Origin of the sequence: Pseudomonas sp. HMSC057H01, assembly GCF_001836405.1 — a bacterium.
In the GTDB taxonomy this organism is placed as follows: Bacteria; Pseudomonadota; Gammaproteobacteria; order Pseudomonadales; family Pseudomonadaceae; genus Pseudomonas; species Pseudomonas aeruginosa.
The window spans coordinates 178,521-233,792 of the sequence record NZ_KV828511.1 but is presented as its reverse complement, the minus strand read 5'-3'; the positions used below and the strand labels follow the sequence as shown (position 1 = coordinate 233,792).

The window sequence follows — 55,272 nt, the reverse complement described above, 5'->3', positions numbered from 1 at the left end:
GCGCCTGCAGGTGGCCGGAGGCGCGGCGTGAAGCTGGCCTGGCTGCTCGCCGCCGGGGCGCTGCTGGGACTCGCCTGGTGGGGCTGGCAGCGTGGCGGACTGGCGCTGCTGGAACTGGGCATGGGCGCATGCTGATAGGTGGCGATAGGCGCGGGGAAGGGTAAGCTGGGACATTCGTCGCCAAGGAGCCATTCCATGAAACCTCGCGTGCTGTTGTCCGCCCTGGCGCTCGCCGGGCTGCCGCTGAGCGGCTGGGCCGCCGATTGCCCGGAACTGTTGCAGGGCCAGTTGACCAAGCTGCGTTCCAAGGAAAGCATCGATCTTTGCCAGCGTTACGCCGGCAAGCCGCTGGTGGTGGTCAACACTGCCAGCCACTGTGGCTTCACCCCGCAGTTCAAGGGGCTCGAGGCGCTCTACCAGCGCTACAAGGGGCAGGGCCTGGAAGTGCTCGGGGTACCCTCCGACGACTTCAAGCAGGAAGCCGCGGATACCGCCGAGACCGCGAAGATCTGCTATGGCAACTACGGCGTGACCTTCGCCATGACCCAGCCGCAGCACGTGCGCGGCGACGAGGCGATCCCGCTGTTCCGCCAGTTGGCCGAGCAGAGCGGCCAGGCGCCGCGCTGGAATTTCTACAAGTACGTGGTGGATCGCCAGGGCAGGGTGGTCGCGCAGTTCTCCAGCAAGACCACCCCGGACGATCCGCAGCTCCAGGCTGCCATCGAGAAGGCCATCGCCAGCCAGCCCTGAGGAGCAGGCATGAAAAAGCCGGGCAATGCCCGGCTTTTTCGTTGGCGCGTGCGATCAGAAGCGATAGGTGACCTGGGCGGTCAGGCCATGCGCGCTGTTGTCGTACTTGGCGCTGTAGGCCGGCTGCAGGGCGCTGCCTTCCTGGTTGACGCCGGCAGTGGTTTCCCACAGGTAGGCGTAGGCCACGTCGACGGTCAGGTCCTGGTTCGGCGACCAGCCGGCACCGACGGTGAAGACCTTGCGGTCGCCCACCGGGATGCGCACGTTGCGGTCCTCGTTGGTGGTCGGCGAGGGCTCGTAGGCAAAGCCGGTACGCAGCACCCACTCCGGGGTGGCCTGGTAGGAGGTACCTACCGAGAAGGACCAGGTGTCGCGCCAGTTCAGGTCTTCGCCGATGGTGTTGAAGCCCAGGGCCTGGCCGAGCGCCGGTACGCCGCTGTTGCGCACTTCGATCTTCTCCAGGCGGCTCCAGCGGGTCCAGACGGCGCCCAGGTAGCCCGTCCACTTGTCGTCGAACTTGTGGGTGATGGAGGTATCCACCGATTCCGGCAGGGTGATGTCCAGCTTGGCGTCGTACTTGCCGTTCAGGCCCAGGGCACCCGGAGCGTTCTTCACTTCGGTGTTGCCGCCCAGGTGGTACTTGACCTTGGAGTGGTAGGTCAGGCCCCAGGTGGTGTCGTCGGTCAGGTCGACCATCACGCCGACGTTGTAGCCGATGGCAGTGTCGTCGCCCTTGATGTTGATCTTGGTATCGCCGTTGCTGCCGAGCAGGCCATTGGTGGCCAGGGTGTTCTTCAACTGGCCGTCGATGCGGTTGAAGGTCGGACCGAAGCCGACGGAAACCTTGTCGTTGATCTTCCAGGCGATGGTCGGCTGCACGGTGATCACCTGCACCTTGCTATAGGAGCCGTGGGAGCTGCCCATGAAGCCGTTTTCGTAATCGTTGATGATGCCGTAGGGCACGTAGATGCCCAGGCCGAAAGTGAAATCTTCGTTGATCGGCGTGGAGAAGTAGCCGAACGGTACGGCGGCCAGCGGTACCGAGTCGCCCTTGTTGCTGCCCTGGGCGGTGCTGTGGGCCTGGCTGATGTCGTCCTTGGCCTTGACGATGGCCAGACCGCCGCTGACTTCGGTGCGTTTCAGCTTGGACAGGCCGGCCGGGTTGCCGTAGATGGTGCTGGCATCGAGCGCGGACGAGGCGCGGCCGGCGTAGGCGGTGCCGGCGCCGCTGGCGCTCTGTTCGTTGATGGCGATGCCGTTGGCGAGGGTGTAGGTGGAGACAGCGCTAATGGTCAGTGCGAGAGAGGTTTTAAACCATATTGTTTTCATTGTTGGAGCAACTCCTGTGTATAACGGCGCGCAAACTACCAAGATTCCCAGACCGGCGCCAGTGTTCCGAAGTTCCGCAGGGTGCGGAACAGAGCGGTTGGCTCCGGTGCCAGTGAAGCGAAGGTAGCGCAACCGTTCGTGTCTGTATGTAAAAAATTTTCTGACCGGTTGGTCTGTTTCGGACGCGGGATTTTTCCATTCGCCGTCAGGCGACCTGGCTGAGGCTGCCGATGCAGCGTTGCCAGGCGTCGATGAACTCGTGCAGGCGACCGTGCGGCTGGAATACCTGGCGCCACACGCGAGCCTGGGCGAGGTGATCGTGCTGGTCGGGCAGCGGCAGTCGCGCGGCTTCCACCAGCGACCAGGCGATGGCCGTGCTGTAGCGCAGGTTCACCGTCAGTTCCAGGTGCGGCGCGGCAAGGAAGGCATGCTGGCTGGCCAGGCCGCGGACCCGGCTGGCGCGCTCCGGGTCCAGCGCCAGGTACTGGTCCCAGAGCTGCTGGTGGCGTTCGCTGGCGATCCGGTACAGGCCGTGGCCACGGCGGTCGTCGAGGGCGCTCCCGAGCGCCGACTGGCAGGCCGCCGCGCCCAGCAGCAGCGCTTCGGCGGCGGGGCTGTGGCAGGACAGGTAGTCCAGGGTCGGGCGTATCACGTGCTGGCAAAGATCGTTGGCGGAAATACCCATGACGGCCTCGCGCAAGGTGGATCGGCGGGGCCGGGCAGTTTGGCAGCTTCTATTCCGATGGCCCCGCCGATAGCGGACTTAGCCGCTTGATTTGAAGTGTAGTGAAACAAGTCAGCTGTAAAGGACTGTTTTTAAATTGTTTCCAGCTTTAGAGAACGGCTGATATGCCCGCTGGAAATTAAACCGGCGCGTCCTTGCTTCGCTTGTGCTGGGCGGCATTCTCAGCCCCTGCGCAGGCTGTAGAGGAAGTCGCGGATGATGGCTTTCACTTCATTGGCCGCTTGCCGCTTGTTGCGTGCATCGCGAAGACTCATCGCGGCCTGGGTAAGGAAGCCGTAGAGCTGGCCGACCAGGGTTTCCCGGCGGTAGTCCTTGAGTTCGCCACTGGCCGCCAGTTCGTCCACCAGGCGCCCGACGTAGCGCAGCGTGTGGCGCGAGTCGATGCGTTTCCATCGCTCCCAGCCGACGACCGTGATCACCTCCTGCAGCGACAGTTGCCGCTTGCCGCGCGCCATCACGCTGTCGATGAAGGCCTCGGCCAGCGCGGCGGCCTCCGCCCACTTGTCGACATGCGCCGGCACCTTGTCCAGGTCCTCGGCGATCGTCCGTACCTGGCGTTCGTAGCATTCGGCGAGCAGTTCCTGCTTGCTGCCGAAGTGGTGGTAGAACGCGCCCTTGGTCACGCGCGCCTCGCGGGCGATGGCGTCGATGGAGACGCCGCCATAGCCATGTTCGATGAAGGCGGAGAGGGCGCTTTCCAGCAGTGCCTCGCGGGTCGCCTCGGCATTTTCCTGCTGCCTGCTCTTGACATTCATACTGTTGCCTTCTTACATGCCGTCGGTATGTTCATGCTAGCACGCCTGGCGGTCCGTCGAGCATTGCGTCCGTCCCGGCTGCTCGAACCCGCACGGCAAAGGAGAGCGCGAATGAGTACCGCAGTGGAGATCGCCTGCCGTGACGGTGTGCGCCTGGCCGGCGACCACTTCCCGGCCGTCGGCGATGCGCAGGGGAGCATCGTGGTGGCCTGCGCGCTCGGCGTCAGGCGCGCCTTCTACCAGCGCTTCGCCGTCCTGGCCGCGGCTTCCGGCTACGAGGTGCTGTTGTTCAGCTACCGCGGCAGCGAAGGCGACGACCCTGCCGTGGCTAGCTATCGCCTGGCCGACTGGGGACGCGAGGACATCGATGCGGCGCTGGCCTGGTGCCGAGCGCGCGCGCCGGAGCTACCGCGCTATTTCGTCGGCCACAGCATCGGCGCGCAGTTGCTCGGTCTGGCTGGTCAGGCCAGCGGATTGAGCGGCGCCGCGTTCGTCGCCGGTTCGTTTCCGTACTGGAGGCGCTGGCGAGGCAGGCAGCGCTGGCAGATGTTCGGCCTGTTCTGCGTGGCGGTGCCGGTACTGACCGGACTGCTCCGACGCTTTCCCAGTCGTTTCTTCGGCCTCGGCAGCCTGGATATGCCGAGTCATTTCATGCGCGACTGGGCGCGCTGGGTGCGGCAGCCGGACTACCTCCTGGCACCGCGCTTCGGATTGCAGCGGCAGGGTTACGAGGCGCTGGACATCCCCGTCGCCAGCTTCCTGTTCGAGGACGACGACTACGTGCCCTGGGCTGCGGCGGAAAAGCTTCACCAGGTCTATGCCGCGGCGCACCTGGAGTTGCGTCGCAAGGGACGGGCCGAGGGAGCGGTCGGGCATTTCGGGCTGTTCCGCAACGAGGCGTTGCAGAAGGAGTTGCTCGACTACTTCAGGAAGCTGCCCGACGCGGCGTAAGCCGCGTCCGAGCGTATGGCGTCAGTCGCCGGTGGCGACCGGGCGGCGCGGGTCGGTGATCCACTCGCTCCACGAGCCGGCGTAGAGGCGCGGAAGCGGGAAGCCGGCGAGGCTCAGGGCGAACAGGTTGTGGCAGGCGGTGACGCCGGAGCCGCAGTAGGCAACCAGCTCGTCCACCGGGCGACCGCGCAGCAGGGCGGAGAACCGCTGGTGCAATTGTTCCGGCGGAAGGAAGCGGCCGTCGCTGCCAAGGTTGTCGGTGAAGGCGGCGCACTGGGCACCGGGAATGTGCCCGGCGACCGGATCTATGGGCTCGACTTCGCCACGGAAGCGCGGCTGCGCGCGAGCATCGAGCAGCGCCAGTCCGGGTTGGCCCAGTTGGGCCTGGAGGGTGGCGGCGTCGATCAGCAGCGAGGCATCGGGCTGGCCCTGGAAATCGCCGGGTCGAAGACTGCTTTCGCCATTGGTCAGTGCCAGCCCCGCAGCCTTCCAGGCCGCCAGGCCGCCATCGAGGAGGTAGACCCCGTCGCGCTTGCCCAGCCAATGCAACAGCCACCAGGCGCGGGCGGCGAATGCGCCGGGGCCGTCGTCGTAGAGCACCACCTGGCTATCCTGGCGCAGGCCCCAGGCTTGTAGCTTGAGCGCTAGCTCGGCGGGATCCGGCAGCGGATGGCGACCGGTCACGCCCTTGCGCACGGGAGCGGAAAGATCCCGTTCGAGGTCGGCGAAATGCGCGCCGGGAATGTGGTTCTCCTGATAGACGCGGGCACCGTAGGACGGGTCTTCGAGGGCGAAACGGCAGTCGAGGACCAGCAGGTCGGGTTCGCTGAGGCGGGCGGCCAGTTGTTGCGCGGTCAGCAGTTGGGCGGACGACATCGCGGACTCCTTGGGTCGGGAAGCAAAGCCGGTGGCGGATGGGTGGATCATGCCCCTTGGACCGCGTCGCGTCATCCCGGCGTCGCGCGGCGAGGCGGAGAAATGGCGAAAGGAAAGGGCCGGCTCCAGGCGGGGAAGATTCTTACTCGGTCATCAGCCTCGCCCGGCAGCGGGGGATTTGTCCAGACATGCAGAATCGGCTCGTTCCGAGATACCCGCTCCTGTGTTCTATCCCTCGGGACGCTTGTCCGATTGGCTTGGCCCGACGCTTGCGCCGGGCTTTTTTCGTCTCGTTTCTCTCAGGGGATCGCCAGGCGGCCGATCCGGTCGTTTTCCAGGCTGCCGAAGTAGAGCTGGTCGCCCACCGGCTTCGCCGAGGTGATCATGCGCAGGTGGTGGCCGCTGGTGTCGTGCAGGCTGCGGACGATCTTGCCCTGTTCGTCGATGGCGATGACCAGCCCGTAGGCGGTCGGCTTGGGCAGGAACATGCGCGGCAGCTTGGCCAGCTGCGCCTTCAGCCAGGGATGCCGGTGGAGGAAGTCGGCGTTGGCCTTGCGCGGGGTCGGCAGGGCCACCCAGAAGGTACCCTTGCGGTCGCCCTGGAGGTTGTCCGGCAAGCCCGGCAGGTTGTCGATGAACACCTCGTGCTGGCCAGCCTTCTCGCCTTTCAGCCAGTAGCGGGTGATGCGATAGCGGTAGGTCTCGTTGACCAGTACGAAGTCCTCGTTTGCCGAGAGTGCCACGCCATTGGCGAAGTACAGGTCCTTGAGCAGCACCTCGGTCTTGCCGGTGGACGGGTCGTAGCGCAGCAGGCGGCCGTGCGGTCGGGCCTCGAGCAGGTCGAGGATGTAGTCGGGCTGGTGGAACTTGCTGGAAGCGTCGCTGAAGTAGATGCGGCCGTCGCTGGCGATGTCGAGGTCGTCGGTGAAGGCGAAGGGGACGCCGTCGGCCTCGGTGGCGAGGGTTTCCACCTTGCCCTGCGGATCGATGCGAAGCAGGCCTTTCCAGGCGTCGGCGAGGATCAGGTTGCCGGCGGCATCGAAGTCCATGCCCAGCGGGCGGCCGCCGGTGTCGACGAAGGTCTCGACCTTGCCGCTGGCGTCCAGGCGTACCACGCGGCCGTCGGCGAGACCGGCATAGACGCGGCCCTGGCTGTCCACGGCGGTGTCCTCGGGGCCGTGCAGTTGGCCCTGGCCAAGCAGCTCGGCCTTCATCAGGGTGTCGTTGGGTTCGAGGACCCCGGTCATCTGCGGAGCGGCCGGGGCATCCCAGGCGAGCGGGTCGATCGGGCTGGTCTTCAGGGCCAGGTAAAGAGCCGCGCCAGCCAGCAGGAGGACGATTATTCCGCTGAGCTTCTTCATGCAGTTCCCTTGTTCGGATTGTCGGACAAGGGGCGGAGTATGGACATTCGCTACGTTCATCGGCAAGCGCGGTGCCGAGCGGAATGCTCGCAGGGCGCGAGGCTCTATATAATGCGCCGCACTTGACCAAGGAGATGTTCGTGACCGCGCCCGAAATCCAGTGGATCCGCGATGATGCCAGCCTGGCGCAGCAATGCCGGGAATGGCGCACACAGCCGTACCTCGCGCTCGATACCGAGTTCATGCGCGTCGATACCTTCTATCCCGCGGCCGGTCTGGTGCAGGTGGGCGATGGCCGGCAGGAGTGGCTGATCGATCCGCTGCTGATCCAGGACTGGAGTCCCTTCGCCGAACTGCTCGAAGACGAGCGGGTGGTGAAGGTGCTGCACGCCTGTAGCGAAGACCTCGAGGTGTTCCTGCGCCTCACCGGCAGCCTGCCGGTGCCGCTGTTCGATACGCAGTTGGCCGCCGCCTATCTCGGTATGGCCCATTCGATGGGCTATTCGAAGCTGGTGAAGGAGGTGCTGGACATCGACCTGCCCAAGGACGAGACCCGTTCCGACTGGTTGCAACGGCCGCTCACCGAGATGCAGATGCGCTACGCCGCCGACGACGTCCAGCACCTCGCCCAGGTCTACCTGGCCCTGGATGCGCGGCTGAGCGAGGAGAAACGCGCCTGGCTGCTGGAGGACGGCGCCGAACTGGTCGCCAACCTCTGCCGCGAGAGCGATCCGCGCGAGGCCTACCGCGAGGTCAAGCTGGGTTGGCGGCTGCGTCCGCAGCAACTGGCGGTGCTCCGCGAACTCTGCGCCTGGCGCGAGGAGCAGGCACGCCTGCGCAACCGGCCGCGCAACCACGTGCTGCGCGAACGCACCCTGTGGCCGCTGGCGCGCCTGCTGCCGAAGAACAAGACCGACCTGGCGGCGATCGAGGACATGCATCCGCGCACCGTGCGCCAGGACGGCGACTTCCTCATCGAACTGATCGCCCAGGCTGCGCGCCTGCCGCAGAGCGAATGGCCCGAGGCGCTGCCCGAGCCGCTGCCGCCGGAGGTCACCCCGCTGCTCAAGAGCCTGCGCGCCATCGGCCAGCGCGAAGCGGAGACCCTGGGCATGGCGCCCGAGCTGATGCTGCGCAAGAAGATCCTCGAGGCACTGCTCAAGAGCGGCTATCCCGAAGGTCCCTACGAACTGCCCGATTCCCTCCGCGGCTGGCGCCGCGAACGCATGGGCCAGGCCCTGCTGGACGCCCTGGAGAGCGCATGAAACGAATCTGTTCCGTCTACAAGAGCCCGCGCAAGAACGAGATGTACCTCTACGTCGACAAGCGCGAGGCGTTGAGCCGCGTGCCCGAGGCCCTGCTGGTGCCGTTCGGCGCGCCGCAACATGTCTTCGACCTGCTGCTCACCCCCGAGCGCCAACTGGCCCGCGAGGATGTCGCCAAGGTCCTGGAGAACATCGAGAAGCAGGGCTTCCACCTGCAGATGCCGCCGGGCGAAGAAGAGTACATCGAGCATCTCCCGGAAGAGTTGCTGCGCATGAACGACCCGCTCTGACGCGAGCCGTACCCCGCTGGCGCCGGCTTCCCGGCGCCACTTTAACGACGTGAAACCCGCTCTGTGCAAGGCTGCGCCTTCGGTGCATGATGTCCGCAAGATGTCGCACGATAGCGGAACCCCTGGCAGCGACCGTGGTCTACCAGCGCCAATCCTGCTGCTCTCGAGGGCTTCCCTCCAGGAGCCGTGATGCATGAAAGAACAATATTCTCCGGCCTGATCGCCAGCCCTTGTCCGGCTTGGCAGTGTGACCCATGCGCTTGCTGATTCTCGAACGTGACCACGCTCTCTATGCCGCGCTGCTGATGGCGGCCGACCCCAGCCTGAAGGTGGTGGCGGGGGACGACCCCCTGCAACTCATCGACGCCGCCAGCGAGTGCTCGATATGGCTCGGCCAGCCCGACCTGGTGGCGCAGATGCTGCGCCAGGGCGTGCATCCGGTCTGGGTGCAGTCGACCTGGGCGGGCATCACGCCGCTGCTGGCCGCCGACCTGCCGAAGGACTACAGCCTGACACGCGCGGTAGGCATCTTCGGCCAGGTGATGAGCGAATACCTGCTGACCTACATGCTCGCCCACGAGCGCCAGTTCCTCGGTCGCCTGGCCAGCCAGGTCGGTTCGCAATGGGATAGCCGCACGCCTGGCGGGTTGCGTGGCCGGCAGGCGGTGATCGTGGGTACCGGGGAGATCGGCCAGGCGGTGGCGCATACCCTGTCCGGCTTCGGCATGGACCTGACCGGGGTGGCGAAGAATCCGCGTTCGCTGGTGCCGTTCAACCGCATGGGCTCGCTCGACGACCTCGGCCGCCTGGTGGAGACGGCCGACTACCTGATCAACCTGCTGCCCGACACCCCCGATACCCACGACATCTACGACCGTGCGCTGTTCGCCCGGCTCAAATCCACGGCGCTGTTCATCAACGCCGGGCGTGGCGTCGCGGTGGTGGACGCCGACCTGGTGGCGGCGCTGGAGAACAACCAGCTGGCCGGCGCGGTGATCGACGTCTGCCGCGAAGAGCCGCTGCCGGCCAACCACCTGTTCTGGCATACCCCGCGCCTCTTGCTGACCGGCCACACCGCCGCGCCGACCCTGCCGGGGGCGATGGTCGAACTGTTCCGCGACAACCTCGCGCGCTTCTGGGCGGGCACCGCCATGCGTGGCGAGGTGGACTTCGCTCGCGGCTACTGAGCCGCGTTCCCTCAGGCAGCGAGCGGGAGCAGCGGATTCACCTCGACGGTGATGTGCACCAGTTCCTCATGCTCGGCCAGGCGGCGCTTGAAATAGTCGGCGCTGCCTTCCTCGGTGGTCAGCAGACTCAGCAGGCAGGCGTACTTGCCCTGGCCGACCTGCCATAGGTGCAGGTCGAGCAGTTCCGCCGGCAGCGGGCTGCTGGCGATCGCCGCGCGGATTTCCGCAGCCACCGGCGCATCCATCTGCGCATCCAGCAATACCCGGCTGCTCTGCCGGATCAGGCCGCATGCCCAGACACTGACCAGTACCGCGCCGACGATACCCATCAGCGGGTCCAGCCAGGCCGCGTTCCACAGCAGGCCGCCGGCCAGCGCGACGATCGCCAGCAGCGAGGTGGCGGCATCCGCCAGCACGTGCAGGTAGGCGGCGCGCAGATTCAGGTCGTGCCGGTGGGCATGATGGTCGTGGTCGTGGTCGTGGTCGTGGTGCGAGTGGCCGTGCCCATGGTGGACATGGCCGTCGCGCAGCAGCCAGGCACAGGCGAGGTTGACCAGCAGGCCGAGCGCGGCGACCAGCATCGCCTGCTGGTAGTGGATCGGGCTGGGGTCGAGCAGGCGTTCGACCGATTGGTAGAGCATCAGCCCGGCCACCAGCAGAAGCAGCAGGGCGCTGGTGTAGCTGCCGAGCACCTCGATCTTCCAGGTACCGAAGCTGAAGCGCGGGTCGTCGGCATAGCGCCGCGCGGCGCCGTAGGCGAGTATCGCAAGACCCAGGGCCAGGGCATGGGAACTCATGTGCCAGCCGTCGGCGAGCAGGGCCATGGAGTTGAACAGCCAGCCGCCGGCGATTTCCGCGACCATCATGCAGGCGGTGAGCAATACCGCCCAGCGCGTGTTGCGCTCGGCCAGCGGGTTGCCCTGGTCGAACCGATGGGAATGGCGCAGGGGCTGGGTAGTCGGGGTGCCGGGCATTTGCTACTGTCCTGTCGAGACGTCGAAAATATACTATACCCCAGTATATTACCTGGAGGAGAGAGCGGTGGCCCATACCATCCATGGGAAGAAGAAGCTCCTGGCGCGGGTGCGCCGCATCGCCGGGCAGACCCGGGCGCTGGAGCAGGCGCTGGAAGAGGGCAGCGAATGCGCGGCGGTGCTGCAGCAGATCGCGGCGATCCGCGGTGCGGTGAACGGCCTGATGAACGAAGTGCTGGAGGGGCACATCCGCGAACACCTCGGCGCCGAGCAGGCGAGCGCGGAACAGCGTCGCGAAGACCTGGAACTGGTGGTGACCGCGCTGCGTTCCTACCTGAAGTAGCCATGTGCCGGCCGGTGCTTGGCCTGGAAGGGGCGGGGGACTAGACTATCGCGCCTTTTCACCAGCCCCCGATGCCATGGCCGCCAAAGTCGAACCCTTCTGGAAACGCAAGACCCTCGCCCAACTCGACCAGGACGAGTGGGAGTCGCTGTGCGACGGTTGCGGCTTGTGCTGCCTGCAGAAGCTCGAGGACGAGGACGACGGCAGCGTCTACTACACGCGTATCGCCTGCAAGCTGCTCGACCTGCAAAGCTGCCGCTGCACCAACTACGCCGAGCGCATCCGTTTCGTCCCCGACTGCATCCAGCTCACCCCGGCGCAGGCCGACGAGTTCCAGTGGTTGCCGCCGACCTGCGGCTATCGCCTGGTTGCCGAAGGCAAGGACCTGCCGCTCTGGCACCACCTGGTCTGCGGCGACCCGGAGCGGGTCCACAAGGAACGCATTTCCCAGTCCGGGCGCATGCTCAGCGAGACCCAGGTGGCCGAGGACGACTGGGAGGACTACCTGATCTTCCGCGCCGGCTGAGCTCGCGTCCGTCGCACTTCCTTACCTTGTGAAATGATATGTATTATCATTCGCATATTTGCGAAGGGACTTCCGTATCCGACGGAAGCGGGGAGGCGAGGTGTTGCAGCGGGTCAACGGCGCGGGGGGCGCCGCCGGAGGATGCACGGATGGATGAGCGCTTCCGTGGTTCCGTCTCGCATGCCTATCAGGCGTTCCATGGCGAGTTGCTGCGCTTCCTGCGCAAGCACCTGGGCAGTTCGGCGGACGCCGCCGACCTCGCCCAGGATACTTTCGCCCAGTGGCTGAAATGGCCGGGCCGGCAATCGGTCGAGCAGCCGCGCGCATTTCTTTTCCAGATCGCCCGCAACCTGTTGCGCGACCATTGGCGCCGGCAGCAGAGCCGCGGCCAGGATCTCGACCGGCCGGCGGCGAACGACGAACCCGCCGCGCTGGAAGGCGAGGCGGCCGGGCCGGGCGAGCGTTTCGAACAGCAGCAGCGCCTCAGCCACCTGGCGGCCGCGCTGGCCGAGCTGCCGCCGCGGCGGCGCGAAGCGTTCGTCCTGCACAAGTTCGACGGCCTGTCCCAGGTCGAAGTGGCCGAGCGCATGGGAATCTCCCTGAGCATGGTGGAAAAGCACATCGCCAGCGCCTTGCTGCACTGCAAGCGGCGGCTTGGCCAGGGAGGCGAAGGATGAAGCCGCTGGAACGACTGGAACCGCTGTTCGCCGACGAAACCGAAGAGGACATCGATCACCGCGCCGCCTACTGGTTCAGCCGGCGTCGTTCCGGGCATTTCAGCGCTGCCTGCCGGGCCGAGCTGGAGGATTGGCTATGCGCCGATCCGCGCCATCGCGAAGCGCTCGAGGGCATGGAGCGGCTCTGGCGCGAATTCGACGGCCTGCCGCGCCCGGCGCTGGACGATATTCCCGAACCGGTGCCGGCCTGGCGCCTGCCCCGGGCGCTGGCGGCGGCGTTCTTCGTGTTCTGCGCGCTGCTCGTCGCCACCCTGTTCTGGCGCGACCAGTCGCTCGGGCCGAACCTCGCCTACGGCACGGCGCCTGGCGAGCAGCGCGAGGTGGTCCTGGCGGACGGCTCGAAGCTGTTCCTCGACGTCGATACCCAAGTGCAGGTGCGTTACGCCGAGCGCACCCGCGACGTGCTGTTGAAGAAAGGCGAGGTGTTCTTCGTGGTCAGCCACGATCCGGCCCGGCCGTTCCGGGTCGGCAGCGGCGACAGCCGGGTCACCGTACTCGGTACCCAGTTCAGCGTCCGGCGCAACGCGCAGGCCCTCGCCGTGGCGGTGAAACAGGGGCGCGTGGCGTTGCAGCCGTCCCTGGAGAAGGATGCCGAACATGTGCTGCTGGCTGGCGACAGCGCGCGCCTGGACCTCGCCGACCAGCGCCTGGAACTCGGCCATGTGGCGCCGGAGCAGGTCGCCAGTTGGCGCGATGGGCAACTGGTGTTCCGCGACAAGCCGCTGGGCGAACTGGTGGAGGAACTGTCGCGCTATCGTGCCGCGCCGATCCGCCTGGGAGATCCCCGGCTTGCCGGCAAGCGGGTCTCCGGCACGGTGCGGATCGCCCGCCCCGACGATTTTCTCCTCGCTCTGCCGGCGCTATTGCCGGTGCGGGTACAGCCGCAGGCTGGCGGCGAGGTGCTGATCCTGGCGCGCTGAGGCGCGTCTTCAGCGTTAATGAAAATATTTTTCATTCGCATATGTGGGTTTTTCTCCCTGCTGCGTCTTCTCTGCTGTCCGTCGCCGCTGCCGGCGACATCCAGCAGTCACTTGGGGAGAGTTCCAGCATGACCTTGCCTTTCACCCGCGCCGCCTGGCGCCCGCTGTGTTCCGCCGCCGTGCTCGGCGCCGCGTTGTGGGCCGCCGGCGCCAGCGCTGCCGAACGACGCTTCGACCTGCCGGCGCAGCCGCTGGCCGCCTCGCTGTCGCGCCTGGCGCAGCAGGCGCAGGTCCAGGTGCTGTTCGACGAGTCGCTCCTGCGGGGCCTGCGCGCTCCGGCGCTGAGCGGCAGCTACGGGGTGCGCGAGGCGCTGGAGCGGTTGCTGGTCGGTTCCGAGCTGGAGCTGGTGGAGGCGGGCGGCGGCTACGTGGTGCGCCGGCGCCAGGTCGACGCCTACAGCGACAACGCGTTGCAACTGGACGCGCAGACCATCGTCGGCAACGGTCGCGAAGTGGACGCCAGCAACGTCGGCCGCTCGACCCTGACCCGGCGGGATATCGAACGCCAGCAGGCGGACAACATCCCCAGCCTGCTGCAGACCCTGCCCGGGGTGACCATGGGCGGCTCGCCCAAGCCGGGCGGACAGACCACCAACATCTGGGGCCTGGGCGACGCCGAGGACGTGCCCTATACCCTGGACGGCGCGCAGAAGAGCGGCTTCGAGCGCTACCAGCAAGGCACCGTGTTCATCGAACCGGAAATGATCAAGCGCATCGAGGTGGAGAAGGGGCCGCACTCGGTGTTCACCGGCAATGGCGGCTTCGGCGGCACCGTGCACATGGAGACCAAGGACGCGCCGGACCTGCTGCGCGAAGGCCGCGACCTCGGCGCCATGCTCAAGTACGGCTATCACTCCAACGACCAGCAGAAGATCTACTCCGGCGCCGTGTTCGGCCGCAGCGAAGACCGCCGCGTCGATGCCCTGCTCTACCTCAACGGCCGCGACGGCCGCGACATGAAGCTGGCCGACAACCTGCCGCTGTCGCCCACCGACTATCCGATCAACCCCAAGCGCCTGCCCAACAGCGCCCAGGACGAGAAGACCGGCCTGTTCAAGCTCAACCTGCACCCCACCGAGGAGCACGACCTGGGTTTCACCTACCTGCGCTCGAAAAGCTCGCGCTGGACGCCGTTCTCCGCCAGCAGCTACCCGACCCCGCCGAGCCAGTGGACCATCGACCGCTACGGCTACGAGCTGGGCCTGACCCGCCTGCTGGCCCACCGCGATACCACCGACACCACTTGGACCGGCAAGTACAACTACCATCCGCTGGACAATCCCTGGATCGACCTGCAACTGAGCTATTCCGACGCCCGCACCGAGCAGCTCGACCGTCGCGAGGACACCGCCTTCTACCAGCTCGCCACCGGCGGCAAGCGGATGCGTACCGAGTACCAGGACAAGGTCCTGGAACTGCGCAACACCAGCCGTTTCGATACCGGAGCGCTACAGCACGAGCTGACCCTGGGCGCGGCGCTGCACAAGCACAAGCGCGACATCCTCATGCACATGCCGGGCAAGACCTATGAGACCCCGCGCTACAACTACGGCTGGCTGCAACCGGCATTCATGCCGGCCGGCAAGCAGGACACGCAGAGCTTCTACATCCAGGACGCGATCACCTACGGCAGCCTGACCGTCACTCCATCGATGCGCTTCGACAGCGTGCGCAACGACGGCCAGGCCAACCTGGCGCCGATCTACGACAATCCCAAGCTCGGCCATGACTATCGCGCCCAGACCTACTCCGGCTGGTCGCCGCGGCTGTCGGTGTTCTGGACCGCGACGCCGAACCTGGCGTTCTTCGCCGACTACACCGAGACCTGGCGAGCGCCGGTGATCGACGAGCAGTACGAAGTGCAGAACAGCTCGACCATCGGTGGCAGCAGCCGCGACCTGGACGCCGAGCGCATCCATGCGATCCGTGGCGGCAGCGTGATCAACCTGCCGGACCTGCTGGTCGCCGGCGACAGCCTGCAGATCCGCACCACGTTGTTCCAGAACCGCATCAAGGACGAGATATTCCGCACCCGCAGCGTCGGCTGCAGCCAGCAGTCGATCGACAACGGCAGTATCGGCGGTAGCTGCGGCGACATGCTGCCGCTGAGCAACTACCGCAACCTGCCGGGCCTGACCATCAAGGGCTTCGAGATCGAGAGCTTCTACGACAGCCAGCGGCTGTTCGGCAGCCTGTCCTACTCGTGGATGACCGGCAAGCACGATGGTGCCTACAGCAATCCCTGGGGACCGAACGTGTGGGCGCGCGACATCCCGCCGCCGAAGTGGGTGGCCATGCTCGGCCTGAAGGTTCCGGAATGGGATGCCAAGCTCGGCTGGCAGGGCGAGTTCGTGCGCAAGACCGACCGCCTGCCCAGCGATCGCTACAGCGGCGGGATGGGTACCGGTTCCGGCGATATCTACTGGGATCACGCGGCCAACGACAGCTACGACACCCATCGGCTGTTCGCCGAGTGGGTCCCGGCCAAGCTGGGCCTGAAGGACACCCGCATCGACTTCACCGTGGACAACCTGTTCAACCGCTCCTATCGCCAGCCGCTGGGCGGCGACCTGGTCTACAGCCAGGGACGCAACGCCAAGATCAGCGTCACCCAGTTCTTCTGAGGGGCGTCAGCGCACCGAACCGATGCGCCGGGTGTCCTCGGCATACCAGACGACGAACACCCGGCCGACCAGGTCGGCGCGCGGTACGTAGCCCCAGTAGCGGCTGTCGTTGGAGTTGTCGCGGTTGTCGCCGAGCATGAAGTAGTGGCCGGCGGGGACGGTCCGCTCGGCCATGCGCAGGGAGTCCGGCTGGCGCAGCGCCTGCTGCGCCAGGTAGGGCTCGGTCACCTGGTGGTCATTGACGTAGAGCCGGCCGCCATCGATTCGCACGCGATCGCCGGGTATCCCGGCGATGCGCTTCACATAGGCGATGCTGCGCTGCGGCGGGAAGCGGAACACCACCAGGTCGCCGACCTGCGGGTCGGCGAAGGCGTAGCGCGCGGCGTTGGCGAGGATGAAGTCGCCCTGTTGCAAGGTCGGTTCCATCGAGCGCGAAGGGATCTTGTACAGCGCCACGCCGAGGAGCCGCGCGCGCGGGTCGAGACTGGCGGTGCCGAACGGATTCGCCAGGTAGACGGCCAGCATGATCGCGGCGAGCAGGCCCATGGCGGGCCAGAAGCGTCGTTTCACGAAGGTTCCCTTTTTCGTGGCGGAAGGCCGGCGTCGCCGGCCCCCGCGGTCGTCATACCAGGCCGAGGACCTTGAGCAGGAAGGCGTATTCCAGCGCCACGTCCTTCAGCCCCTGGTAGCGGCCGCTCATGCCGCCGTGGCCGGCGCCGAGGTCGGTCTTGAGCAGCAGCAGGTTGGCGTCGGTCCTGGTCGCCCGCAGTTTCGCCACCCACTTGGCGGCTTCCCAGTACTGCACGCGGCTGTCGTTGTAGCCGGCGACCACCAGCAGGTGCGGGTAGTCCTGGGCCCTGACGTTCTCGTAGGGCGCGTAGGCGGCGATCCGCGCATGCACCTCGGGCTCCTGCGGGTTGCCCCACTCATCGTATTCGGTGACGGTCAGCGGCAGGTCCGGATTGAGCATGCTGTTCAGCACGTCGACGAACGGCACCTCGGCGATCGCCGCGCCGAATAGTTGCGGGCGCTGGTTGAGCACCGCGCCGATCAACAGCCCGCCGGCGCTGCCGCCGCTGATGGCGAGTCCCTCGGGACGGCAGTAGCCCTCGGCGAGCAGGTGCTCGGCGCAGGCGATGAAGTCGTCGAAGCTGTTCTGCTTGTGTTCCAGCTTGCCGGCCCGGTACCAGGCTTCGCCCAGTTCGCCGCCGCCACGGACATGGGCGATGGCGAAGACGAAGCCGCGTTCGAGCAGGCTCAGGCGGGCGTGGGAGAACCAGGGATCGAGGCTATGCCCGTAGGCGCCGTAGCCATAGAGATAGAGCGGCGCGGGGCGCCCGGCGGCGATGCCGTCGAGGACTTCCTTGCGCGCCACCAGGCTGACCGGCACCTGCGTGCCGTCGCCGCTGCTGGCCCAGATGCGCCGACTGGCGTAGGCGTCGGCGTCGAAGGGGCCTTCCACCGGGGTCTGCTTGAGGACGGTCTGCGTGCCATCGGCGAGGTTCAGCTGGCGTACCTGCGCCGGACGGTTCAGGGCCTCGTAGCGCAGTCGCACGCAGGGGCTGTCGAATTCCAGGCTGTCCTGCACGTAGAGGCTGTAGGCGGCGTCCGGCAACTGCACGCGGTAGGCCGGCAGGCCCTGCGGTTGCACCTCGATCACCGGCAGGCCGCCGTCGCGCAGGCCGAGGATCACCGCCTCGGCGTTCAGGCTGACATCTTCCAGGGTCCGCTGCGGGTCGTGGGCCACGCGCAGTTGCCAGTGCTCGCGAGTCGGCCGCGACTCCTCGGCCTGGTAGAGGGCGAAGTTGATCCCCGCCTGGTTGCTGCGGATCAGCCACAGGCCCCGGCCGTCGAGGCGACCGTGGTCGGGGTAGTACTCATGGCCTTCCTCGCGCGGCGCCAGGCAGCGGAACGTTCCCTGCGGCTGGTCGGCGTCGAGCACCCAGGCCTCGCTGGTGGTCTTGCTGTTGAGCAGGAGGATCAGCTGGCGTTCCGAGCTGGAGCGGTAGCAGTGCAGGAAGAAGCGCCCGTCGCCTTCCTCGAATACCAGCTCGGCGCCGGCCTCGCCCAGGCGGTGGCGATAGAGCTTGTGCGGGCGGTGGGTGTCGTCCAGTTCGCCGAAGAACAGCGTACGGTTATCGTTGGCCCAGGTCAGGCTGCCATCGCAGTCGTCGAAGGGCAGGGCCTGCACCGCGCCGCTGGCGAGGTCCTTGACGAACAGGCGGTAGATCTCGTCGCCGCTGGTGTCCAGGCTGTAGGCCAGCAGGCTCTGGTCGGGGCTGATGCTGAAGGCGCCGAGGGAGAGGAAGCCGCCGTCGGCCAACTGGTTGGGATCGAGCAACAGTTGCTCGGCGCCTTCGTCGACCGCCAGGCTGCCGTCCGCCGGACGTGGGCAGCGGTAGTGGCGCGGGTATTCATCGCCGGCGGTGGTGCGCTGGTAGTACAGCCACGGACCCCAGGGACTGGGCAACGACAGGTCGGTCTCGCGGATGCGTCCCCTGATCTCCTCGAACAGGGTCTCGCGCAACCCGGCCTGGTCGGCCAGTTCGCTATCCAGGTAGGCGTTCTCGGCCTTCAGGTAGTCGAGCACCTCCGGGGCGTCGCGCTCCTCCAGCCAGGCGTAGGGGTCGCGTCCGGCGTCGCGGCGGGCGATGGGGGGCTGCGGATGGGGCATCGGGAATCCTCGTCGGTCCGGCCATGCGCGAGGCCGGGAAATCTGAATAAAACTGGCGGCGCGGCGCCCGTCATCGGTGGGTAGGCGCGTCGGCATGCAAAAGCGGCTATCATAAGCCCCCCATCACCGCTATCGCCACGCACGCCGCATGAATGAACAAGACTATCTGATCGCCTGGGGCGCCTACGCCATCGCCGGACTCGGCCTGATGCTGGTGTTCTGGCTGATGACCGGCTGGATGTGGCGCTGGCTGCGCGAACCCCTGCGGCTGATCGTCTTCATCCTGCTGTTCACGCCGACTCCGGTGGACCCGCAGAACGACCTCTACGCCCCGGCCATCGCCATCACCGCGCTGGACGTCGTGTTCAAGGTCGGCAACAACGCCTGGCGCGCGGTCTCCGACCTGGCCCTGGTGGCGCTGCTGGGTTTCGGCCTGTACCTGCTGATCGCCGCCATCCGCTGGCCGCTGGAGCGGGCCTGGAAGAATCGCCGGCATCCGTCGCAGGATGCCGAGGACGAGCCGACCCTGCGGCAGATGATGCAGCCCGAGTTGATGCCGGACGTCGACACCCGCACCGACGAGCACGGCGACCGGCGCATGCGCATCGAGCCGCGCCTGTAGCCTTTCGCGACGAAATCCATTCTTGCGCTACGCCCGGCAGGCGTTCAGCATGAGGCGAGGCCTATGTCGGGATTTCCCATGGATTGCGTGTTCTGCGCCATAGCGGGTGGCCGCGAGCCGGCGCACAGACTCTTCGAGGACGAGCATTTCATCGTCCTGCTGGACATCTTTCCGCTGCGACCGGCGCACGTGCTGATCGTAGCCCGCGAGCACGCCCCGCACCTGAGCGATCTTTCCGCCGCCGCCCGCGACGCCCTCCCGGCGCTCGCCGAGCGTACCGGTCGCGCATTGCGCCGGGCCGGTTTCGGCGTGGAAGGCATCAACCTGTTGCTCAACGATGGCGTGGCGGCCAACCAGCACGTGGCGCACCTGCATCTGCACCTGATTCCCCGGCGTCGCGGCGACCTGCCGCGACTGCTCTGGCGCGCCCTGACCCGTTTCCTGCCGGTTGGTCGCGCGAGCCTGCAGGCGCGTCTGCAGCGGGAAGGAGAACTACTACGTACAGCCTTGCTCAGGGAGGTTTGAGCCATGTGTGAACTATTGGGCATGAGCGCCAACGTCCCGACGGACATCGTCTTCAGCTTCACCGGACTGATGCAGCGCGGCGGCGGCACCGGCCCGCACCGCGACGGTTGGGGCATCGCCTTCTACGAAGGACGCGGCGTGCGGCTGTTCCAGGACCCGCTGGCGAGCGTCGATTCGGAGGTGGCGCGGCTGGTGCAGCGCTTCCCGATCAAGAGCGAGACGGTCATCGGGCACATCCGCCAGGCCAACGTCGGCAAGGTCGGGCTGAGCAACACCCACCCCTTCATCCGCGAACTCGGCGGGCGCTACTGGACCTTCGCGCACAATGGCCAACTGGCCGACTTCCAGCCCAAGCCCGGCTTCTACCGCCCGGTCGGCGAGACCGACAGCGAGGCGGCCTTCTGCGACCTGCTGAACCGCGTGCGCCGGGCTTTCCCCGAGCCGGTGCCGGTGGAGGTGCTGTTGCCGGTGCTGATCTCGGCCTGTGACGAATATCGCAAGAAAGGCGTGTTCAATGCCCTGATCAGCGACGGCGACTGGCTGTTCACCTTCTGCTCCAGCAAACTCGCCTACATTACCCGCCGCGCGCCGTTCGGCCCGGCACGGTTGAAGGATGCCGACCTGACCGTGGACTTCCATGCGGAAACCACGCCGGACGACGTGGTCACGGTGATCGCCACCGAGCCGCTCACCGACAACGAGAACTGGACCTTGCAGCAGAGCGGCGAGTGGGTCCTCTGGTGGGGCGGCGAGGTGTTGGCCAAGGGGCGGGTCTGAATCGCCGCCGTGGACGAGGAGAGCGCATGTTCCGCAGTTACCTGAGACTGGTGCTGTTCACCCTGGGCCTGCTGCTCGGGGTGCAGGTGCCCGGCTTCATCGACGACTACGCCAAACGCGTCGACGCCCATCGCCTGGAGGCGGCGCAGAACATCCAGGGCTTCCAGCAGACCGCCGGACAGTTCTTCAACGGCAGCCTGGAGGAACTGGTCAGGCATTACCGCAGCAACAGCGATCCGGTGTTCCAGCGCGACGGCGAGAACCTCGACCGCCTGATGCGCCGCGCGCGCATGCTCGACGCCGAGTGGCAGGCCATGCAGGGGCCCTGGTACGCCCGCGCCTGGCACATGCTGCGCGCACCGAACCATGAGTTGCTGATGGAAACCTATGCCAGCTACAGCTACCAGGTCCTGCTCAAGCCCGAGGTGATCGCCTGGGGCCTGGGCTGCGCCTTGCTGGTCGCCTGGATCGCCGAGCTGATCGTGTATTCGCTGGCCTCGCTGTTCGGCTTCGGCGAAGACCGCCGCACCCGCGAGCGTCACTGGAGCTGACGGCGCGACTCAGGCCGCCGCCAGTTCCAGGAACGCCCTGATCACCCGCAGGCCGCGGCGCTTCTCCAGGCAGCCGATCAGGTGGCAGTTGGTCAGCTCGGGACCGACCAGCGGCACCGCGCGAACCCGCGGATCGTTGCCGACCTCCAGGGAAGACACCACGCCGACGCCCAGTTCGGCGGCCACCGCTTCGGTCACCGCTTCCCGGCTGTCCAGCTCCAGCAGCACCCGCGGCTGCACGCCCTGGCTGGCGCAGGCGCGGTCGAAGGTGCGGCGGGTGATCGAGCCGGGTTCGCGCAGCACCATGATCTGCTGGTCGAGTTCTTCCAGCGGTACGCCTTCGCTGCGTTCGCACCAGGGATGCTGGCGAGGCAGCAGGGCGCAGATGCGCGAATTCACCAACTCCTCCAGGAACAGCCCGGGACGCGCCTCGACCTCGGTCAGCACGGCGACGTCGACGTGTTCGCTGAGCAGCGCCGCGAGGGTTTCCTGGGCGTTGCCCAGGCGCAGGTTGACGGTGATTCCCGGATAGCTCGCGCGCAGCCGGGCGAGCATCGGCATCACCAGGTGCGGGCCGTCGGCGGCGACCTCGAGGCGGCCGGAGACCAATTGTCGATTGGCGTCGAGCAGGGCCTCGGCTTCTTCCTCCAGGGCGAACAGGGTGCGTGTGATCGCCACCAGGCGCGAGCCTTCCTCGGTCAGTTCGATGCGCCGGGCGGTGCGTCGGAACAGGGTGACCTGGTAGTGCTCCTCGAGTGCCTTGACGTGTCCGGTCACCGCCGGCTGGCTGATGCACAGGCGCTCGGCGGCGCGGGTGAAACTGCCTTCGCGGGCGACGGCGTCGAAGGCGCGGAGCTGGAAGAGATTCATGGTATCGGCCTGGCTTATGGCTGGCATCGGAACAAACAATTTGAACGATAGTAGCGCGGCGCTCACCTTATGTCTCCAGGCTTCCCCGGAACGCCGGCGCGGAACGACCGCCCGGGCCGCGAAGCCCGATCCGGTTTCTTTCGCCGATTCCCGCAGAGGAAATGAGCATGAGCACTGCCGAACGCGCACCTATCCTGCTGACCCCCGGTCCGCTGACCACCTCCTACCGTACCCGTCGGGCGATGATGGTCGACTGGGGCTCCTGGGACAGCGATTTCAACGAACTCACCGCCAGCGTCTGCCAGCGCCTGCTGAAGATCGTCGGCGGCGAAGGCAGCCACACCTGCGTACCGTTGCAGGGCAGCGGCACCTTCGCCGTGGAAGCGGCGATCGGCACCCTGGTGCCGCGCGACGGCAAGGTCCTGGTGTTGATCAACGGTGCCTACGGCAAGCGCCTGGCGAAGATCTGCGAGGTCCTGCAACGGCCCTTCAGCACCTTCGAGACCGAAGAGAACGTGCCGACCACCGCCGCTGACGTCGAGCGCCTGCTGGCCGCCGATCCGGCGATCAGCCATGTGGCGCTGATCCACTGCGAGACCAGCACCGGCATCCTCAATCCGCTCGAGGCCATCGCCAAGGTCGTCGAGCGTCACGGCAAGCGCCTGATCGTCGATGCCATGAGCTCCTTCGGGGCGATCGGGATCGATGCCCGGAAAGTTCCGTTCGATGCCTTGATCGCCGCCTCCGGCAAGTGCCTGGAGGGCGTCCCCGGGATGGGCTTCGTCTTCGCCCGCAGCGCCGCCCTGGAAGCCAGCGCCGGCAACTGCCACTCCCTGGCCATGGACCTGCAGGACCAGCACGCCTATATGCGCAAGACCGGGCAGTGGCGCTTCACCCCGCCGACCCATGTGGTCGCCGCCCTGCACGAAGCGCTCAGCCAGTACGAAGAGGAGGGCGGCCTGCCGGCGCGCCAGCGGCGCTACGCGAGCAATTGCGAAACGCTGCTCGGCGAGATGGCCCGGCTCGGTTTCCGCAGCTTCCTGCCGGCGGAAATCCAGGCGCCGATCATCGTTACCTTCCACGCGCCGCGCGATCCGCGCTACCGCTTCGCCGACTTCTACCAACGCGTGCGGGAGAAGGGCTTCATCCTCTATCCGGGCAAGTTGACCCAGGTGGAAACCTTCCGCGTCGGCTGCATCGGCCACGTCGACGCCGCGGAGATGCGGCAGGCGGTCGCCGCCATCGGCGAGGCGCTGCGCGAACTGGAAGTCCTCGAGATCTGAACTGAACGACAACGAGCAGAAAAGGGTTCACGACAATGAATTACAACCAGCCAGCCACCCTCCAGGCCGCCATCCTCGACTGGGCGGGAACCGTGGTCGATTTCGGCTCCTTCGCGCCGACCCAGATATTCGTCGAGGCTTTCGCCGAATTCGGCGTCCAGGTCAGCCTGGAGGAAGCGCGCGGTCCGATGGGAATGGGCAAGTGGGACCACATCCGCACCCTCTGCGACATCCCGGCGATCGCCGAGCGCTACCGCGCCGTCTTCGGCCGCCTGCCCAGCGACGACGATGTCACCGCCATCTACGAGCGCTTCATGCCGCTGCAGATCGAAAAGATCGCCGAACATTCGGCGCTGATCCCCGGCGCCCTGCAGGCGATCGCCGAACTCCGCGGGATGGGCCTGAAGATCGGTTCCTGTTCCGGTTATCCGGCGGTGGTGATGGAGAAGGTGGTAGCCCTGGCCGAGACCAACGGTTACGTCGCCGACCACGTGGTGGCCACCGACGAAGTGCCCAACGGCCGGCCATGGCCGGCCCAGGCGCTGGCCAACGTGATCGCCCTGGGGATCGACGATGTGGCGGCCTGCGTGAAGGTCGACGACACCTGGCCGGGTATCCTCGAAGGGCGCCGCGCCGGGATGTGGACGGTGGCGCTGACCTGCTCGGGCAATGCCCTGGGCCTCACCTACGAGCAGTACAAGGCGCTGCCGGCGGCCGAACTGGAGCGCGAGCGGACGCGTATCGAACAGATGTTCGAAGGTTCGCGTCCGCACTACCTGATCGAGACCATCGCCGAGCTGCCGGCGGTGGTCCGCGACATCAATGCGCGCCTGGCGCGCGGCGAGATGCCGCAGGGTAACTGAGCCACGTCTGTGCCGAGGCCGCCGCGGGCAACCGCGGCGGCCTCGGTTTTCTAACCGGCGTCCGGGTGCCCCAGGCGAGTCTTGAGGAAGTCGATGAACGCGCGGACCTTCGACGGCAGGTGGCGGGTCGGCGGATAAACGGCATGCACGCCCTGGAGCGGAAACCCGTGGTCCGCCAGCAGGCGTTGCAGTGCGCCGCAGCGCAAGTCGGCCTGCACCAGCCAGTCCGGCAGCACGGCGATACCCAGGCCGTCGAGGGCAAAGGCGCGCAGGGCCGCGGCGTTGTCGGCCAGCAGCATGGGATGGCGCGGTCCGCGGTAGCTGCGCAGGGCGCCGTCGGGGGCGCGTACTTGCCAGGGCAGGGAGTCCGCCAGCCGGCTGTGACCGAGATTCTGCAGGCGCTCCAGACTCTCCAGGTCGGTCGGCGGCGGTTCGCCGAGCGCCGCCAGGCAGGCCGGGCTGGCCACCGCCAGGACCTCGAAGCTGGCCAGTTGCACCGCATGGTGGGTGGAGTCCTCCAGGCGCCCCAGGCGGATGGCGACGTCGAAGCGTTCGCCAATCAGGTCGGCATGCAGCGATGAGGTCGACAATTGTACCTGCAACGCCGGGTGCAGCCGGGCGAATGCCTGCAGGGCCGGCACCAGTTGGCGCAGGCCGTATTCCTGGGTGGTGGTGACGCGCAGGCTGCCACGCAGTTCGCCATGCTCGGCGCGGGCGTCGTCGATGGCCAGGCGCGCCTCGTCGAGCACCTTCACGCAGCGCTGGTAGAAGCGTTCGCCAGCATCGGTCAGGGCCAACCGCCGGGTGCTGCGGCTGAGCAGAGAAACGCCCAGCTCGGCCTCCAGCCGCTTGAGGTTGAAGCTGACTACCGCACGCGTCTGGCCGAGGGTGTCGGCGGCGGCGCTGAGGGAACCGCAGTCGACCACGGCGCGAAAGGTTTCGAAGCGGTCGAGGCTGACCATGGAAGGCGACCCTATTGTCAAATTCGATTTGACAGTCTATGCGCGATTAGCCTCTCCAGATAGCGCGAGCGCCTCGCTATGCTCCCCGGCAAACCTCCGGAGCGCCCATGAATCAACCGTCCCGCCTGGCCACTTTGTACCTGCTGGGGTTCGCCCTGGACCTGGTGAACATCTTCATCGCCAGCGTCGCCTACCCGGACATCGGGCGTTCCCTTGGCGCTTCGGTGGCGACCCTGGCGTGGATCGGCAACACCTACCTGCTCGGCTTGACCCTGGTGATTCCGTTGAGCGTCTGGCTCGCTTCGCGCCTGGGAGAACGGCGACTGATGCTGCTGGCACTGGCCGGTTTCGCCAGCGCTTCGCTGGGTTGCGGCCTGGCTGGATCGGCGGCGACGTTGATCGTCTGGCGCCTGTGCCAGGGGTTGGCCGGCGGGTTACTGATCCCCCTCGGCCAGGCCATGGCCTATCGGAATGTCCCGTCGTCGGCACGGGCCGGCCTGACCGCACGGGTGATGCTGGTGGCGCTGATCGTTCCCGCCGTGGCGCCTGCCCTCGGCGGCTGGCTGGTGGACAGCCTGTCCTGGCGTGGGATCTTCTTCGCCAGCGTGGCGCCGGCGCTGCTGGTGCTGGCCCTGGCGATGCGCTGGCTGCCCAGGCACAAGCATGCGGCGCAGCGCCTGGACCTGCGCGGCCTGCTGCTCGGCTCGGCGGCGCTGGCCACGCTGCTGGTGGCGCTCGCCTGGCTGGGATCGCCCGGCGGCGGCGGGCGTGGCCTGCTCCTGGCGCTGCTGGCCTGCGTGCTGGGCTGCTGCTACTGGCGTGACGGGCGCGCTCGTACCGACGCGCTGCTCGACCTTGGCTTGCTGGAGGCGCCATTGCTGCGTACGGCGATGCTGGTCTATCTCTGCGTGCCGGGAGCCTTCATGGGCGCCAACCTGGTCGCCATGCTCTATCTGCAAGGCCCCCTCGGCCTCAGCGCGAGCCGTGCCGGTGCGCTGATGCTGCCCTGGGCGCTGGCGGCCGGCCTGGCCATCGGCCTGACCCGGCGACGCTTCAATCGCTGGGGGCCGAAATCCTTGCTGCTGGCGGGCATGGCGATACAGGCCGGCGGCCTGCTGTGGCTGGCTCGAAGCGGGGAGGGGAGCGGCTTCTGGCAACTGGCGGGGGCCTACGCGACCATGGGATTCGGCGGCAGCCTGTGTAGCAGCGCGGCACAGGGCATGGCCTTGCTCGACGTCCCGGCGGCGCGCATGGGCCATGCCAGCGCCTTGTGGAACATCAATCGGCAACTGGCGTTCTGCCTGGGCATGGCCGTGCTCGGTGGGTTGCTCAACCTGTTGCAGGCGCGGGCCGACCCCGCGGCCTTCGTCCACTGCTTCCTGTTCGCCGCCGCTTTCACGCTATTGCCTCTGCCGTGGGTGAGGCGTATCGATTCCGCCGGGGTTCGCGCCCTGGTCCAGACCTGAAAGGAGCTACACCATGACTTGTGCCTACCGCCGGGAAATCCACCATGCCCACGTGGCGATCCGCGACTGGCTGGCCGGCGACTCACGGGCTGACGCGCTGGATGCGTTGATGGCGCGTTTCGCCGAGGACTTCTCGATGGTCACGCCGCATGGCGTGGTCCTGGACAAGACTGCTCTGGGCGAGCTGTTCCGCAGCAAGGGCGGCACCCGTCCTGGGCTGCGCATCGAGATCGACGGCGAGAGTCTGCTGGCTTCAGGCGTGGATGGCGCGACCCTGGCCTATCGGGAAATCCAGTCCGACGCGGCGGGTCGCAGCGAGCGCCTGTCCACCGTAGTCCTGCACCGTGACGACGAAGGGCGGCTGTACTGGCGCCACCTGCAGGAAACCTTCTGCGGCTGAGCCTGCCTCAGTCGCTGGCACCGAGCAGGCGCAGGAAGGCATCGGCGAGTTCGCCGGCCAGCGGCTGGGTATCCAGGCGGCCGCCGGCGATGGCGTCGTCGGCGGCGCCATGCAGCCCGGAGTAGAGCAGCAGGGCGTTCAGCCGTGGGTTGCGCAGCGGCCAGGCGCCGGCCGCCGCGCCGTTCTCCAGTAGCTCCGCCAATTGCTCCAGCACGCGGTCGCGCTCCTGGTTGCCGCGCTGGTGGTGATGGTGTTCGCTGTAGACCACATCGTGCAGCCGGTAGCCCTCCAGGTAGCCCGCCAGGCCGCTCTCGGTCCAGGCGCGCAGGCGGCCGGGATGGTCGTTCGCCGGACAGGCCTCGACGGCATTCGCGATGCGCTGCTGGAAAGCCTGGGTGAAGCGCTCGCGCAGGGCCAGGAGGATGTCGGTCTTGGCTTGGAAGTAGTGATAGAAGGTACCCTTGGCGACCCCCGCGGCAGCGACGATGTCGCTGATGGTGGTGGCGTCCACACCCTTGTCTAGGAACAGTTGCTGCGCCGCCGCCATCAGTTCCTCGAGACGAACCTCCGCAGGCTTGGTGCGCGGTTGGCGGGCAGGCTGTTCGGCGTGGCGATCGGGCATGGAGCGCGGGTCCGGTGGTTGGGTTGGCCGCAGTGTAAAAGAGCGTGGAGGGGAAGACGAGGCATGACAGGAAGATGAGAATGTTTCGCGATATTTATTGACTGACCGTCGGTCAATGGATTATTCCTGGGCCAGCGCCCTCTCATCGGAGTACTCCATGAACCCTTCGCGTCGTGTCGCCCTGGTCGCCGCCATCTACCTGGGAACCTTCATCGCCTCGCTCGACATCAGCATCGTCAACCTCGCCCTGCCGACGCTGCAGTACGCCCTGGATACCGACCTGGCCGGCCTGCAGTGGGTGGTCGACGCCTATGCGCTGTGCCTGAGCGCCTTCATGCTGTCTTCCGGACCGCTGAGCGACCGCTACGGTCGCAAGCTCACCTGGCTGCTCGGGGTCGGCCTGTTCAGCTTCGGTTCGCTGCTCTGCGCGCTGGCCACCTCGCTGCCGCTGCTGCTGTTCGGACGCGCGGTCCAGGGCATCGCCGGGGCGCTGTTGATACCCGGCGCGCTGTCGATCCTTACCCAGGCTTTCCACGATCCCGGCCAGCGCGCCCAGGTGATCGGCGGCTGGACCTCCTTCAGCGCGCTGTCGCTGATCCTCGGCCCGCTGCTCGGCGGCCTGCTGGTGGAGCACGCCGGCTGGCAGAGCATCTTCCTGATCAACCTGCCGCTCGGCCTGCTGGCGCTCGCCCTGGGCCTGTGGGGCATCGAGGAAACCGCGCACCCCGAGCACGCCGCCTTCGATCCCCTGGGGCAGCTGCTCAGCGTGGTCTGGCTGGGGGCGTTGACCTACGCCCTGATCGCCGCGGGAGAGGGCGGCTGGTTGTCTCCCACGGCCTGGCCGGCGCTGCTCCTGGCCGGGGTCGGCCTGCTTGGCTTCCTCTTCGTCGAGCGGCGGACCGCCCGACCGCTGCTGCCCCTGGGGTTGTTCCGCCAGGCCGGGTTCGCCGTCTGCAACCTGGCCTCGTTCGTCCTCGGTTTTTCCGGCTACGCCAGCCTGTTCTTCCTCTCCCTGTTCTTCCAGCAGGTGCAGGGTGCCTCGGCGCAGCAGGCCGGCTTCTACCTGGCGCCGCAGTTCCTCGCCATGGGCGCACTGTCCATGCTGTTCGGCCGGTTGCAGCGGCACGTACCGCTGCGACGCCTGCTGGTGCTGGGCTACCTGGTGATCGGCCTGGCCATGCTGGCGCTGGCCGCTTGCGGTACGGGAACCGCGTATCCCTGGGTCGGCCTGTTGCTGGTGGCGCTCGGCCTGGGCATGGGCCTGGCCGTTCCCGGCACCGGTCTGGCGGTCATGGCGAGCGTGGCCCGCGAGCGTTCCGGGATGGCCTCGGCGACCATGAATACCCTGCGCCAGGCCGGCATGGCCGTCGGCATCGCGTTGCTGGGAGCGCTGCTGAGCGGGCGGGCGATCGTCGTCCTGGGCGATCGGCTGGAGGAGCTGGGGATTGCCGATGCGCAACGGCTCGCCACCCAGGCGATCACGGCCCATCGCTTGCCTGGTTCCCTGGCGGGGCTCGACGCCGAGCTGCCGGCCGCGCTGGCCGAGGGCTTCCGTCTGGCTATGCTGGTGGCCGGAGCCAGCGCCCTGCTGGCCGCCGCGCTGCTCTGGCGCCTGCGCGTTAGCGCCGGCCCGGCGGCGGATACAGTTGGCGCATCTGGACGAACGGCAGGGGTACAGTTGCAGGCCGATAGACACTGACTCTCGGGTCACGATGCTGGCGTGGGGGCGATTTCCTTGCGTTATGCTGCTCGAAGCGAAGAATATTCGCGTATTCCAACTGTTGTGCTAGGGTATGGCCTGCGACAACCTGTCGCAGGCAGGTAAAAGCCCTACTTTATCTATGTTTGAGAAAGTCTATTGCAAGATGTGTCATAGGCTCCTCAGCTGAAATGAATTGTAATAACTGACGCTCAGTTTCGGTCCAACGAGCGTCGCGCGAGTCTCTGCTCCGCATCGCGATAAATGGGTTCCTGCCTTGCCTGTTGCACAACAAATAGCCGACCGATAACTGCGACCTGATCACCCGGCGGGAAGGGCAATCCTTCTCGCCCAGGCATGCACGTGCCTTGGCCGCCCTTGGCCTCTTCCGGCACAGCTTCGAAAACGCTGTTCATCAAGGAACGACTCAGCGCGTGGAACGAGTCCGTCACCGGAATCGGGAAAGGTATCCGCTTGCCTTCTCCCGTGGCCGGGCAATGGCCGTTCCGTACCCCGGTGGCGACTGCATGTCTGGAACTGGCTGAAGCCAGCGGTCTCCGCCACAAGCCTTGCAAGGAGACATCCATGAGCGACCACTCGCTCCTTCCATCGATTAAGGCCGGAAGATGACCAAAGCAAACCCGTTTGCCGCATTGAAATGGCTTTCCCTGGCGCCCGCGCTGCTGCTCGGCGGCTGCGACATGACCCTGTTCAACCCGAAAGGGCAGGTGGGCATGGACGAGCGCACCCTGATCATTACCGCGACCCTGCTGATGCTGATCGTGGTCATCCCGGTGATCGTGATGACCCTGGCGTTCGCCTGGAAGTACCGCGCCTCGAACACCCAGGCCGAGTACAAGCCGGACTGGCACCACTCCAACCGCATCGAGGCGGTGGTCTGGCTGGTGCCCTGCGTGATCATCGCGATCCTCGGCTGGATCACCTGGGAAAGCACCCACAAGCTCGACCCATACCGTCCGCTGGACTCCGAGGTCAAGCCGGTCACCATCCAGGCCGTTTCGCTGGACTGGAAGTGGTTGTTCATCTACCCGGAGCAGGGTATCGCCACGGTCAACGAGATCGCCTTCCCGAAAGACACCCCGGTGAATTTCCAGATCACCTCGGATTCGGTGATGAACTCGTTCTTCATCCCGCAGCTGGGCAGCCAGATCTACTCGATGGCCGGGATGATGACCAAGCTGCACCTGATCGCCAACGAAGAAGGCGTGTTCGACGGTATCTCCGCGAACTACAGCGGCGGCGGTTTCTCCGGCATGCGCTTCAAGGCCATCGCCACCTCCGAGCAGGGCTTCCAGGACTGGGTCGCCAAGGTCAAGGCTGCACCGACCAGCCTGTCGATCGGCACCTATCCGGAGCTGGTCAAGCCGAGCGAGAACGTTCCGCCGACCTACTTCTCTTCGGTCAGCCCGGAACTGTTCGGCCACATCCTCACCAAGTACGAGCACCACGGCGACGCCAAGGGTGCCGCGCACGGCGAGCACGCCGGGGCTGAGCACGAAGCCGCCATGACCGGTCACGACATGCAGGACATGGACATGCAAGCCATGCAGGGCATGAAAGACATGAAGGACATGCACATGCAACCGAGTACCCAGGAGTAAGCGCAGATGTTCGGGAAACTGACACTCTCGGCCGTGCCTTACCACGAGCCCATCGTCATGGTCACACTGGCCGTCGTCGCCCTGCTGGGCCTCGGCGTGGTCGGTGCGATCACCTACTACCGCAAGTGGACCTACCTGTGGACCGAGTGGCTGACCTCGGTCGACCACAAGAAGATCGGCGTGATGTACATCGTCGTCGCCCTGGTCATGCTGGTCCGCGGCTTCGCCGACGCGATCATGATGCGCGGCCAGCTGGCCCTGGCCGAAGGCGCCAACCACGGCTACCTGCCGCCGGAGCACTACGACCAGATCTTCACCGCGCATGGCGTGATCATGATCATCTTCATGGCCATGCCGTTCATGACCGGCCTGATGAACCTGGCCGTGCCGCTGCAGATCGGCGCGCGCGACGTGGCGTTCCCCTTCCTCAACTCGCTGAGCTTCTGGCTGCTCGTGGTCAGCGCCATGCTGGTCAACGTGTCGCTGGGCCTGGGCGAATTCGCCCGTACCGGCTGGGTGGCCTATCCGCCGCTGTCGGAGCTGGCCTATAGCCCCGGGGTAGGGGTGGATTACTACATCTGGGCGCTACAGATATCCGGGATGGGCACGTTGCTCACGGGGATCAACTTCCTGGTCACCGTGTTCAAGATGCGTGCCCCGGGCATGAAGCTGATGCAGATGCCGATCTTCACCTGGACCTGCACCTTCGCCAACATCCTGATCGTCGCCTCGTTCCCGATCCTCACCGCTGCGCTGGGCCTGCTGTCGCTCGACCGCTACCTGGACATGCACTTCTTCACCAACGAGCTCGGCGGCAACGCCATGATGTACATCAACCTCTTCTGGGCCTGGGGCCATCCCGAGGTGTACATCCTGATCCTGCCGGCCTTCGGTATCTTCTCCGAGGTCACCGCGACCTTCGCCGGCAAGCGCATGTTCGGCTACAAGTCGATGGTCTGGGCCAGCGCCGCGATCACCTTCCTCGGCTTCACCGTGTGGCTGCACCACTTCTTCACCATGGGTTCGGGCGGTGACGTCAACGGCTTCTTCGGCGTGGCCACCATGCTGATCTCGATCCCCACCGGGGTGAAGCTGTTCAACTGGCTGTTCACCATCTACAAGGGCCGCCTGCGCTTCAGCACGCCGATCCTGTGGACCCTGGGCTTCATGGTGACCTTCACCATCGGCGGCATGACCGGCGTCCTGCTGGCCATCCCGGGCGCGGACTTCCTGCTGCACAACAGCCTGTTCCTGATCGCCCACTTCCACAACACCATCATCGGCGGCGCGGTATTCGGCTACCTGGCCGGCTTCGCCTTCTGGTTCCCGAAAGCGTTCGGCTTCACCCTCGACGAGAAGTGGGGCAAGCGCTCCTTCTGGTGCTGGCTGGTGGGCTTCTACATGGCCTTCATGCCGCTCTACATCCTCGGCTTCATGGGCATGACCCGTCGCCTGAACCACTACGACAACCCGTTGTGGAAGCCCTACCTGGTGGTCGCGTTCTTCGGCGCCGTGCTGATCTTCTGCGGCATTGCCTGCCAGCTGATCCAGCTGTTCGTCTCGGTCCGCAACCGCAAGCAACTGGCCGACGTCAATGGCGACCCGTGGGAAGGCCGCACCCTGGAATGGGCCACTTCCTCGCCGCCGCCGTTCTACAACTTCGCCGAGCTGCCGAAGGTACAGGACGTGGATGCCTTCCACGACATGAAGAAGGCCGGCACCGCCTACCGCAAGCTGCCGGCCTACCAGCCGATCCACATGCCGAAGAACACCGCCGCGGGCTTCTCCATCGCCGTGTTCGCCTTCGTCTTCGGCTTCGCCGCCATCTGGCATATCTGGTGGCTCATGGCGGTCGGCTTCGTCGGCATGATCGGCTCCTTCATCGTGCGCAGCTACAACCAGGACGTCGACTACTACGTCCAGCCCGAAGAGATCGAGAAGATCGAAAGCGCCCGTTTCCAGCAACTCGCCAAGCAGGTCTGAACCATGTCGACGGCAGTATTGAACAAGCATCTGGCCGACGCCCACGAAGTGGGCCACGACCACGATCATGCACACGATAGCGGCGGCAACACCGTATTCGGTTTCTGGCTCTACCTGATGACCGACTGCGTGCTGTTCGCCAGCGTCTTCGCCACCTACGCGGTGCTGGTTCACCACACCGCCGGCGGCCCCAGCGGCAAGGACATCTTCGAGCTGCCCTACGTGCTGGTGGAAACCGCCATCCTGCTGGTTTCCAGCTGCACCTACGGCCTGGCCATGCTCTCCGCGCACAAGGGCGCCAAAGGCCAGGCGATCGCCTGGCTCGGGGTCACCTTCCTGCTCGGCGCCGCGTTCATCGGCATGGAGATCAACGAGTTCCACCACCTGATCGCCGAAGGTTTCGGCCCGAGCCGCAGCGCCTTCCTGTCGTCCTTCTTCACCCTGGTCGGCATGCACGGCCTGCACGTCAGCGCCGGCCTGCTGTGGATGCTGGTGCTGATGGCGCAGATCTGGACCCGCGGCCTCACCGCGCAGAACAACACCCGGATGATGTGCCTGAGCCTGTTCTGGCACTTCCTCGACATCGTCTGGATCTGCGTCTTCACCGTCGTCTACCTGATGGGGGCCCTGTAATGAGCAGCGCTGCACACGACAACCACGGCGCCGGCCACGGCAGCCTGGGTTCCTACGCGATCGGCTTCGTGCTCTCGGTGATCCTCACCGCGATCCCGTTCTACATGGTCATGGACGGCGGCTTCTCGCGCCACGCGACCATCCTCACCATGGTCGTCCTCGGCCTGGTGCAGGTGGTGGTGCACCTGATCTGCTTCCTGCACATGAACATGTCGTCGGAAGGGCGCTGGAACGTGATGGCGTTCATCTTCACGGTGATCGTCATCCTGCTGGTAGTCGGTCTCTCGCTGTGGATCATCTTCAGCGCCGACATGCTGATGATGCCGATGCCCTGAGGGCCATGACGTGAAGCTGAAACGCTATCTCCTGGTGGCCAAGCCGGGAATCATCTTCGGCAACCTGATCGCGGTGGCGGGGGGATACTTCCTCGCCGCCCGCGGCAGCGTCGAGCCGATGCTGTTGCTGGCCACGGTCATCGGCCTGTCGCTGGTGGTCGCCAGTGGGTGCGTGCTGAACAACTGCATCGACCGCGACATCGACCGGCACATGGAGCGGACCCGCGGGCGGGTCACCGTGACCGGGCAGATCTCGCTGAAGGCTGCCCTGGCCCACGGCCTGGTCCTCGGGGTCGCCGGCTTCGGCCTGCTGTGGTGGCGGACCAACCCGCTGACCACCGCGCTGGCCGGCTTCGGCTACTTCGTCTACGTCGGCCTGTACAGCCTGTGGTTCAAGCGTCGTTCGCAGTACGGCACGCTGGTCGGCAGCCTCTCCGGGGCGATGCCGCCGGTGGTCGGCTACTGCGCGGTGAGCGGCCAGTTCGACGCCGGAGCTGCCTCGCTGCTGGCGATCTTCTGCCTGTGGCAGATGCCGCACTCCTATGCCATCGCCATCTTCCGGCTGAAGGACTACGAGGCGGCCGGCATCCCGGTGCTGCCGGTGGCGCGCGGCATCGCGGTGACCAAGATCCACATCGTGCTCTACATCCTCGCTTTCATGGCGGCGACCCTCGCCTTGTGCCTGGGCGGCTACGCCGGCTACGGCTACCTGCTGGTGGCGGTGGCGGTGAGCCTGTGGTGGCTGGCCATCGCCCTGACCGGCTACTGGACCGCCGACGACCGGGTCTGGGCGCGCAAGCTGTTCGCCTTCTCCATCGTCGCCATCACCGCGCTGAGCGTGATGATGTCCATCGACTTCCAGGTGGCGCCCGCCACTCATCTGGTCGCCTCGCTGTTCTGAGGCGACACGCTTTAGGGAAAGCCCCGCCGGTCGATTGGCGGGGCTTTTTTTTGTCTGCGCGATGGCAGGGATGCGGTCGCCGCCTGGCAGAAGGGCCGCGCGGCGAGCCCTCTGTTCCGGGACTCTGCCGTTGGTTATCAGATTTTTCCGGGAGCTTTTTCGGAGCTGTCCGGCTTGTGGAAAAAACCCTCCATCAATCAAATGCCAATGATTCTCAATAACCAAGATGGAGTACTTCATGGATCGTCGCAACGAGCCGTCCCCCTTGCCCACCAAACGCCCGCTGGCGCCGCTGATGCTGCTGATGGCCGCCTGCTCCTCGCCGGCCCTGGCCGAGGACGCGGCGCGCAAGGACGATCCCCTGGAACTGGGAGCCGACACGGTCACCGGCGAGCAGGCCTCGTCCAGGGTCGAACGCTCGGCCTCGGCCAAGTACGCCGTGCCGCTGCTGGATACCCCGCAGACCGTCACGGTGGTGCCGCAAAAGGTAATCCAGGAGCAGAACGCCCTGAGCCTGCGCCAGGTGCTGTCCAACGTCTCCGGCATCACCTTCAACGCCGGCGAAGGCGGCGGCGGTTCCGGCGACAGCATCAACATCCGCGGCTTCAGCGCCAACGCCAACATGCAGGTGGACGGGCTGCGCGACAGCGCCCAGACCAGCCGCAGCGACCTGTTCAACCTGGAGGCGGTGGAAGTGATCAAGGGACCGAACTCGGTGTTCGGCGGCGCCGGCACCAGCGGCGGCAGCATCAACATGGTCAGCAAGCAGCCCAAGGCCGAAGCCTTCACCCACCTGGGCGCCGGGCTGGGCACGGACCGCTACCGGCGCCTGACCCTGGACACCAACCAGCCGCTGGAAGGGCTCGGCGAGTCGACCGCCTTCCGCCTCAACCTCATGGCCCACCACAACGATGTCGCCGGGCGCGAACAGATCGACAAGCAGCGCTGGGGCATCGCGCCATCCCTGACCTTCGGCCTGGACACCCCGACCCGCCTGACCCTGAGCTACTTCCACCAACGCGACGACAACCTTCCCGACTATGGCGTGCCGGCGCTGAACGGGCGCAAGCTGGACGGCGTCAGCCGCCACGATTATTTCGGCTGGCGCAACCTGGACGAGGAGCGGATCGACAACGACGTCGCCACCCTCAAGCTCGAACACGATTTCAGCGACGACTTCCAGTTGCAGAACCTCATCCGCTATTCCCACCTGCATCGGGACACGGTGATCTCCGCCTCCCACGTCAACCAGAAGGGCCTGCCGCCGGGGCGCTACCTGCCGGCGGGACCGCAAGCCTACGGGCGCGATTCGAAGACGCGGATGTGGATCAACCAGACCAACCTCACCGGCCGCTTCGACACCTTCGGCCTGGCGCATACGCTGATCGGCGGCTTCGAGCTGTCCCGCGAGACCTACGACCGCACCACCTACTCCTACAACCTGGGCAAGTTCTACCCGGCCAACGGCTTCGACCTGCACAACCCGCCGGGCTACTGGAACGGCCCCACCGACAAGCGCGACAGCGCGCGCAACCGGACCGAACTGGAGGTCAAGGCGCTGTACGCCTTCGACACCATCGCCCTGGACGAGCGCTGGGACCTCAGCCTGGGCCTGCGCTACGACTGGATCGACGGCACCTCGCGGAGCACGCCCTCAGGCAAGCCGACGGTGCGCGCCGACAGTTCCGACGGCAAGCTGAGCACACGGGCGGGGCTGGTATTCAAGCCGCTGGAGAACGGGCGGGTGTACGTCTCCTACGGCACCTCCTTCAACCCCTCGGCGGAACACCTGGTCACCACCGGCTCGGGCGTGACCGAGGCGACCGGAGGCCTGGCGCCGGAGAAGAACAGCACCTACGAGCTGGGCACCAAGTGGGAGTTCCTCGGACGGCGCCTGGAGCTGGACGCGGCGCTGTTCCAGGTGAAGAAGGAAGACGCCCGCGAACGCCTGGCCGACGGCAGCTACGTGCTTGCCGGCGAACAGCGCGTGCGTGGCCTGGAGCTGAGCGCCAGCGGCAAGCTGAACGAGCACTGGGACCTCTTCGCCACCTACACCTACCTCGACAGCGAAACCCTGAAATCCAGTAACACGCAGCGTGAGGGACAGGCCTTGGGCAATACCCCGCCGCGCTCGTTGAGCCTCTGGAGCACCTACGAACTGCCCGAGGGCGTGACCCTGGGCTATGGCGCACGCTACGTCAGCCAGCGCAACGTCACCTCGGTGGACAACGGCAAGCTGGATGCCTACTGGGTGCACAACATGATGCTCGGCTACCAGGCGACGCGCGACCTGAAACTGCAACTCAACCTCGACAACCTGTTCGACAAGGCCTACGTCGAGCGGGTGCGCCAGGTGTACGGCAACCAGTCGCGCTCCTCGGCCATCGAGTATGGCGACGGTCGCACGGCGATTCTTTCGGCGATCTACGCGTTCTGACGGCAGGCAGGCCATGGAAGCCGGCGCCCACTGCCTGGGCGCCGGTTCTTCCCGGCGATTTCCTCTGAACTTTTTCACTGCGGCGCCTATCAACTCCTTTGCAAGTCATTTTTCAGGGAGCCTCTTCGATGGCACGCAAAAACGCAGTGAAAGACAACCTCGAGCAGATCCAGCACCAGAGCTACAGCGAGCTGCAGGAACTGCTCTCCGAAGCCAACAGCATGCTCGCCGACAGCGCCGCCTTCGCCGGCGACAAGGCCGACAGCGCCCGTGCGCGGATCGGCGCGCTGCTGGAGAAGGCCAACGATGCCCTCGGCAAGGGCGGTAGCGCCGTGGCCGAACGCAGTCGCCACGCGGTGGATGCGACGGAAAGCTATATCGGCGCCAATCCCTGGCAGACCGTGGCCATCACCACCGCGGTGGGCCTGCTCGCCGGCTTCCTGCTCGGGCGCCGCTCCTGAGCACGCGGTCGGTGCCGCACAACGGACTCGTTACCTTCGCTTGAAAAAAGGAATTGCCCATGCTTTCGATCAAGAAGAACCTCGGCCTCCTGGCCATGACCGTGGCCCTGGCGGCCTGCGCCTCCAACCCCAACGACCTGCCGGATTTCCCGGAGCATGAATACGCGGCGACCCAGCAGGTGGGCGAGGGCGTGATCAACGGCGACCTGTACCTGACCAGCGCGTCGGGTGCGATCCAGAAGGGGACCAACACCAAGGTCACCCTGGAGCCTGCGACCAGCTACATGAAGGCCTACTACGCGAAGTTCGGCAACCTCGATGCCGCCAAGCGCGATCCCGACGTGCAACCGCCGGTGCTCGACCCGCGACGCGCCACCTACGTGCGCGAGGCGACCACCGACCAGAACGGTCGCTTCGACTTCGACCACATCCCCAACGGCACCTATTACATTTCCAGCGAACTGACCTGGAGCGCCCAGAGCGATGGCAAGACCATCACCGAGGGGGGCACCGTCACCAAGCTGGTCACCGTAAGTGGCTCGCAGCCGCAGAAGGTGCTGCTGACCCGCTGATCTCCGGCGGCGCTCGGCCAAAACGGCAAGCCCCTGCCATCGCGGCAGGGGCTTTTTCCTGCCGGCGCGGCCGGACCGCTTGACAGCCAACAGGGCGGCGCCGTAGTTTCGATACCCATGACCTTCGCGACCCTGCTTACCCGCCGCAGCATTATTACCGCCATTCCAGCTATGGCGGGTTAGCCAGCGTCCACTCCGAACCCGCCCTCGAGGCGGGTTCTTCGTTCTGTCTCCTGGGCCAAAACCACCGAACCAGGAGAACAGCATGCAGCACCAGACCCTCCAGAACCTCGTTGGCCGGGCCGACGCCCTGATCAATGCCGGGCAGTTCGATGCCCTGATGGATTTCTATTGCGACGACGCCACCCTGGTGGTCAAGCCGGGCCTCAACGCCTGCGGCAAGGCGCAGATCCGCCAGGCGTTCGACGCCATCGCCCGGCACTTCGAGCACAGCCTGCGAGTGCGCCAGCACGACCTGCGGGTGATCGAGGCGGGAGATACGGCGCTGGTCATGGCCGAGGCGGTGATCGAGTCGAAGGCCGGACGCCTGCAACGTCGGGCCACCTACGTGTTCCGCCAGGAGGCCGATGGCCGGTGGCGCTGCGCGGTGGACAACTCCTACGGCACCGACCTGCTGGCCTCGGTGGCGGCGAGCGCGGAGGCCAGCCGATGAGCGCCTCGACCCTCAGCGCAAGCAAACCCCTGCTGGCCGGCTACGTGGAAAGCATCCTGGCCGCGCCGGTGTACGACGTCGCCGTGGAAACCCCCTTGCAGGTCGCGCCGCAGTTGTCCCAGCGCCTGGGCAACCGGGTGCTGCTCAAGCGCGAGGACCTGCAGCCGGTGTTCTCCTTCAAGATCCGCGGCGCCTATACCCGTGTCGCGCGCCTGAGCGACGAGCAGAAGGCCCGCGGGGTGATCACCGCCTCCGCCGGCAACCATGCCCAGGGCCTGGCCCTGGCGGCGCAGCGCCTGGGCGTGCGGGCGGTGATCGTGATGCCGCGCACCACTCCCGAGCTCAAGGTCAAGGGCGTGCTGGCGCGCGGCGGCGAGGCGTTGCTGCACGGCGACGCTTTCCCCGATGCGCTGGCCCATGCCCTGCAACTGGCCGAGCGCGAAGGCATGACCTTCGTCCCGCCCTACGACGATCCGGACGTGATCGCCGGACAGGGCACGGTGGCGATGGAGATCCTCCGCCAGCACAGCGGCCGCCTCGACGCGATCTTCGTGCCGGTCGGCGGCGGCAGCCTGATTGCCGGGATCGCCGCCTACGTCAAGCACCTGCGTCCGGATATCCGCGTGATCGGCGTCGAGCCGGAGGATTCCAACTGCCTGCAGGCGGCGCTGGCCGCCGGCGAACGGGTGGTGCTGGGCCAGGTCGGGCTGTTCGCCGACGGGGTGGCGGTGGCGCAGATCGGCGCTTGCAACTTCGAGGTCTGCAAGGACCATGTCGACGAGGTGATCACCGTCGGCAGCGACGAAATCTGCGCGGCGATCAAGGACATCTACGACGACACCCGTTCGATCACCGAGCCGGCCGGCGCCCTGGCCGTAGCGGGGATCAAGAAGTACGTGGCCCGCGAACGCACCGAGGGGCAGACCCTGGTGGCCATCGACTCCGGTGCCAACATCAACTTCGACCGCCTGCGCCACGTTGCCGAGCGCGCCGAACTGGGCGAACAGCGCGAAGCGATCATCGCCGTCACCGTGGCCGAGCGGCCGGGCAGCTTCAAGGCCTTCTGCGCGGCGCTGGGCCGGCGCCAGATCACCGAGTTCAACTACCGCTACCACAGCGACCGCCAGGCCCACCTGTTCGTCGGCGTGCAGACCCATCCGCTCACCGACAGTCGCGCCGACCTGCTCGCCGGCCTGCGTGAGCAGGGCTTCCCGGTACTCGACCTGACCGACAACGAGATGGCCAAGCTGCACATCCGCCACATGGTCGGCGGCCACGGTACCGAGGTGCGCCGCGAGCGGCTGTTCCGCTTCGAGTTTCCCGAACGCCCCGGGGCCTTGCTGAACTTTCTCGACAAGCTCGGCTCGCGCTGGAACATCAGCCTGTTCCACTACCGCAACCACGGCGCCGCCGACGGTCGGGTGCTGGCCGGATTGCAGGTGCCGGACGAGGAGCGCGGCGAGCTGGAGGCGGCGTTGCAAGCCATCGGCTATCCGTACTGGGAGGAAACCCACAACCCGGCCTACCGGCTGTTCGCCGGTTGAGCGGCGCTCCGCCAGCGGGACATGGCCCTGTCATGTCCCTCGGCTAGACTCCTGCCAGGGATATCCGCCCAGCGAGGGACATGGCCATGCGCAAGCGCAACCCCCGGCGGGCCACGCCGGAAGAACTGCGGGTCTGCTCGGTACTGAAGGAAAAGGGCACCCGCGAGGAACTCGCCCACCTCGCCGCCCGCGGTGAGTGGAGCAACGTGCCGGCATACAACGCCAGCCGCGAGCAGATCGCCGACCACCTGGGCAAGAGCGTGTCGCCGGAATCCGACGCCTCGTTCTTCGACTCGCGGCGTTTCAGCGAGGCGATCATCTTGCTCAAGAGCCGGCCGGTGCTGCTGGTGAAGAACGGTATCTTCGACGAAGCGCCGCTGGCCGGCCTGGAGCAGCGCCTGAAGAAGCATCGCGCCGCGCTGGCCACGCCGATCCGCTCGGTCGGTCGGCTGGAATTGATCGACCACGACAGCATGGACTGGTGCGGTACCGGCTGGCGCATCGAGGACGACCTGATCGTCACCAACCGGCATGTCGCCAGCCTGTTCGCCGAACGCCAGGGCAGCCTGTTCCGCTTCCGTCTCAACCAGGCTGGCAAGCAGGTGCGCACCCGCGTGGACTTCCGCGAGGAATACCGCCAGCCGGAAAGCGACGAGCATGTGATCGCGCGGGTCCTGTGGATCGCCCCGGACGTCTCCGAGGCGCCGGACATGGCGATCCTCCAGGTAGTGAAGGGCGACCTGCTGCCGCCGCCGCTGGTCCTCGCGCGCCAGGATGCCGAGCCGCGCCAGGCGGTGGCGGTGGTCGGCTATCCGGCGCGCGACAGCCGCAACGACGCCGGGGCGATGGAAGATATCTTCGGCAACATCTACGACGTCAAGCGTTTCGCTCCCGGCGAAGTCGTGGGATTGCCCCATGACGCCTGGTACCTCACCCACGACTGCTCGACCCTGGGCGGCAATTCTGGCTCGGCGGTGCTTTCGATCGACGGCGGCGAGGTGGTCGGCCTGCACTTCGGCGGCCAGTTCCGCAAGACCAACTATGCGGTGAAGGCCAGCGTGATCCGCAGCCTGCTGGCGCGTCGCGCCTGGGTGCCGGTGGCCGGGGCGGAGCTGAAGCGCGGCGCGCCGCGCTTCCAGGAAAAGCAGCGCAGCGTCGCCGACCTGGCCGAGCGAAAGGGTTTCGACGAGGCCTTCCTCGGGCCGAAGGCGGCCTTGCCCAAGCCGGGCAAGAGCCACCAGGTGCTGCCGGTGGGCAAGGGCACGCGCCTGGACTATCTGCATTTCTCGGTGGTGATGAGCGCCAGCCGGCGCTTGCCGATCCTCACCGCGGTGAATATCGACGGCGCGCTCAAGCGTTCGCTCAAGCGCAAGGATTCCTGGGGCTTCGACCCGCGCATCGAGGCGGCCGTGCAGGTCGGACACAAGGACTTCTACGGTCCGGCTTCGTTCGACAAGGGCCACATGGTGCGTCGCGAGGATCCCGGCTGGGGCGACAGCGATGCCATCGCCCGGCAGGCCGAGGACGACACCTTCGTCTACACCAACGCGGTACCCCAGGTGGCGCAGCTCAACCAGCGCAGCTGGCTGTCGCTGGAGGACTACGTGCTGCAGAACGCCAGGAGCGTGGGCTTCCGCATCTCGGTGTTCACCGGCCCGGTGTTCCGCGACGACGATCCGCTCTACCAGGGCGTGCAGGTGCCGCTGGAGTTCTGGAAGGTGGTGGCGATGATCGACGCCGACAGCGGCGAACTGGGAGTGTCCGCCTACCTGCTGGGGCAGGAAGGGATGATGCCCAGCGAAGGCTTCCGCTACGGTGCGTTCAAGACCTACCAGGTGCCGTTGGCGAAGGTCGAGGCCAGCGCCGACCTGCGTTTCTCCAGCGCCCTGCGCAAGGCCGACGTGCTCGCCGGCACGCCGCTGGAGGAGGCGCTGGAAAGCGGACGCTTCATCGAGATCGACGGACCGGACGACCTCCTGCTGAGCCGGCCGGGGCCGGCCGGCAAGGGCCGCTGAGGTTCAGGCCGGCTGCCGCCACTCGCGTAGCAGTTCGATGAAGGCGCGCAGCTTGGCCGGTACGTGGCGGCGGTTCAGGTAATACAGCCACATCGGCGGCAGCGGCAGGCAACTGCCAGGCAGCACTTCCACCAGGCGCCCGGCGGCGAGGTCCGCGGCGACCCGCTCGCGGATGAATGCCTGGGCGATCCCGGCGCCGGCGCGGGCCGCCTCGATGATCGTCTCGGTGTCGGTGCTGACGAAGCGTGCCGGCAGGTCCACTTCCAGTTCCCGCCCGTCTTCCCGCAAGCGCCACTTGTGCAGGCGGCCGCTGCGCGGGAAACGGAAGCGCACGGCGGCATGCCCATCGAGGTCGGCGACGCTGGCCGGCGTACCGTGCTCGGCGAGGTAGGCCGGAGTGGCCACCAGCAGGCACGCGAGCGGCGCTGTCAGTTGCACCCCGACCATGCCCGGCTGCAGGGCGTCGGCCAGGCGGATGCCGGCATCCAGCCGTTCCCTGACGATATCCACCAACTGGTCCTCGTAGCGGATCTCCAGTTGCACCTTCGGGTAGCGTCGCACGAACTCGTTGAGCATCGGTGCGATCACCAGGTTCTTCGCCAGGTGCAGGGCGCTGATGCGCAACTGCCCGGAGGGTTCCGCGAGGCTTTCGCCGAGCGCTTCGCGGGCGCGCACCAGGTCGCGGTAGGGCTGTTCGGTCTGTTCGTGGTAGCGCTGCCCGGCCTCGCTCAGGCTGACCCCGCGGGTGGTGCGGTGGAACAGCTTGAGACGCAGCTCGGCTTCCAGTTGGTTGATCGCCTGGCTCACCGCCGCCGGCGTCACCCCGAGCAGGGCGGCGGCGCGGGTGAAGCTGCCGGTGTCGGCGACCTGCCTGAAGACATGCAGGCCGGCGAGGGGATCGCGTCGATTCATTGTTAGAAAAACTTGAAAGTCTACGTAGGAGAAGGCCGGTTCTGTTAAAGCTTCGACCTTTCTAGACTGGCCCGCAAGCACTCGATGAGGACGCCGGCCATGTCTACCCACCTGTCTCTGCAACATGCCCAACGCTGCATCGCGGCGGCCATTGCCGAAGCGCAGCGGCAGCGCCTGGCGGTCTGCGTCGCGGTGGTCGACGCCCATGCCAACCTGCTGGCGTTCGTACGGATGGACGACAGCGTTCCCGGTGCCATCGACCTGGCCCAGCGCAAGGCGCGCAGCGCCGCGCTGTTCCGCCTGCCCAGCGGCGAGCTGGGCCGACTCGCCGGGCCGGGCCAGCCGTTGTGGAGCATCGAGCAGAGCAACGGCGGGCTGGCCTGCTTCGCCGGCGGCATGCCGCTGGGCGATGCCGGCGGTTCCTGCCTGGGTGGCGTCGGCGTCTCCGGCGCCAGCGCGGCCCAGGACCAATCCATCGCCGAGGCCGCCGTGGCCATGGCAACAATCCAGAGGTAATCGAGATGAAACAGAAGCGAATCCTGGTGACCGGGGCCGGCAGCGGCTTCGGTCGGGAAGTGGCGTTGCGCCTGGCCGCCCGCGGCCATCGGACGATCGCCGGCGTGCGCGGCGCCGGGCAGGCCGCCGACCTGCGCGAAGAGGCCGGGCGGCGTGGCGTCCCGCTGCGGGTGGAAACCCTCGACATCACCGTCGCCGCCGATCGCGAACGCGCCTGGGAATCGGATATCGACGTGCTGCTGAACAACGCCGGCAGCGCCGAGGCCGGGGCCAGCGCGGAGATCCCGCTGGAACTGGTGCGCGCGCTGTTCGAGACCAACGTGTTCGCCAACCTGGAACTGACCCAGGGTTTCGTCCGGCGCATGGTCGAGCAGAAGCGTGGCGGCAAGGTGCTCTTCGTGTCGTCCATCGCCGGCCTGATCACCGGACCCTATACCGGTCCCTACTGCGCCTCCAAGCATGCCCTGGAGGCCTTCGCCGAGGCCCTGCATGCCGAACTGAAGCCGTTCGGCATCCAGGTCGGCACCATCAATCCCGGCCCGTACCAGACCGGCTTCAACGATCGCATGATGGAAACCTGGAAACGCTGGTACGACCCGCAGCGCCACTTCACCGACCACAGCGGCGTGCGCTTTCCCTTCGAGCAGTACGATCCGGAGGAAATGATCGCGCGGATGGTCGAGCTGGCCGAGGCCGACGAAGGACCGTTCCGCACCCTGTTGCCGGAAGCTTTCGTCGAGGTGGTGAAGGACGAGCAGGTGCAGGCCTGGCAGCGCCGCCTGTAGCGGTCTGCCGCTGCGCCGGGGAGGGCGGCGGCCGGATCGGCGGCCGCCGCTTCGCTCAGCCCCTGCGCAGCAGGACCCGGGTCACCCGGCGTTCTTCCACTTCCACCACCCGCAGTTCCCAGTCCTGCCACTGCAGGCGGTCGCCGATCACCGGCAGGCGGTCGAGCAGGCTCATCACCAGCCCGGCGAGGGTCTGGTAGTCCTCCGTGGCGCGCGCGTCGAACCCCACGCGTCGACGCACCTGGCTGAGGTTCATGGCACCGCTGACCAGGTAGCCGTCGTTCTCCTCGACCACGTCCGGACCGTCGATCTCGCTGGCGTCGGGCAGCTCGCCGGCGATGGATTCGAGAATGTCGGTCAGGGTCAGCAGGCCGATGAATTCGCCGAACTCGTTGACCACGAAGGCCACGTGGGTCGAGGCCTCGCGCATCTGCTCCAGGGCATTGAGGATCGAACAGTCCTGCAACAGGTTGAGCGGCTGGCGGGCCAGGCTTTCCAGGTCCGGCTGGGCGCCGGCGAGCAGCTCCTTGAGCAGTTCCTTCTTGTGCACGTAGCCCAGCGGCTCCTCGACGCGCCCGTCGCGCACCAGTGGCAGGCGCGAGTAGGACGATTCGAGCAGCGCCGCGCGGATCGCCTCGCGGCCGCTGTCGAGGTCGATGCAGTCGACCTCGGCGCGTACCGTCATCAGGCTGCGGATGGGCTTCTCGGCCAATTGCAGCACACCGCTGATCATCACCCGCTCGCGGCGGTCGAAGACCACCTGGTCGTCGCCCTCCTCGAACAGGTCGGCGACTTCCTCGCCGACCTCGTCGGCCTCCAGGCGCTGGCCGCCGAGCAGGCGCAGCACCGCATGGGCGGTACGTGCGCGCAGCGGGCGGTGGCCCTGCAGGCTCTTCTTGCGGCGCTTGCGGGCGACCTGGTTGAACACCTCGATGAGGATCGAGAAGCCGATGGCCGCGTACAGGTAGCCTTTCGGGATATGGAAGCCCAGGCCCTCGGCGGTCAGGCTGAAGCCGATCATCATCAGGAAGCCCAGGCACAGCATGATCACCGTCGGGTGACGATTGACGAAGCGGGTCAGCGGCTTGCTGGCGACGATCATCAGGCCGATGGAGACGATCACCGCGATCATCATCACTTCCAGGTGCTCGACCATGCCCACTGCGGTGATCACCGCGTCGAGCGAGAACACCGCGTCGAGCACCACGATCTGCGCGACGATCGGCCAGAACAGCGCGTAGGTCTTGTTGCCGGCGTGCTGGGCGACATGGCCTTCGAGGCGTTCGTGCAGCTCCATGGTGGCCTTGAACAGCAGGAACACGCCACCGAACAGCATGATCAGGTCGCGGCCGGAGAAGCTCTTGCCGAATACCTCGAACAGCGGCTCGGTGAGGGTCACCATCCACGAGATGCTCGCCAGCAGGCCCAGGCGCATCAGCAGCGCCAGCGACAGGCCGAGGACCCGGGCGCGGTCGCGCAGGTGCGGCGGCAGCTTGTCGGCGAGGATCGCGATGAACACCAGGTTGTCGATGCCGAGGACGATCTCCAGCACGATCAGGGTCGCCAGGCCGAGCCAGGCAGTCGGGTCAGCTATCCATTCCATGTGCGCTTACCTCCCGGTCCGGCTGGCCGTCGCGCTGGCGCGACGCTGCACGGCGCGGCTGCGGCAGCCGGCGGTGACGGAGGGGGACGAGGCGAGGGATTCGGCGTCGAGGGGCGGACGCAGGTGGCGAAGGCGAAGCGGGGAGGGTTGTCCGGAAGGACGACTGGGGGGCTCCGAAAGGGTGGTCATGATGGCCATTGAGAGTCAAAGGGAAGTCGATCCTACTGTGTCGCGGGCCCTCGCCACAGCGGGAAACTATTACAAAACCTTAGGCGAAACCCGTGCCGGCGCTAGACTGGGCGGAACCCCGCCACTGCGAGCAGACATGAGCACCGAGGATTTCGACGCGATCACCGCCACCACCCTGGCCGACTATCAGCGCAACGCCGAAGGCTTCCGCGAGGGCACCCGCGGCCATGACGTGAGCCAGAACGTCGAGGCGCTGCTGCGCCATATCGACGGGCCGCCGCCGTACCGGATCCTCGATTTCGGCTGCGGTCCCGGGCGCGACCTGGCCACCTTCCGCCGCCTCGGCCACCAGCCGGTGGGACTCGAAGGCACGCCGCGCTTCGTCGAGATGGCCAGGGCCGACAGCGGTTGCGAGGTATGGCAACAGAATTTCCTGGCGCTGCGACTGCCGGCTGGGCACTTCGACGGCATCTTCGCCAACGCCAGCCTGTTCCATGTGCCCGGCAGCGCCTTGCCGCGGGTGCTCGGCGAACTCTTCGAAGCGCTGCGGCCGGGCGGCGTGCTGTTCAGCTCCAACCCGCGCGGCGACAACCGCGAGGGCTGGAATGGCCAACGCTACGGTGCCTACCACGATTACCCGGCCTGGAAACGCCTGCTGGAGGAAGCCGGTTTCGTCGAGCTGGAGCACTACTACCGGCCGCCGGGCCTGCCGCGCGAGCAGCAGCCCTGGCTGGCGAGCGTCTGGCGGCGCCCCGTCTGAAGGCGCCCCGTCTGAAGGCGCTAGAGGGTCTGCCGGTGCGGCGTGCCGAGCACGCTGCGGTACTGGTCGAGGCGCTTCGGCGAGAGGTCGCTGCGTTCCAGGCTGTCGAGGGCGTAGGACTTGATTTCGGCGTCGCTGTAGGGGCGCTCGACGCTGCGCGGCGGGTTGGCGCAACCGGCCAGGACGACCAGGCTGGCGGCCAGGGAGACGATCAGGGACTTGCTCATGGCGGATTCCTCGAAATGTTCCTCGATGCTATCGGTGGTCCCCCCTGTCCAGGAAATCAGGCCTATTAATAATGAATATCTGGCGAATTGAGTCTAGGTCCCGCCAGCCGTGGGTTCTAGTCGACCAAAGGCGAGGTTGTGGCGGCATGTTTCGCCAACCGGCCGCGCGCTCGCGGTCCGGTCGGCTAGGGGTTTCAACCGGCCGCCTGCGGCAGGCTCGGGTAGTCGGTGTAGCCGGCGGCGCCGCCACCGAAGTAGGTCGAGCGGTCGCCGTCGGCCAGCGCCAGGTCGTGCTCCAGGCGGTAGGGCAGGTCAGGGTTGGCGATGAACGGCCGGCCGAAGCCGATCAGGTCGGCCCAGCCCTTGGCCAGGGCTTCCTCGGCGCGCGCCTTGGTGTACATGCCGGAGTAGATCAGGCTGCCACGGTAGACGATGCGCAACGCTTCCTTGAACGCCGCCGGCATGGCCGGGGCGTCTTCCCAGTCGGCCTCGGCGATGTGGATGTAGGCCACGCCGATCTCGTCCAGTAGCCGCGCCGCGGCCAGGTAGGTGGCTTGCGGGGTGTCGTCGACCGCGCCCTGCAGGGTGGTCAGCGGCGCCAGGCGCACGCCGATGCGCTCCCTGCCGACCACCGCGGTGACCGCCTCGGCGACTTCGCGGAGGAAGCGCAGGCGGTTCTCCAGCGAGCCGCCGTATTGGTCGTTGCGCGCATTGGCCTGGGAGTCGATGAACTGGTTGATCAGGTAGCCGTTGGCGCCGTGCAGCTCGACCCCGTCGAAGCCGGCGTCGAGGGCGTTGCGTGCGGCCTGGGCATAGTCGGCGACGATCTCCCGGATTTCCTCCACGGCCAGCGCACGCGGCGCCGAGTGCTGGACCATCTCGCCGCCGCCGGCCTGCGCTCCGCGGCCCTGGGGATCGACGAAGACCTTCACGCCTTCGGCCACCAGCGCCGAGGAGGACACCGGGGCGGCGTTGCCCGGTTGCAGCGAGGTGTGCGAGACCCTGCCGACGTGCCAGAGCTGGGCGAAGATGCGCCCGCCGGCGGCGTGCACCGCGTCGGTGACCTGGCGCCAGCCGGCGACCTGCTCGGCGCTGTGGATGCCCGGTGTCCAGGCGTAGCCCTGGCCCTGCCGGCTGATCTGGGTGCCTTCGGAAACGATCAGGCCGGCGCCGGCGCGCTGGCTGTAGTACTCGGCCATCAGCGCGGTGGCGACTTCACCACTGGCGGCTCGGGAACGGGTCATCGGCGGCATGACGATGCGATTGGGGAGGGTCAGGTGGCCAAAGGCATAGGGGCTGAACAGCATGATGGCGATCTCGCTCGTGAGGCCGGCCGTGGCGCGGCGCGCTGGAAGAAGGTGAGCGCATTATTGGCGGAACGATTCGTGCGAAAAACCGCTGCCAGGGAAAATGACACTTGAGTTCAATTCACGAATGCCCGGATAGCGCATTCCCCACACCGGCGGGTAGGGCGAATAACGCCCCTGGCGTTATCCGCCGAGCGGAATCGCAGGCGGGTGAGAAATGCCGGATGAAGCATCGCGTCCTGCGCCCCACGCCAGGCGGGCAGGGCGAAGAGGGCGCTCCGGCCTATTGCAGGCCGTACTTCTTCACCTTGTCGAACAGCGTGGTCTTGGCCATGCCCAGGTCCTGGCTGGCCTGGGTCAGGTTGCCGTGGTGGCGGGCCAGGGCGTCGCCGAGCAGGGCCTTCTCGAATGCCTCCACCGCTTCGGCGAAGCGCGGGCCGCCGGTCTGTACGGCCTGGCCGCCCTTGTTGAACACCGGCAGGCCGAGGGCGAAGCGTTCGGCGACGTTGCGCAGTTCGCGCACGTTGCCCGGCCAGTCGTGGGCCATCAGGCTGGCCACGGTGGCACGGTCGAGTTCCGGCGCGGGGCGGTCGAAGCGCAGCGAGGATTGCTGAAGGAAGTGTTCGAAGAGCAGCAGGATGTCCTCGCGGCGGTCGCGCAGTGCCGGCAGTTCCAGGCTCACCACGTTGAGCCGGTAGTAGAGGTCGCTGCGGAACTGGCCGCTCTTGCCCATGGCGGCGAGGTCCGCCTTGGTCGCCGCGATCACCCGGCAGTCCACCGGGATCGACTGGTTCGAGCCGAGGCGTTCCAGGGTGTGTTCCTGCAACACCCGCAGCAGCTTGATCTGCAGGTTGACCGGCATGCTCTCGATCTCGTCGAGGAACAGCGTGCCGCCGTTGGCATGCTCGATCTTGCCGATCCGCCGCTTGTTGGCACCGGTGAAGGCGTGCGCCTCGTGGCCGAATATCTCGCTGTCGAACAGGTTCTCCGGCAGGCCGCCGCAGTTCAGCGCGACGAAGGCATGCTGGTGGCGCCGGCTGTAGTCGTGGAGGCAGCGCGCCACCAGCTCCTTGCCGGTGCCGGTCTCGCCGAGGATCAGCACGTTGGCCGAGGTGTCGCCGACGTTGGCGATCAGCTCGCGCAACGCCTGGATCGCCGGCGAGCGGCCGATGATCCGTTGCGCCAGGTCCTGGCGGCCGGCCAACTGGCGACGCAGCGCGCTGACCTCGCGGGCCAGCCCGCGCTGCTCCAGGGCGCGGCGGGCGACCTCGACCAGGCGTTCCGGAGAGAAGGGCTTCTCCATGAAGTCGTAGGCGCCGGCGTGCATCGCCTGTACCGCCATGGAGATGTCGCCGTGACCGGTGATCAGCACCACCGGCAGGCTCGGGTCGAGGGCCTTGAGACGCTCCAGCAGGGTCAGGCCGTCGATGCCGGGCAGGCGGATGTCGCTGACGACGATGCCGGCGAAGTCGCGGTCGACCCGTTGCAGCGCCTCCTCGGCGCTGCCGACGCCGATGCAGGGGATGTCCTCCAGCTCCAGCGCCTGCTGGCAGCCGAGCAAGACATGCGGATCGTCTTCGACGATCAGGACGGAAAGCGGCTCGTTCATCGGGCGGGACTCGCAGTCGGGGAATCGGGAACCAGGGACAGGCTCAGCTCGAAGGCGGTTCCGCCGCTTTCGGGGTGCTGCACGCTGAGGCTGCCGCCGGCGGCGGTGGCCAGGCTGGCCGAGAGGGTCAGGCCGAGGCCCAGGCCATGTTCGCCGGGCTTGGTGGTGAAGAAGGGTTCGAACAGGTGGACGCGCGCCGCCGGCGGGATACCGGGGCCGTTGTCGCGCACGCGCAGGACGTAGCGCTCCTCCTCGCGCCGGCCTTCCAGCCAGAGCTGGCGGTCGGCCTGCCCGCTCATGGCGTCGAGGGCGTTGGCCAGCAGGTTGACCAGGATCTGCTCCAGGCGGGTCTGGTCGATGCCCAGGCGCACATCGTCGAAATGCCGGTGCAGGGTCGGCGGGTCCTGCTCCAGGCGCCCGTGCAGGATCAGCAGCGCCGCGTCCACCGCCTTGGCCAGGCTGGCCTGGCCGGCGTCGTCGCTGCGCCGGGCGAAGGCACGCAGGCTGGCGGTGATGCGGCCCATGCGGTCGACCAGTTCATTGATGGTGGCGAGGTTGGTGCTGGCGGTCTCCAGTTTGCCGCGCTGGAGGAAGCGCACGGTGTTGCCGGACAGCGTACGCAGCGCCGCCAGTGGTTGGTTGAGTTCGTGGGCGATGCTGGTGGACATCTGCCCGATCACCGCCAGCTTGCCGGCCTGGACCAGTTCGTCCTGGGCCTTGCGCAGGGTGTCCTCGGCCTGCTGGCGCTCGTGGATCTCGGCGGTCAGGCGTGCGTTGCTGGCCTGCAGGTCGGCGGTGCGTTCGGCGATCTTCACTTCCAGCTCGCCGTTGGCCCGTTGCAGCGCCTCGCGCGCGGCGAGGCGGGTGGCGAGTACCTTGCGCCGCTCGTTCCAGGCGATCAGCAGGAAGGCCAGGAGGGCGAAACCGATGGCGGCCAGCATGCCATTGCGCACCGCGTCGCGGCGCAGGTCTTCCAGCGGGCTGAGCAGGGTCAGGTTCCACGGCGTGTCATTCAGCGCGCGGGTCTGCGCCAGGTAGGTGACCGCTTCGCCGCGCGGGTGCTGCTCATCGGCGGGGAAACTGAGCTTCTCCACTCCGGCGGCCAGCGGCTCGCGCAGCAGCGGCTGCCACTCGTTCAGCGCCCACCAGTAGTACTGCATGCTGCGCGCCAGGCGCTCCTTGTCGTCGGCGCTCAGGGAGCGCACCGCCTTCAGGCGCAGGGCAGGGTTGCTGGAGAGGATGATGATGCCGTTCTCGTCGCTGACGAAGGCTTCCAGGCGCGCCTTCTCCCAGCGCTCCTCGAGGGCGTCCATCTTCACCTTGACCACCGCCACGCCGATGATCCGGCCGCCGTGGACCAGGCCGTGGGCCAGGTAGTAGCCCGGCTCGCCGCGGGTGCTGCCGATGCCGTAGAAGCGGCCCGGCTTGCCCTTCATCGCGTCCTGCCAGTAGGCGCGGAACGACAGGTCCTCGCCGAGGTAGCTGTCCGGGTCGCTCCAGTTGCTGGTGGCCAGGACCCGGCCGTTGGTGTCCAGCAGGTACACCGCGCGGCTGCCGGCGCGGCGGTTGAGGCCTTCGAGGTAGGCGTTGACCTGGTTGCGCCGGTATGGCGTCGGGTCGGTGAGCAGGTGGCTGACGCTGCGCTCCAGCTCCAGCAGGCTGGGCAGGTAGGTGTACTTGCTGATCTCGCTCTCGACCGTCCGCGCATGCAGCTCCAGCTGGCGTTCGCCATTCTCGGCGAGGGCACGGATGCCGGCGCTCTCGCTGATCCGGTAGCCGCCGTAGCCGAAGCCGAGCATCAGCAGGAGCAGGGGAATGGGGAGCAGCAACTGGCGGACGAGGCGGGGCTTCACGGTCAGTGACGGAGGTACGCTGCAGGGCGGGTCGGGGGATTCCATCACAGTCGTCGCGGCTAGGCCAGCCCGCCGCCACGATGGGCGGCGGAGCGGGCGGTTTTCCGGCACGGCCGGCAGGCGGCGCCGGAAGGGTTCACTCAGTATTCCCAGAAGATCCGTTGCAGCTCCTTGCTGTCCTGGGTCTTGGTCATCGCGACCGCGGCCAGGATGCGCGCCTTCTGCGGGTTCAGGTCGTGGGCGACGATCCAGTCGTTCTTGTCGTCCGGCTGCTCGGCGTTGCGCAGGACGAAGCCGCCGGCATTGACGTGCGAGGAGCGGATGATCTGCACGCCCTGCTTGCGCAGTTCCTGCAGGGTCGGCACCACGCGCGCGGGCACCGAGCCGTTGCCGGTGCCGGCATGGATGATCGCCTTGGCGCCGGCCTGGGCCAGGGCCTTGTAGGCGGTGTCGCTGACGTTGCCGTAGCTGTAGGCGATTTCCACCGGAGCCAGCGCGGAGATCTGCTTGATGTCGAACTCGGAGTTCACCGTGTGCCGCTTCACCGGTGCGCGGAACCAGTAGCTCTTACCCTCGACCACCATGCCCAGCGGGCCCCACGGGCTCTTGAACGCTTCGGTCTTGATGTTGACCATCTTGCTCGCGTCGCGGCCGGAGAGAATCTCGTCGTTCATGGTGATCAGCACGCCCTTGCCGCGCGCCGACTTGTCGCCGGCCACCGCCACGGCGTTGTACAGGTTGAGCATGCCGTCGGCGGACATCGCGGTGCCCGGGCGCATCGAGCCGACCACCACGATGGGCTTCTCGGTGTGCTCGACCAGGGTCAGGAAGTAGGCAGTCTCTTCCAGGGTGTCGGTACCGTGGGTGATCACGATGCCGTCGACGTCGTCGCTATCGGCCAGCTTGGCGACGGTCTTGCCCAGTTCCAGCAGGTTCTCGTTGGTGAAGCTTTCCGAGGCGATCTGGAACACCTGTTGGCCGCGGACGTTGGCGATGTCCTTGAGCTGCGGCACGCTGGCCAGCAACTGGTCGACCGGCACCTTGGCGGCGGTGTAGGTGGCGCTGTTGGCGGCGCTGGCGCCGGCGCCGGCGATGGTACCGCCGGTGGCCAGGATGACCACGTTGGACAGTTTCTGTTGCGGTGCGACTTCCTTGGCCTGGGCGGCCTGCGGCAGCAGGAGCATCAGGGCCATAACACCGGGGGCGAACGCGTGGAGCAATGGCTTCATGGCGATATCTCGTGTCGGTAGGTTGGTAGGGTTATCGTCGTTGCACGCAATCAGGCGCGGGCGGCGTCGGCCGCCCGCCGTCCTGTCAGGGTTTCACCACCAGGCCGACGCCGCGGCCACGGGGATCGGAGGCGGTCTCCAGGGCCTTGCCGTCGACGCGGATGGCCTGGATATCGCCCATGTTCCAGCCCTGGTCCTCCAGGGTGTAGCCCATCGCCTTCAGCTCCTCGGCGACCTTGCCGGCGAGCGGCGCGTAGGCGTCGTAGTAGATCGTGTCCTTGGGCAGCAACTGGTGGTGCACGCGCTGCGCGGCCACGGCCTTCTCCAGCGGCAGGTGGAAGTCGTAGATGTTGTTCAGCACCTGGAAGATCGAGGTGAAGATCCGCGAGCCGCCGGGCGTGCCGACCACCAGGCTGACCTTGCCGTCGCGGGTGACGATGCTCGGGCTCATCGAGGAGAGCATGCGCTTGCCCGGCTCGATGGCGTTGGCGTCGCTGCCGACCACGCCGAAGGCGTTGGCCACGCCCGGTTTGGCGCTGAAGTCGTCCATCTCGTCGTTGAGCAGGAAGCCGGCGCCCTTGACCACCACGCCGCTGCCGAAGTCCCAGTTGAGGGTGTAGGTGTTGCTCACCGCGTTGCCGTCGGCGTCGACGATGGAGAAGTGCGTGGTCTGGTGCGGTTCCAGGCCGGGACGGACCTTCTCGGTCGGCGAGATCGCCGTCGGGTTGACCTCGGCGGCACGCTGCTTCAGGTATGCCGGATCGGTCAGGCGCGCCACCGGGACCTTGGAGAAGTCCGGATCGCCGAGGTAGTCGGCGCGGTCGGCGAACACGCGTTTCTCGATCTCCGCCAGCAGGTGGATGTAGCGCGCGGAATTCAGCTCGACGCCCTTGAAGTCGGCGGCACGGTTTTCCTTGATGCCCAGCAACTGGGCCAGGGCGATCCCGCCGGAGCTTGGCAGCGGCGCGGTATAGAGTGTGTTGCCCTGCCAGTCGACGCGCATCGGTTCGCGCCACCTGACCTTGTAGTCGGCGAGGTCCTGGTGGGTGATCAGTCCCTTGTCCTGCTGCATCTGTGCCACCAGCAGGTCGGCGGTATGGCCTTTGTAGAACTCGTCCGGGCCCTTGTCGGCGATACGCTCCAGGGTCTTCGCCAGGTCCGGCTGGAGGAACGCCTCGCCGGCCTTCATGTGGCCGAAGTAGTCGCCGAAGTTGGTCTTGCCGTTGAACAGCGCGACGGCGTCCTGGCGGTACTGGAACTGCTTGTCGGCGACCTTGAAGCCCTTTTGCGCGTAGCCGATGGCCGGGGTCAGCAGCTCGCTCCAGGGCAGCTTGCCGAAACGCTTGTGGGCTTCCCAGAGGCCCATCACGGTGCCCGGCACGCCGGCGGCCTTGGCGCCGACCAGGCTGAGGTTCTCGATCACCTCGCCCTTGTCGTCCAGGTACATGGTTTTGCTCGCGGCCTTCGGCGCCACCTCGCGGTAGTCGAGGAAGTACGGCTTGCCGTCCATGTACAGGGTCATGAAGCCGCCGCCGCCGATGTTGCCGGCCTCGGGGTAGGTGACCGCCAGGGTGAAGGCGGTGGCCACCGCGGCGTCCACCGCGTTGCCGCCGGCCTTGAGGATCTGCGCGGCGACCTTGGCGCCGTACTCGTCGGGCGCGGCGACGGCGCCGCCGTCGAGCGTGGCGGCGAAGGCCGAGGAGGATGCGGCGGCAATGGCGACGCCGAGGGACAGGGTTCTGAAGAGCACAGGTTGCATGGGCTTTCCCTATTTATTGTTATCGCAGGCGAGGGTAGAGCAGGCCCCCGCCGGGCGGGCCGGCGAGGGCGGGTACATCAGTGCGGGAGGATCTTGGCGAGGAACTGCTGGGCGCGTTCGGAGCGGGCGCTGACGTCGCCGAAGAACTCCTCCTTCTCGCAGTCTTCCACGATCTGCCCGCGGTCCATGAAGATCACCCGGTTGGCGACCTTGCGCGCGAAGCCCATCTCGTGGGTCACGCACATCATGGTCATGCCTTCGTGGGCCAGCTGGACCATCACGTCGAGCACTTCGTTGACCATTTCCGGGTCGAGCGCCGAGGTCGGCTCGTCGAACAGCA

General features: G+C 67.0%; 53 protein-coding genes and 1 pseudogene (1 of these 54 cut by a window edge). 34 read left to right on the top strand and 20 right to left on the bottom strand.

Going from position 1 to position 55,272, the window contains the following annotated elements:
* On the top strand, positions 1-31 hold the end of the coding sequence (locus tag HMPREF2581_RS23935; RefSeq protein ID WP_003086798.1) for an MFS transporter. 1,169 nt of this gene lie to the left of the window's left edge; 31 of the gene's 1,200 nt are visible here — the last part of the coding sequence; its start codon lies beyond the left edge, outside the window; it ends in the stop codon at positions 29-31.
* Positions 32-195: 164 nt separating this feature from the next.
* The gene (locus tag HMPREF2581_RS23930) at positions 196-750 is read left to right on the top strand and encodes a glutathione peroxidase (RefSeq protein WP_003086801.1); all 555 of its coding nucleotides are present in this window, start codon (positions 196-198) and stop codon (positions 748-750) included.
* A 54-nt stretch (positions 751-804) separates the two neighbouring features.
* Here the strand turns inward: HMPREF2581_RS23930 and HMPREF2581_RS23925 are convergent, their stop codons facing one another.
* The 3 genes from HMPREF2581_RS23925 to HMPREF2581_RS23915 form a co-directional block, all read right to left on the bottom strand.
* Positions 805-2,079 (bottom strand): outer membrane protein transport protein, encoded by a 1,275-nt coding sequence (locus HMPREF2581_RS23925; RefSeq protein ID WP_003133490.1) that lies wholly within the window; start codon positions 2,077-2,079, stop codon positions 805-807.
* A 205-nt stretch (positions 2,080-2,284) separates the two neighbouring features.
* Positions 2,285-2,764 (bottom strand): hypothetical protein, encoded by a 480-nt coding sequence (locus tag HMPREF2581_RS23920; protein ID WP_003082640.1) that lies wholly within the window; start codon positions 2,762-2,764, stop codon positions 2,285-2,287.
* A 221-nt stretch (positions 2,765-2,985) separates the two neighbouring features.
* The gene (locus HMPREF2581_RS23915; protein ID WP_003109276.1) at positions 2,986-3,579 is read right to left on the bottom strand and encodes a TetR family transcriptional regulator; all 594 of its coding nucleotides are present in this window, start codon (positions 3,577-3,579) and stop codon (positions 2,986-2,988) included.
* A gap of 111 nt (positions 3,580-3,690) precedes the next feature.
* On the opposite strand from HMPREF2581_RS23915, the gene HMPREF2581_RS23910 reads away from it, so the two are divergent.
* The gene (locus HMPREF2581_RS23910) at positions 3,691-4,530 is read left to right on the top strand and encodes an alpha/beta hydrolase family protein (protein WP_003109275.1); all 840 of its coding nucleotides are present in this window, start codon (positions 3,691-3,693) and stop codon (positions 4,528-4,530) included.
* A 21-nt stretch (positions 4,531-4,551) separates the two neighbouring features.
* On the opposite strand, the gene HMPREF2581_RS23905 is transcribed toward HMPREF2581_RS23910, so the two are convergent.
* Together HMPREF2581_RS23905 and HMPREF2581_RS23900 are read right to left on the bottom strand one after the other, a co-directional pair.
* Entirely contained in the window at positions 4,552-5,406 is an 855-nt protein-coding gene (locus HMPREF2581_RS23905) for a sulfurtransferase (RefSeq protein ID WP_003109274.1), read from the bottom strand.
* Positions 5,407-5,705: 299 nt separating this feature from the next.
* Positions 5,706-6,767, bottom strand: a complete 1,062-nt coding sequence (locus HMPREF2581_RS23900) for an SMP-30/gluconolactonase/LRE family protein (protein ID WP_003109273.1) — start codon at positions 6,765-6,767, stop codon at positions 5,706-5,708.
* Between the two features lie 140 nt (positions 6,768-6,907).
* Here HMPREF2581_RS23900 and rnd point away from each other — a divergent pair, with 140 nt between their 5' ends.
* From rnd to HMPREF2581_RS23885, 3 genes are all read left to right on the top strand, one after another.
* Entirely contained in the window at positions 6,908-8,032 is a 1,125-nt protein-coding gene (gene rnd, locus HMPREF2581_RS23895) for a ribonuclease D (RefSeq protein WP_003109272.1), read from the top strand.
* The gene (locus HMPREF2581_RS23890; RefSeq protein ID WP_003082651.1) at positions 8,029-8,322 is read left to right on the top strand and encodes a YcgL domain-containing protein; all 294 of its coding nucleotides are present in this window, start codon (positions 8,029-8,031) and stop codon (positions 8,320-8,322) included. Before rnd ends, HMPREF2581_RS23890 begins: the two co-directional genes overlap by 4 nt.
* A gap of 254 nt (positions 8,323-8,576) precedes the next feature.
* The gene (locus HMPREF2581_RS23885; RefSeq protein WP_003086815.1) at positions 8,577-9,509 is read left to right on the top strand and encodes a D-2-hydroxyacid dehydrogenase; all 933 of its coding nucleotides are present in this window, start codon (positions 8,577-8,579) and stop codon (positions 9,507-9,509) included.
* Positions 9,510-9,520: 11 nt separating this feature from the next.
* Here HMPREF2581_RS23885 and aitP read toward each other — a convergent pair whose 3' ends face one another.
* A complete protein-coding gene (aitP, locus tag HMPREF2581_RS23880; protein ID WP_003140390.1) occupies positions 9,521-10,483 on the bottom strand; it encodes a CDF family iron/cobalt efflux transporter AitP in 963 nt (320 codons plus the stop codon).
* 67 nt (positions 10,484-10,550) lie between these two features.
* Between aitP and HMPREF2581_RS23875 the strand changes: the two genes are divergently transcribed.
* The 5 genes from HMPREF2581_RS23875 to hxuC all read left to right on the top strand — a co-directional run bounded on the left by HMPREF2581_RS23875 (position 10,551) and on the right by hxuC (position 15,693).
* Positions 10,551-10,826, top strand: coding sequence for a metal/formaldehyde-sensitive transcriptional repressor (locus HMPREF2581_RS23875; protein WP_003082658.1), 276 nt, complete (start codon positions 10,551-10,553; stop codon positions 10,824-10,826).
* Positions 10,827-10,902: 76 nt separating this feature from the next.
* A complete protein-coding gene (locus HMPREF2581_RS23870) occupies positions 10,903-11,352 on the top strand; it encodes a YcgN family cysteine cluster protein (protein ID WP_003082662.1) in 450 nt (149 codons plus the stop codon).
* 149 nt (positions 11,353-11,501) lie between these two features.
* A complete protein-coding gene (locus HMPREF2581_RS23865) occupies positions 11,502-12,029 on the top strand; it encodes an RNA polymerase sigma factor (protein ID WP_003082669.1) in 528 nt (175 codons plus the stop codon).
* The gene (locus HMPREF2581_RS23860; RefSeq protein WP_003109267.1) at positions 12,026-13,009 is read left to right on the top strand and encodes a FecR family protein; all 984 of its coding nucleotides are present in this window, start codon (positions 12,026-12,028) and stop codon (positions 13,007-13,009) included. Before HMPREF2581_RS23865 ends, HMPREF2581_RS23860 begins: the two co-directional genes overlap by 4 nt.
* Before the next feature lie 128 nt (positions 13,010-13,137).
* Entirely contained in the window at positions 13,138-15,693 is a 2,556-nt protein-coding gene (hxuC, locus tag HMPREF2581_RS23855) for a heme receptor HxuC (RefSeq protein ID WP_003109266.1), read from the top strand.
* A 6-nt stretch (positions 15,694-15,699) separates the two neighbouring features.
* On the opposite strand, the gene lepB is transcribed toward hxuC, so the two are convergent.
* Positions 15,700-16,239 (bottom strand): signal peptidase I, encoded by a 540-nt coding sequence (gene lepB / locus HMPREF2581_RS23850; RefSeq protein ID WP_003133458.1) that lies wholly within the window; start codon positions 16,237-16,239, stop codon positions 15,700-15,702.
* Between the two features lie 76 nt (positions 16,240-16,315).
* Positions 16,316-18,367 (bottom strand): S9 family peptidase, encoded by a 2,052-nt coding sequence (locus HMPREF2581_RS23845; protein ID WP_003109264.1) that lies wholly within the window; start codon positions 18,365-18,367, stop codon positions 16,316-16,318.
* 148 nt (positions 18,368-18,515) lie between these two features.
* Here HMPREF2581_RS23845 and HMPREF2581_RS23840 point away from each other — a divergent pair, with 148 nt between their 5' ends.
* The 4 genes from HMPREF2581_RS23840 (at position 18,516) to HMPREF2581_RS23825 (ending at position 20,842) form a co-directional block, all read left to right on the top strand.
* Positions 18,516-18,989 (top strand): hypothetical protein, encoded by a 474-nt coding sequence (locus HMPREF2581_RS23840; RefSeq protein WP_003086834.1) that lies wholly within the window; start codon positions 18,516-18,518, stop codon positions 18,987-18,989.
* 63 nt (positions 18,990-19,052) lie between these two features.
* Positions 19,053-19,514 carry an HIT family protein gene (locus HMPREF2581_RS23835; RefSeq protein ID WP_003133454.1) on the top strand — a complete coding sequence of 154 codons (462 nt, stop codon included), beginning with the start codon at positions 19,053-19,055 and terminating at the stop codon, positions 19,512-19,514.
* Between the two features lie 3 nt (positions 19,515-19,517).
* Complete coding sequence (locus HMPREF2581_RS23830; RefSeq protein WP_003082680.1) at positions 19,518-20,291, top strand: class II glutamine amidotransferase; 774 nt, start codon at positions 19,518-19,520, stop codon at positions 20,289-20,291.
* 26 nt (positions 20,292-20,317) lie between these two features.
* The gene (locus HMPREF2581_RS23825; RefSeq protein WP_003086848.1) at positions 20,318-20,842 is read left to right on the top strand and encodes a DUF2937 family protein; all 525 of its coding nucleotides are present in this window, start codon (positions 20,318-20,320) and stop codon (positions 20,840-20,842) included.
* Between the two features lie 9 nt (positions 20,843-20,851).
* On the opposite strand, the gene HMPREF2581_RS23820 is transcribed toward HMPREF2581_RS23825, so the two are convergent.
* Positions 20,852-21,712 (bottom strand): LysR substrate-binding domain-containing protein, encoded by an 861-nt coding sequence (locus HMPREF2581_RS23820; protein WP_003109262.1) that lies wholly within the window; start codon positions 21,710-21,712, stop codon positions 20,852-20,854.
* Positions 21,713-21,879: 167 nt separating this feature from the next.
* On the opposite strand from HMPREF2581_RS23820, the gene phnW reads away from it, so the two are divergent.
* Both phnW and phnX read left to right on the top strand, forming a co-directional pair.
* Positions 21,880-22,995: a 2-aminoethylphosphonate--pyruvate transaminase gene (gene phnW, locus HMPREF2581_RS23815; protein WP_003086851.1), complete on the top strand. Its 1,116-nt coding sequence runs from the start codon at positions 21,880-21,882 to the stop codon at positions 22,993-22,995.
* 35 nt (positions 22,996-23,030) lie between these two features.
* Positions 23,031-23,858: a phosphonoacetaldehyde hydrolase gene (gene phnX, locus HMPREF2581_RS23810; RefSeq protein WP_003100114.1), complete on the top strand. Its 828-nt coding sequence runs from the start codon at positions 23,031-23,033 to the stop codon at positions 23,856-23,858.
* Between the two features lie 50 nt (positions 23,859-23,908).
* Here phnX and HMPREF2581_RS23805 read toward each other — a convergent pair whose 3' ends face one another.
* Positions 23,909-24,820 (bottom strand): LysR family transcriptional regulator, encoded by a 912-nt coding sequence (locus tag HMPREF2581_RS23805; RefSeq protein WP_003133443.1) that lies wholly within the window; start codon positions 24,818-24,820, stop codon positions 23,909-23,911.
* Between the two features lie 107 nt (positions 24,821-24,927).
* Here HMPREF2581_RS23805 and HMPREF2581_RS23800 point away from each other — a divergent pair, with 107 nt between their 5' ends.
* On the top strand, positions 24,928-26,286 hold the full coding sequence (locus tag HMPREF2581_RS23800) for an MDR family MFS transporter (protein WP_003133440.1): 1,359 nt from the start codon (positions 24,928-24,930) through the stop codon (positions 26,284-26,286).
* A gap of 13 nt (positions 26,287-26,299) precedes the next feature.
* Positions 26,300-26,686, top strand: coding sequence for a DUF4440 domain-containing protein (locus HMPREF2581_RS23795; RefSeq protein ID WP_003082694.1), 387 nt, complete (start codon positions 26,300-26,302; stop codon positions 26,684-26,686).
* A 7-nt stretch (positions 26,687-26,693) separates the two neighbouring features.
* On the opposite strand, the gene HMPREF2581_RS23790 is transcribed toward HMPREF2581_RS23795, so the two are convergent.
* A complete protein-coding gene (locus HMPREF2581_RS23790; protein WP_003082696.1) occupies positions 26,694-27,308 on the bottom strand; it encodes a TetR/AcrR family transcriptional regulator in 615 nt (204 codons plus the stop codon).
* Between the two features lie 157 nt (positions 27,309-27,465).
* Here HMPREF2581_RS23790 and HMPREF2581_RS23785 point away from each other — a divergent pair, with 157 nt between their 5' ends.
* The 12 genes from HMPREF2581_RS23785 to HMPREF2581_RS23730 all read left to right on the top strand — a co-directional run bounded on the left by HMPREF2581_RS23785 (position 27,466) and on the right by HMPREF2581_RS23730 (position 42,183).
* A complete protein-coding gene (locus HMPREF2581_RS23785; protein ID WP_003100101.1) occupies positions 27,466-29,007 on the top strand; it encodes an MFS transporter in 1,542 nt (513 codons plus the stop codon).
* 626 nt (positions 29,008-29,633) lie between these two features.
* Positions 29,634-30,629 (top strand): ubiquinol oxidase subunit II, encoded by a 996-nt coding sequence (gene cyoA / locus HMPREF2581_RS23780; RefSeq protein ID WP_003086856.1) that lies wholly within the window; start codon positions 29,634-29,636, stop codon positions 30,627-30,629.
* A 6-nt stretch (positions 30,630-30,635) separates the two neighbouring features.
* Positions 30,636-32,612 carry a cytochrome o ubiquinol oxidase subunit I gene (cyoB, locus tag HMPREF2581_RS23775; RefSeq protein ID WP_003082705.1) on the top strand — a complete coding sequence of 659 codons (1,977 nt, stop codon included), beginning with the start codon at positions 30,636-30,638 and terminating at the stop codon, positions 32,610-32,612.
* A 3-nt stretch (positions 32,613-32,615) separates the two neighbouring features.
* A complete protein-coding gene (gene cyoC / locus HMPREF2581_RS23770; RefSeq protein WP_003086858.1) occupies positions 32,616-33,245 on the top strand; it encodes a cytochrome o ubiquinol oxidase subunit III in 630 nt (209 codons plus the stop codon).
* Entirely contained in the window at positions 33,245-33,580 is a 336-nt protein-coding gene (gene cyoD / locus HMPREF2581_RS23765; RefSeq protein ID WP_003109258.1) for a cytochrome o ubiquinol oxidase subunit IV, read from the top strand. The genes cyoC and cyoD overlap by 1 nt, the downstream gene beginning before the upstream one ends.
* A gap of 10 nt (positions 33,581-33,590) precedes the next feature.
* Positions 33,591-34,481: a heme o synthase gene (cyoE, locus tag HMPREF2581_RS23760; protein WP_003082726.1), complete on the top strand. Its 891-nt coding sequence runs from the start codon at positions 33,591-33,593 to the stop codon at positions 34,479-34,481.
* Between the two features lie 238 nt (positions 34,482-34,719).
* Complete coding sequence (locus HMPREF2581_RS23755) at positions 34,720-36,918, top strand: TonB-dependent receptor (RefSeq protein ID WP_003109256.1); 2,199 nt, start codon at positions 34,720-34,722, stop codon at positions 36,916-36,918.
* Between the two features lie 128 nt (positions 36,919-37,046).
* A complete protein-coding gene (locus HMPREF2581_RS23750) occupies positions 37,047-37,379 on the top strand; it encodes an ElaB/YgaM/YqjD family protein (protein WP_003082731.1) in 333 nt (110 codons plus the stop codon).
* A gap of 59 nt (positions 37,380-37,438) precedes the next feature.
* The gene (locus HMPREF2581_RS23745; RefSeq protein WP_003082734.1) at positions 37,439-37,951 is read left to right on the top strand and encodes a prealbumin-like fold domain-containing protein; all 513 of its coding nucleotides are present in this window, start codon (positions 37,439-37,441) and stop codon (positions 37,949-37,951) included.
* 265 nt (positions 37,952-38,216) lie between these two features.
* Positions 38,217-38,624, top strand: a complete 408-nt coding sequence (locus HMPREF2581_RS23740) for a YybH family protein (protein ID WP_003086867.1) — start codon at positions 38,217-38,219, stop codon at positions 38,622-38,624.
* Complete coding sequence (gene ilvA / locus HMPREF2581_RS23735) at positions 38,621-40,168, top strand: threonine ammonia-lyase, biosynthetic (RefSeq protein WP_003082739.1); 1,548 nt, start codon at positions 38,621-38,623, stop codon at positions 40,166-40,168. The genes HMPREF2581_RS23740 and ilvA overlap by 4 nt, the downstream gene beginning before the upstream one ends.
* Before the next feature lie 86 nt (positions 40,169-40,254).
* Positions 40,255-42,183: a DNA/RNA non-specific endonuclease gene (locus tag HMPREF2581_RS23730; RefSeq protein WP_003140383.1), complete on the top strand. Its 1,929-nt coding sequence runs from the start codon at positions 40,255-40,257 to the stop codon at positions 42,181-42,183.
* Between the two features lie 3 nt (positions 42,184-42,186).
* Here HMPREF2581_RS23730 and HMPREF2581_RS23725 read toward each other — a convergent pair whose 3' ends face one another.
* Entirely contained in the window at positions 42,187-43,095 is a 909-nt protein-coding gene (locus HMPREF2581_RS23725) for a LysR family transcriptional regulator (RefSeq protein WP_003140381.1), read from the bottom strand.
* Between the two features lie 84 nt (positions 43,096-43,179).
* On the opposite strand from HMPREF2581_RS23725, the gene HMPREF2581_RS23720 reads away from it, so the two are divergent.
* Positions 43,180-43,611: a GlcG/HbpS family heme-binding protein gene (locus HMPREF2581_RS23720; RefSeq protein ID WP_003082743.1), complete on the top strand. Its 432-nt coding sequence runs from the start codon at positions 43,180-43,182 to the stop codon at positions 43,609-43,611.
* Between the two features lie 5 nt (positions 43,612-43,616).
* Positions 43,617-44,396, top strand: coding sequence for an SDR family oxidoreductase (locus tag HMPREF2581_RS23715; protein ID WP_003140379.1), 780 nt, complete (start codon positions 43,617-43,619; stop codon positions 44,394-44,396).
* Between the two features lie 55 nt (positions 44,397-44,451).
* Here the strand turns inward: HMPREF2581_RS23715 and HMPREF2581_RS23710 are convergent, their stop codons facing one another.
* Positions 44,452-45,999, bottom strand: coding sequence for a TerC family protein (locus HMPREF2581_RS23710; RefSeq protein ID WP_003082751.1), 1,548 nt, complete (start codon positions 45,997-45,999; stop codon positions 44,452-44,454).
* Between the two features lie 325 nt (positions 46,000-46,324).
* On the opposite strand from HMPREF2581_RS23710, the gene HMPREF2581_RS23705 reads away from it, so the two are divergent.
* The gene (locus HMPREF2581_RS23705) at positions 46,325-46,948 is read left to right on the top strand and encodes a class I SAM-dependent DNA methyltransferase (RefSeq protein ID WP_003086873.1); all 624 of its coding nucleotides are present in this window, start codon (positions 46,325-46,327) and stop codon (positions 46,946-46,948) included.
* 20 nt (positions 46,949-46,968) lie between these two features.
* Here the strand turns inward: HMPREF2581_RS23705 and HMPREF2581_RS23700 are convergent, their stop codons facing one another.
* The 7 genes and pseudogenes from HMPREF2581_RS23700 to HMPREF2581_RS23670 form a co-directional block, all read right to left on the bottom strand.
* Positions 46,969-47,175 (bottom strand): hypothetical protein, encoded by a 207-nt coding sequence (locus HMPREF2581_RS23700; RefSeq protein ID WP_003086874.1) that lies wholly within the window; start codon positions 47,173-47,175, stop codon positions 46,969-46,971.
* 194 nt (positions 47,176-47,369) lie between these two features.
* On the bottom strand, positions 47,370-48,482 hold the full coding sequence (locus HMPREF2581_RS23695; RefSeq protein WP_003140369.1) for an alkene reductase: 1,113 nt from the start codon (positions 48,480-48,482) through the stop codon (positions 47,370-47,372).
* A 283-nt stretch (positions 48,483-48,765) separates the two neighbouring features.
* Positions 48,766-50,091 carry a two-component response regulator AauR gene (locus tag HMPREF2581_RS23690; protein WP_003086877.1) on the bottom strand — a complete coding sequence of 442 codons (1,326 nt, stop codon included), beginning with the start codon at positions 50,089-50,091 and terminating at the stop codon, positions 48,766-48,768.
* The gene (locus HMPREF2581_RS23685; RefSeq protein ID WP_003140368.1) at positions 50,088-51,989 is read right to left on the bottom strand and encodes a sensor histidine kinase; all 1,902 of its coding nucleotides are present in this window, start codon (positions 51,987-51,989) and stop codon (positions 50,088-50,090) included. The genes HMPREF2581_RS23690 and HMPREF2581_RS23685 overlap by 4 nt, the downstream gene beginning before the upstream one ends.
* A 95-nt stretch (positions 51,990-52,084) precedes the next feature.
* A complete protein-coding gene (locus tag HMPREF2581_RS23680) occupies positions 52,085-53,173 on the bottom strand; it encodes an asparaginase (protein ID WP_003109247.1) in 1,089 nt (362 codons plus the stop codon).
* A gap of 85 nt (positions 53,174-53,258) precedes the next feature.
* Positions 53,259-54,932: a gamma-glutamyltransferase gene (ggt, locus tag HMPREF2581_RS23675; RefSeq protein WP_003086881.1), complete on the bottom strand. Its 1,674-nt coding sequence runs from the start codon at positions 54,930-54,932 to the stop codon at positions 53,259-53,261.
* Between the two features lie 77 nt (positions 54,933-55,009).
* Positions 55,010-55,272: pseudogene (locus HMPREF2581_RS23670) on the bottom strand (amino acid ABC transporter ATP-binding protein); the annotation flags it as partial.

Coding starts and splice junctions, on each gene's coding strand:
- HMPREF2581_RS23930 (WP_003086801.1), top strand. CDS start 196: ATGAAACCTCGCGTGCTGTTGTCCGCCCTGGCGCTCGCCGGGCTGCCG.
- HMPREF2581_RS23925 (WP_003133490.1), bottom strand. CDS start 2,079: ATGAAAACAATATGGTTTAAAACCTCTCTCGCACTGACCATTAGCGCT.
- HMPREF2581_RS23920 (WP_003082640.1), bottom strand. CDS start 2,764: ATGGGTATTTCCGCCAACGATCTTTGCCAGCACGTGATACGCCCGACC.
- HMPREF2581_RS23915 (WP_003109276.1), bottom strand. CDS start 3,579: ATGAATGTCAAGAGCAGGCAGCAGGAAAATGCCGAGGCGACCCGCGAG.
- HMPREF2581_RS23910 (WP_003109275.1), top strand. CDS start 3,691: ATGAGTACCGCAGTGGAGATCGCCTGCCGTGACGGTGTGCGCCTGGCC.
- HMPREF2581_RS23905 (WP_003109274.1), bottom strand. CDS start 5,406: ATGTCGTCCGCCCAACTGCTGACCGCGCAACAACTGGCCGCCCGCCTC.
- HMPREF2581_RS23900 (WP_003109273.1), bottom strand. CDS start 6,767: ATGAAGAAGCTCAGCGGAATAATCGTCCTCCTGCTGGCTGGCGCGGCT.
- HMPREF2581_RS23890 (WP_003082651.1), top strand. CDS start 8,029: ATGAAACGAATCTGTTCCGTCTACAAGAGCCCGCGCAAGAACGAGATG.
- HMPREF2581_RS23885 (WP_003086815.1), top strand. CDS start 8,577: ATGCGCTTGCTGATTCTCGAACGTGACCACGCTCTCTATGCCGCGCTG.
- aitP (WP_003140390.1), bottom strand. CDS start 10,483: ATGCCCGGCACCCCGACTACCCAGCCCCTGCGCCATTCCCATCGGTTC.
- HMPREF2581_RS23870 (WP_003082662.1), top strand. CDS start 10,903: ATGGCCGCCAAAGTCGAACCCTTCTGGAAACGCAAGACCCTCGCCCAA.
- HMPREF2581_RS23865 (WP_003082669.1), top strand. CDS start 11,502: ATGGATGAGCGCTTCCGTGGTTCCGTCTCGCATGCCTATCAGGCGTTC.
- HMPREF2581_RS23860 (WP_003109267.1), top strand. CDS start 12,026: ATGAAGCCGCTGGAACGACTGGAACCGCTGTTCGCCGACGAAACCGAA.
- hxuC (WP_003109266.1), top strand. CDS start 13,138: ATGACCTTGCCTTTCACCCGCGCCGCCTGGCGCCCGCTGTGTTCCGCC.
- lepB (WP_003133458.1), bottom strand. CDS start 16,239: ATGGGCCTGCTCGCCGCGATCATGCTGGCCGTCTACCTGGCGAATCCG.
- HMPREF2581_RS23845 (WP_003109264.1), bottom strand. CDS start 18,367: ATGCCCCATCCGCAGCCCCCCATCGCCCGCCGCGACGCCGGACGCGAC.
- HMPREF2581_RS23840 (WP_003086834.1), top strand. CDS start 18,516: ATGAATGAACAAGACTATCTGATCGCCTGGGGCGCCTACGCCATCGCC.
- HMPREF2581_RS23835 (WP_003133454.1), top strand. CDS start 19,053: ATGTCGGGATTTCCCATGGATTGCGTGTTCTGCGCCATAGCGGGTGGC.
- HMPREF2581_RS23830 (WP_003082680.1), top strand. CDS start 19,518: ATGTGTGAACTATTGGGCATGAGCGCCAACGTCCCGACGGACATCGTC.
- HMPREF2581_RS23825 (WP_003086848.1), top strand. CDS start 20,318: ATGTTCCGCAGTTACCTGAGACTGGTGCTGTTCACCCTGGGCCTGCTG.
- HMPREF2581_RS23820 (WP_003109262.1), bottom strand. CDS start 21,712: ATGAATCTCTTCCAGCTCCGCGCCTTCGACGCCGTCGCCCGCGAAGGC.
- phnW (WP_003086851.1), top strand. CDS start 21,880: ATGAGCACTGCCGAACGCGCACCTATCCTGCTGACCCCCGGTCCGCTG.
- phnX (WP_003100114.1), top strand. CDS start 23,031: ATGAATTACAACCAGCCAGCCACCCTCCAGGCCGCCATCCTCGACTGG.
- HMPREF2581_RS23805 (WP_003133443.1), bottom strand. CDS start 24,820: ATGGTCAGCCTCGACCGCTTCGAAACCTTTCGCGCCGTGGTCGACTGC.
- HMPREF2581_RS23800 (WP_003133440.1), top strand. CDS start 24,928: ATGAATCAACCGTCCCGCCTGGCCACTTTGTACCTGCTGGGGTTCGCC.
- HMPREF2581_RS23795 (WP_003082694.1), top strand. CDS start 26,300: ATGACTTGTGCCTACCGCCGGGAAATCCACCATGCCCACGTGGCGATC.
- HMPREF2581_RS23790 (WP_003082696.1), bottom strand. CDS start 27,308: ATGCCCGATCGCCACGCCGAACAGCCTGCCCGCCAACCGCGCACCAAG.
- HMPREF2581_RS23785 (WP_003100101.1), top strand. CDS start 27,466: ATGAACCCTTCGCGTCGTGTCGCCCTGGTCGCCGCCATCTACCTGGGA.
- cyoA (WP_003086856.1), top strand. CDS start 29,634: ATGACCAAAGCAAACCCGTTTGCCGCATTGAAATGGCTTTCCCTGGCG.
- cyoB (WP_003082705.1), top strand. CDS start 30,636: ATGTTCGGGAAACTGACACTCTCGGCCGTGCCTTACCACGAGCCCATC.
- cyoC (WP_003086858.1), top strand. CDS start 32,616: ATGTCGACGGCAGTATTGAACAAGCATCTGGCCGACGCCCACGAAGTG.
- cyoD (WP_003109258.1), top strand. CDS start 33,245: ATGAGCAGCGCTGCACACGACAACCACGGCGCCGGCCACGGCAGCCTG.
- HMPREF2581_RS23755 (WP_003109256.1), top strand. CDS start 34,720: ATGGATCGTCGCAACGAGCCGTCCCCCTTGCCCACCAAACGCCCGCTG.
- HMPREF2581_RS23750 (WP_003082731.1), top strand. CDS start 37,047: ATGGCACGCAAAAACGCAGTGAAAGACAACCTCGAGCAGATCCAGCAC.
- HMPREF2581_RS23745 (WP_003082734.1), top strand. CDS start 37,439: ATGCTTTCGATCAAGAAGAACCTCGGCCTCCTGGCCATGACCGTGGCC.
- HMPREF2581_RS23740 (WP_003086867.1), top strand. CDS start 38,217: ATGCAGCACCAGACCCTCCAGAACCTCGTTGGCCGGGCCGACGCCCTG.
- ilvA (WP_003082739.1), top strand. CDS start 38,621: ATGAGCGCCTCGACCCTCAGCGCAAGCAAACCCCTGCTGGCCGGCTAC.
- HMPREF2581_RS23730 (WP_003140383.1), top strand. CDS start 40,255: ATGCGCAAGCGCAACCCCCGGCGGGCCACGCCGGAAGAACTGCGGGTC.
- HMPREF2581_RS23725 (WP_003140381.1), bottom strand. CDS start 43,095: ATGAATCGACGCGATCCCCTCGCCGGCCTGCATGTCTTCAGGCAGGTC.
- HMPREF2581_RS23720 (WP_003082743.1), top strand. CDS start 43,180: ATGAGGACGCCGGCCATGTCTACCCACCTGTCTCTGCAACATGCCCAA.
- HMPREF2581_RS23715 (WP_003140379.1), top strand. CDS start 43,617: ATGAAACAGAAGCGAATCCTGGTGACCGGGGCCGGCAGCGGCTTCGGT.
- HMPREF2581_RS23710 (WP_003082751.1), bottom strand. CDS start 45,999: ATGGAATGGATAGCTGACCCGACTGCCTGGCTCGGCCTGGCGACCCTG.
- HMPREF2581_RS23705 (WP_003086873.1), top strand. CDS start 46,325: ATGAGCACCGAGGATTTCGACGCGATCACCGCCACCACCCTGGCCGAC.
- HMPREF2581_RS23700 (WP_003086874.1), bottom strand. CDS start 47,175: ATGAGCAAGTCCCTGATCGTCTCCCTGGCCGCCAGCCTGGTCGTCCTG.
- HMPREF2581_RS23695 (WP_003140369.1), bottom strand. CDS start 48,482: ATGCTGTTCAGCCCCTATGCCTTTGGCCACCTGACCCTCCCCAATCGC.
- HMPREF2581_RS23690 (WP_003086877.1), bottom strand. CDS start 50,091: ATGAACGAGCCGCTTTCCGTCCTGATCGTCGAAGACGATCCGCATGTC.
- HMPREF2581_RS23685 (WP_003140368.1), bottom strand. CDS start 51,989: ATGGAATCCCCCGACCCGCCCTGCAGCGTACCTCCGTCACTGACCGTG.
- HMPREF2581_RS23680 (WP_003109247.1), bottom strand. CDS start 53,173: ATGAAGCCATTGCTCCACGCGTTCGCCCCCGGTGTTATGGCCCTGATG.
- ggt (WP_003086881.1), bottom strand. CDS start 54,932: ATGCAACCTGTGCTCTTCAGAACCCTGTCCCTCGGCGTCGCCATTGCC.